The sequence below is a fragment of the Hoylesella nanceiensis DSM 19126 = JCM 15639 genome, from assembly GCF_000379965.1.
GTDB lineage: Bacteria > Bacteroidota > Bacteroidia > Bacteroidales > Bacteroidaceae > Prevotella > Prevotella nanceiensis.
Genome location: NZ_KB904327.1, coordinates 403699 through 461369 on the forward strand (window position 1 = coordinate 403699; position 57671 = coordinate 461369).

At 34.9% G+C, this 57671-nt stretch carries 41 protein-coding genes (2 of these 41 only partly in view); 29 read left to right on the forward strand and 12 right to left on the reverse strand.

What is annotated here, in order from left to right:
• From nspC to A3GM_RS0101750, 3 genes are all read right to left on the reverse strand, one after another.
• Positions 1-1061, reverse strand: partial view of a carboxynorspermidine decarboxylase gene (gene nspC / locus A3GM_RS0101740; protein WP_018361661.1) — the 5' portion only. The gene continues 112 nt to the left of window position 1, outside the view; the window shows 1061 of its 1173 coding nt (coding positions 1-1061); the start codon lies at positions 1059-1061; its stop codon lies off the left edge, out of view.
• A 38-nt stretch (positions 1062-1099) separates the two neighbouring features.
• Positions 1100-2671 carry an NAD(P)/FAD-dependent oxidoreductase gene (locus A3GM_RS0101745; RefSeq protein ID WP_018361662.1) on the reverse strand — a complete coding sequence of 524 codons (1572 nt, stop codon included), beginning with the start codon at positions 2669-2671 and terminating at the stop codon, positions 1100-1102.
• Between the two features lie 219 nt (positions 2672-2890).
• The gene (locus A3GM_RS0101750; RefSeq protein ID WP_025829707.1) at positions 2891-3328 is read right to left on the reverse strand and encodes a hypothetical protein; all 438 of its coding nucleotides are present in this window, start codon (positions 3326-3328) and stop codon (positions 2891-2893) included.
• Between the two features lie 230 nt (positions 3329-3558).
• Between A3GM_RS0101750 and A3GM_RS0101755 the strand changes: the two genes are divergently transcribed.
• The 15 genes from A3GM_RS0101755 (at position 3559) to A3GM_RS0101825 (ending at position 25874) form a co-directional block, all read left to right on the forward strand.
• Complete coding sequence (locus A3GM_RS0101755) at positions 3559-5208, forward strand: glycosyltransferase (protein WP_018361664.1); 1650 nt, start codon at positions 3559-3561, stop codon at positions 5206-5208.
• Between the two features lie 35 nt (positions 5209-5243).
• A complete protein-coding gene (gene glgP, locus A3GM_RS0101760; RefSeq protein WP_018361665.1) occupies positions 5244-7805 on the forward strand; it encodes an alpha-glucan family phosphorylase in 2562 nt (853 codons plus the stop codon).
• 573 nt (positions 7806-8378) lie between these two features.
• Complete coding sequence (locus A3GM_RS0101765; protein WP_018361666.1) at positions 8379-9128, forward strand: TrmH family RNA methyltransferase; 750 nt, start codon at positions 8379-8381, stop codon at positions 9126-9128.
• Positions 9125-10039, forward strand: coding sequence for a hypothetical protein (locus A3GM_RS0101770; RefSeq protein WP_018361667.1), 915 nt, complete (start codon positions 9125-9127; stop codon positions 10037-10039). Before A3GM_RS0101765 ends, A3GM_RS0101770 begins: the two co-directional genes overlap by 4 nt.
• A gap of 7 nt (positions 10040-10046) precedes the next feature.
• Entirely contained in the window at positions 10047-12296 is a 2250-nt protein-coding gene (locus tag A3GM_RS0101775; protein WP_422723602.1) for an alpha-L-fucosidase, read from the forward strand.
• 185 nt (positions 12297-12481) lie between these two features.
• Complete coding sequence (locus A3GM_RS0101780; RefSeq protein WP_018361669.1) at positions 12482-14242, forward strand: bifunctional metallophosphatase/5'-nucleotidase; 1761 nt, start codon at positions 12482-12484, stop codon at positions 14240-14242.
• A gap of 24 nt (positions 14243-14266) precedes the next feature.
• The gene (gene nudC / locus A3GM_RS0101785) at positions 14267-15049 is read left to right on the forward strand and encodes an NAD(+) diphosphatase (RefSeq protein WP_018361670.1); all 783 of its coding nucleotides are present in this window, start codon (positions 14267-14269) and stop codon (positions 15047-15049) included.
• A gap of 2 nt (positions 15050-15051) precedes the next feature.
• Positions 15052-16356, forward strand: a complete 1305-nt coding sequence (locus A3GM_RS0101790; RefSeq protein ID WP_018361671.1) for an NCS2 family permease — start codon at positions 15052-15054, stop codon at positions 16354-16356.
• A gap of 5 nt (positions 16357-16361) precedes the next feature.
• A complete protein-coding gene (locus A3GM_RS0101795) occupies positions 16362-17345 on the forward strand; it encodes a Gfo/Idh/MocA family protein (protein ID WP_018361672.1) in 984 nt (327 codons plus the stop codon).
• 13 nt (positions 17346-17358) lie between these two features.
• On the forward strand, positions 17359-18441 hold the full coding sequence (locus tag A3GM_RS0101800) for a DUF4421 domain-containing protein (protein ID WP_018361673.1): 1083 nt from the start codon (positions 17359-17361) through the stop codon (positions 18439-18441).
• 1 nt (position 18442) lies between these two features.
• Complete coding sequence (locus A3GM_RS0101805; protein WP_018361674.1) at positions 18443-19297, forward strand: N-acetylmuramoyl-L-alanine amidase-like domain-containing protein; 855 nt, start codon at positions 18443-18445, stop codon at positions 19295-19297.
• Between the two features lie 80 nt (positions 19298-19377).
• A complete protein-coding gene (locus A3GM_RS0101810; protein ID WP_018361675.1) occupies positions 19378-20700 on the forward strand; it encodes a DUF2130 domain-containing protein in 1323 nt (440 codons plus the stop codon).
• A gap of 586 nt (positions 20701-21286) precedes the next feature.
• Positions 21287-23026, forward strand: coding sequence for a single-stranded-DNA-specific exonuclease RecJ (gene recJ / locus A3GM_RS0101815; RefSeq protein WP_018361676.1), 1740 nt, complete (start codon positions 21287-21289; stop codon positions 23024-23026).
• A 3-nt stretch (positions 23027-23029) separates the two neighbouring features.
• Positions 23030-24937: a RecQ family ATP-dependent DNA helicase gene (locus tag A3GM_RS0101820; protein WP_018361677.1), complete on the forward strand. Its 1908-nt coding sequence runs from the start codon at positions 23030-23032 to the stop codon at positions 24935-24937.
• A gap of 34 nt (positions 24938-24971) precedes the next feature.
• A complete protein-coding gene (locus tag A3GM_RS0101825) occupies positions 24972-25874 on the forward strand; it encodes a glycosyltransferase family 2 protein (RefSeq protein ID WP_018361678.1) in 903 nt (300 codons plus the stop codon).
• Here A3GM_RS0101825 and A3GM_RS0101830 read toward each other — a convergent pair.
• Positions 25849-26652: an MBL fold metallo-hydrolase gene (locus A3GM_RS0101830; RefSeq protein ID WP_018361679.1), complete on the reverse strand. Its 804-nt coding sequence runs from the start codon at positions 26650-26652 to the stop codon at positions 25849-25851. The two genes, A3GM_RS0101825 and A3GM_RS0101830, sit on opposite strands and share 26 nt — an antisense overlap.
• A 92-nt stretch (positions 26653-26744) precedes the next feature.
• Between A3GM_RS0101830 and A3GM_RS0101835 the strand changes: the two genes are divergently transcribed.
• The 6 genes from A3GM_RS0101835 (at position 26745) to A3GM_RS0101860 (ending at position 30430) form a co-directional block, all read left to right on the forward strand.
• Positions 26745-27203, forward strand: coding sequence for a hypothetical protein (locus A3GM_RS0101835; RefSeq protein ID WP_044124338.1), 459 nt, complete (start codon positions 26745-26747; stop codon positions 27201-27203).
• A gap of 74 nt (positions 27204-27277) precedes the next feature.
• Positions 27278-28087, forward strand: coding sequence for an RsiV family protein (locus tag A3GM_RS0101840; protein ID WP_018361681.1), 810 nt, complete (start codon positions 27278-27280; stop codon positions 28085-28087).
• Positions 28084-28704: a 16S rRNA (guanine(527)-N(7))-methyltransferase RsmG gene (gene rsmG, locus A3GM_RS0101845; RefSeq protein ID WP_018361682.1), complete on the forward strand. Its 621-nt coding sequence runs from the start codon at positions 28084-28086 to the stop codon at positions 28702-28704. Before A3GM_RS0101840 ends, rsmG begins: the two co-directional genes overlap by 4 nt.
• Positions 28701-29345, forward strand: coding sequence for an MBL fold metallo-hydrolase (locus A3GM_RS0101850; protein WP_018361683.1), 645 nt, complete (start codon positions 28701-28703; stop codon positions 29343-29345). The genes rsmG and A3GM_RS0101850 overlap by 4 nt, the downstream gene beginning before the upstream one ends.
• 19 nt (positions 29346-29364) lie before the next feature.
• On the forward strand, positions 29365-29943 hold the full coding sequence (ruvC, locus tag A3GM_RS0101855; protein ID WP_018361684.1) for a crossover junction endodeoxyribonuclease RuvC: 579 nt from the start codon (positions 29365-29367) through the stop codon (positions 29941-29943).
• A gap of 16 nt (positions 29944-29959) precedes the next feature.
• Positions 29960-30430 (forward strand): hypothetical protein, encoded by a 471-nt coding sequence (locus tag A3GM_RS0101860; protein WP_018361685.1) that lies wholly within the window; start codon positions 29960-29962, stop codon positions 30428-30430.
• Here the strand turns inward: A3GM_RS0101860 and A3GM_RS0101865 are convergent.
• Genes A3GM_RS0101865 through A3GM_RS0101875 form a run of 3 tightly spaced genes read right to left on the reverse strand, consistent with a single transcriptional unit; the run spans position 30420 to position 34760 of the window.
• Positions 30420-31547 (reverse strand): DUF6057 family protein, encoded by a 1128-nt coding sequence (locus A3GM_RS0101865; protein WP_018361686.1) that lies wholly within the window; start codon positions 31545-31547, stop codon positions 30420-30422. The genes A3GM_RS0101860 and A3GM_RS0101865 overlap by 11 nt on opposite strands.
• Positions 31548-33629, reverse strand: a complete 2082-nt coding sequence (locus A3GM_RS0101870; RefSeq protein ID WP_018361687.1) for an alpha amylase C-terminal domain-containing protein — start codon at positions 33627-33629, stop codon at positions 31548-31550.
• An 18-nt stretch (positions 33630-33647) separates the two neighbouring features.
• A complete protein-coding gene (locus tag A3GM_RS0101875; protein WP_025829701.1) occupies positions 33648-34760 on the reverse strand; it encodes an MORN repeat-containing protein in 1113 nt (370 codons plus the stop codon).
• Between the two features lie 168 nt (positions 34761-34928).
• On the opposite strand from A3GM_RS0101875, the gene kdsB reads away from it, so the two are divergent.
• Entirely contained in the window at positions 34929-35690 is a 762-nt protein-coding gene (kdsB, locus tag A3GM_RS0101880; RefSeq protein WP_018361689.1) for a 3-deoxy-manno-octulosonate cytidylyltransferase, read from the forward strand.
• On the opposite strand, the gene tilS is transcribed toward kdsB, so the two are convergent.
• Together tilS and A3GM_RS0101890 are read right to left on the reverse strand one after the other, a co-directional pair.
• Positions 35656-36948: a tRNA lysidine(34) synthetase TilS gene (tilS, locus tag A3GM_RS0101885; protein WP_240430780.1), complete on the reverse strand. Its 1293-nt coding sequence runs from the start codon at positions 36946-36948 to the stop codon at positions 35656-35658. The two genes, kdsB and tilS, sit on opposite strands and share 35 nt — an antisense overlap.
• 72 nt (positions 36949-37020) lie before the next feature.
• Positions 37021-38214 carry a class I SAM-dependent rRNA methyltransferase gene (locus A3GM_RS0101890; RefSeq protein ID WP_018361691.1) on the reverse strand — a complete coding sequence of 398 codons (1194 nt, stop codon included), beginning with the start codon at positions 38212-38214 and terminating at the stop codon, positions 37021-37023.
• A 488-nt stretch (positions 38215-38702) separates the two neighbouring features.
• Here A3GM_RS0101890 and A3GM_RS0101895 point away from each other — a divergent pair, with 488 nt between their 5' ends.
• The 3 genes from A3GM_RS0101895 to A3GM_RS0101905 all read left to right on the forward strand — a co-directional run bounded on the left by A3GM_RS0101895 (position 38703) and on the right by A3GM_RS0101905 (position 41999).
• The gene (locus A3GM_RS0101895; protein WP_018361692.1) at positions 38703-39449 is read left to right on the forward strand and encodes a TIGR02757 family protein; all 747 of its coding nucleotides are present in this window, start codon (positions 38703-38705) and stop codon (positions 39447-39449) included.
• Between the two features lie 161 nt (positions 39450-39610).
• Complete coding sequence (gene yihA / locus A3GM_RS0101900) at positions 39611-40222, forward strand: ribosome biogenesis GTP-binding protein YihA/YsxC (RefSeq protein WP_018361693.1); 612 nt, start codon at positions 39611-39613, stop codon at positions 40220-40222.
• Entirely contained in the window at positions 40212-41999 is a 1788-nt protein-coding gene (locus A3GM_RS0101905; RefSeq protein ID WP_018361694.1) for an ABC-F family ATP-binding cassette domain-containing protein, read from the forward strand. Before yihA ends, A3GM_RS0101905 begins: the two co-directional genes overlap by 11 nt.
• A 408-nt stretch (positions 42000-42407) precedes the next feature.
• Here the strand turns inward: A3GM_RS0101905 and A3GM_RS0101910 are convergent, their stop codons facing one another.
• The 3 genes from A3GM_RS0101910 to A3GM_RS0101920 all read right to left on the reverse strand — a co-directional run bounded on the left by A3GM_RS0101910 (position 42408) and on the right by A3GM_RS0101920 (position 47180).
• The gene (locus A3GM_RS0101910) at positions 42408-43256 is read right to left on the reverse strand and encodes a helix-turn-helix domain-containing protein (RefSeq protein WP_026216088.1); all 849 of its coding nucleotides are present in this window, start codon (positions 43254-43256) and stop codon (positions 42408-42410) included.
• A 410-nt stretch (positions 43257-43666) separates the two neighbouring features.
• Positions 43667-45007: a sodium:proton antiporter NhaD gene (nhaD, locus tag A3GM_RS0101915; protein WP_018361696.1), complete on the reverse strand. Its 1341-nt coding sequence runs from the start codon at positions 45005-45007 to the stop codon at positions 43667-43669.
• A gap of 124 nt (positions 45008-45131) precedes the next feature.
• Positions 45132-47180, reverse strand: coding sequence for a family 20 glycosylhydrolase (locus A3GM_RS0101920; protein ID WP_044124337.1), 2049 nt, complete (start codon positions 47178-47180; stop codon positions 45132-45134).
• Between the two features lie 429 nt (positions 47181-47609).
• Between A3GM_RS0101920 and A3GM_RS0101925 the strand changes: the two genes are divergently transcribed.
• From A3GM_RS0101925 to uvrA, 4 genes are all read left to right on the forward strand, one after another.
• Positions 47610-50840 (forward strand): UvrD-helicase domain-containing protein, encoded by a 3231-nt coding sequence (locus A3GM_RS0101925; protein WP_018361698.1) that lies wholly within the window; start codon positions 47610-47612, stop codon positions 50838-50840.
• Positions 50837-53734 (forward strand): PD-(D/E)XK nuclease family protein, encoded by a 2898-nt coding sequence (locus A3GM_RS0101930; protein ID WP_018361699.1) that lies wholly within the window; start codon positions 50837-50839, stop codon positions 53732-53734. The genes A3GM_RS0101925 and A3GM_RS0101930 overlap by 4 nt, the downstream gene beginning before the upstream one ends.
• 423 nt (positions 53735-54157) lie before the next feature.
• A complete protein-coding gene (gene rho, locus A3GM_RS0101935; RefSeq protein ID WP_018361700.1) occupies positions 54158-56164 on the forward strand; it encodes a transcription termination factor Rho in 2007 nt (668 codons plus the stop codon).
• A 2-nt stretch (positions 56165-56166) separates the two neighbouring features.
• Positions 56167-57671 carry the 5' portion of an excinuclease ABC subunit UvrA gene (gene uvrA, locus A3GM_RS0101940; protein ID WP_018361701.1) on the forward strand. The gene runs 1330 nt beyond the window's last position, so the window shows 1505 of its 2835 coding nt (coding positions 1-1505); it begins with the start codon at positions 56167-56169; the stop codon falls past the right edge of the window.

Genomic DNA, 57671 nt, shown 5'->3' on the forward strand with positions numbered 1-57671 from the left:
GTTTTAACTGTAGTATAATGTAACATATCTTCAAATATAATATTTTCACCTACTTGTAATTCATGATCAAAAAGCCAATCTCCCATAAAATCACCCGACAAGCAACTATTTCCACCCAGTCTATACCTAAATTTATAAGATTGATGAAATATTTCTTCCTCACCAACAACCACAGCGTTGCGCACAGTTGGCATATAAGGCATTTCCAAACAGTCAGGCATATGGCAAGTAAAACTTACATCTAATATTGCTGTTTGGTAACCTTTATCTTCTACAACATCAACAACATGAGCTACAAGCGGACCAGTTTGCCAAGCAAAAGCACTACCTGGTTCTAATATAACATGTAAATGCGGGTAACGCTTTTTAAACTCTTGCAAAGTAGAAATAAGTAATTCTACATCATAATCAGCACGAGTCATAAGATGGCCTCCACCAAAATTAATCCATTTCAATTGAGAAAACCAAGGTGAGAACTTTTCTTCTATATGCTTTAATGTTCTTACAAAGACATCAGAACCGCTTTCACAATGACAATGACAATGAAATCCTTCGAGTAAAGAAGGTAATTCCTGAGGTAGTTTATCGGCAGAAACTCCGAATCTTGTACCAGGAGCACAAGGATTATAAAGATCTGTTCCAACCTCAGAATATTCAGGATTGACTCTCAATCCAAGACTAATATTTGGCTGAATAGATGCTACTCTATTTGCAAATCGTTCATATTGAGAAAGAGAGTTAAATGTTAAGTGGCTAGAACACCTTGCTATTTCATCTATTTCAGGATCGATATAAGCTGGTGAGAACGTATGTGTTAAGGCTCCAAGCTCTTGATATCCTAATTTAGCTTCACTTAAAGAGCTTGCTGTTGTAGCATTAATATATTCTTTAAAGATAGGAAATGTTTTCCATAAAGCATAAGCCTTAAATGCTAAGATAATTTCAACATTTGCTTGTTTAGCAACATCTGATATTAGAATAAGATTTCTTCTTAATAATTGTTCCTCTAATATATAAGTTGGTTCTTTTACCTCTTGAAACGTAATTCTATCTACCTTCATTCTTATTTATTCTTACTTTTTCTCTAAAATACTCTTGATTAATTGGTTGCTAACAAATAATTAGCACACATCTCTGCACACCTTTCTCCGTCCATAGCAGCAGAAACAATACCACCAGCATAGCCGGCACCCTCTCCACATGGATAAAGTCCTTCTAAACGAACGTGCTGTAATGTTTCTCTATCTCGCAAAATACGAACCGGAGACGATGTTCTTGTTTCTGCAGCAATCATCACTGCCTCGTTAGTTAAGAAACCTCTACTCATTGAACCAAACTTTTTAAATCCTTCTTGTAAGCGAGTTACAACTGCATTTGGCAACCAAAAATGAAGTGGACTGCTTATCAAACCTGGAGAATAAGAACTCTTTGGCAAATCAAAACTTAATTTTTTATTTACAAAGTCCACCATTCTTTGAGCAGGAGCAGTTTGCTTCATATTGCCTTGTTGCCAACAATTTTGTTCTATTTGTTCTTGGAAATGCATCATTTTCAACACATCATCTCCTTCAATATCTTCAGGACGAGTTTCAACAACCATTCCACTATTACTCCATTTGCCACCTCGATTGCTAGGACTCATTCCATTTACAACTATTTGTTTTTCACTTGTTGCAGCAGGAATAACAAATCCTCCAGGACACATACAGAATGAATACACTCCTCTATCTGCAGCTTGGGTTACAAAGCTATACTCTGCTGCAGGTAAATATTTACCCCTTCCATTTTTATTATGATATTGTATTTGATCGATTAGTTCTGCCGGATGCTCCAAACGTACACCTACCGCAATACCTTTTGCCTCTATTTCAATCTTTGCATTACATAAATAATGATAAACATCACGTGCACTATGTCCGGTAGCAAGAATCACTGGGCCCATAAAGGTGCATTGAGTGCTAGTTAATAGCTGTAAGGCTTCCACACCAATGACCTTATTTCCTTGAATAATAAGCGAGGTCATTTTTGTTTGAAAGTGTACTTCTCCCCCACATTGTTCTATTGTTTTACGCATATTCTCAATCACCTTAGGTAATTTATCTGTACCTATATGTGGATGAGCATCTGCTAAAATACTTGTAGACGCACCATGTTGACAAAAAACATTCAATATCTTTGAGATAGAACCTCTCTTTTTTGAACGGGTATATAACTTACCATCAGAGAAAGCTCCTGCACCTCCTTCACCATAACTATAGTTACTTTCTGGATCAACACTTTGATTCTTTGTTATTGCTGCTATGTCTTTCTTACGTTCATTAACGCTCTTTCCTCTTTCAAGTACAATAGGTCTACAACCCAACTCTATGAGTTTTAATGCTGCAAACAATCCTGCAGGTCCCTCTCCCACTACAACTACAGCTGGTCTTTGCGACACATCACCATATTCTGTGTGTATAAATTCATCATCAGAAGGTTCTTCATTAACGTATATTCTAAGAGTCAAGTTGACAAAGATCGTACGTTGGCGTGCATCTATACTACGCTTTAATATTCTAATCTTTGTTATTGTTCTTACATCTATATTCTTTTCACGAGCTACAACCTCTTTTAATGTGCTTTCATTATAAGCCTGTTGAGGAAGAACTCGCAAAGATAATTCGTATATCATGTGTATATTTAAATTCGTAAATACATTTAACTAAAATACATAACCACCTAATATTCAATATTATAACATAATTCTATCTTTATATTTCTAAGAAGACAGAATCGACTTTGGGGTGTTGTATTTCTTTAATTTGTTTGCAAAGGTATATATTAAATATGAGATTGTATACCAACCGCATTCTTTTTTACTTTTAAAAGAACTTGAATACAAGAGCATTTCCTATTTCTTTCGCACAAAAGTCATCTGCTTTGGCAATTTCTGCCACTTGCTATTACGAGCAATTTTTATCGCACTACCCTCCAATTGTTTTAGAACTATTGTAGAATCTGTATCATTAACAAATGAAGCTGTTAAGTCTTCACTTCCATAATCATTTACAACATCTGCTTTAAACGAAAGTTTATCAACGGGCTTTGCATCTAAAAAAATCCATTTTCGTGAATCTCTATTATCTCCTAAGTACCCCGAAACCTCTCCAAGAACACTCTGTCCAGGAACAAGAAGTTTGTGTTTATAAAAGTCTAGTACGATATACAGATCTAACTCCTTATTATAATAGGTACCTTTAAAAGGTGCACCTTCTTGTGCAAAAAGTGAACTAGGGAAAAGAGTGGCACTCAAAAGCAAAATAAATATTATTCTGAATAATTTTATCATTGTATAAAATCTGATTTAATAAATAATTAATTACCAAGAGAAAACTCTAGACTTCTTATATCCTATCATTATTTTTAGACTTTCACTAAAAAGAAGTTATATTCTCATTCAAAATACAAAGATAAAGATTCTTGGTCAAGAAAACCGCCATTTTACAGAAAATATATTTCTTTAAATTTGGTATATTCGTTTTTTATGCTATCTTTGCGCAACTATAATATAATTTTATCATGGCAGAAAAATTAGTTCCCAACTACATATTTGAATCGAGTTGGGAAGTTTGTAACAAAGTAGGTGGTATATATACTGTGCTTTCTACACGTGCAAAAACGTTACAAGAGAGATTTAAAGACCATCTAATTTTTATTGGTCCAGATTGCTGGAAAGAAAATGAATGTCCGTATTTCACTGAAGATAAAAAGCTTTTTAAAGATTGGAAAAAGCAACTTCCTGAAGACTTAAATTTAAGAATTGGAAGGTGGAATATACCCGGAAGCCCTATTGCAATACTTGTAGATTTTTCTACATTCTATAAAGATAAAGACAAAATATATACTGAAATATGGGAGAACTTTGGCGTAGATAGCTTGCACGCCTATGGAGATTACGATGAAGCATCAATGTTTTCATATGCAGCAGCACGTGTTGTCGAATCTTTCTACCATTATTATATTAAGGAGAATCAAAAGGTTATCTATCACGGAAACGAATGGATGACTTGCATGGGTCTATTATATTTACGTTTGCATCTACCACAGGTAGCTACCATTTTTACAACTCACGCAACAAGCATCGGTAGAAGTATCGCAGGAAATAATAAACCTCTCTACCAATATTTAGAGGCTTACAATGGCAACCAAATGGCAGATGAGTTGAACATGCAAAGTAAACATTCGATAGAACGACAAACTTCGCATAATGTAGATTGCTTTACTACAGTAAGTGATATCACAGCTTTAGAATGTAAAGAATTGTTAGACCGTGACGTTGATGTGGTTCTTCCAAACGGATTTGAAGACGATTTTGTCCCTAAAGGAAGTAGTTTTACTTCTAAAAGAAAGAAAGCAAGAGAAACTTTACTAAGAGTTGCTAATGCTCTAACAGGAAAAGAATTCAGTAATGACGCTCTTCTTGTATCAACAAGTGGTAGATACGAGTTTAGAAATAAAGGAATTGACGTTTTTGTTGAAGCTATTAACAAGCTTCGATTCGATTCTAATTTAAAGAAAGAGGTTATTGCTTTCATTGAAGTTCCAGCTTGGGTACATAGTGCAAGAAAAGATTTAGCAGATCGTTTAGCTAAGTCAACAACTTACACAACTCCATTAGAGCAACCTTATATCACACATTGGTTGAATCAAATGAATAAAGATAATGTTCTAAATATGTTGCATTCATTTGGTTTTCACAATAAACAAGAAGAGAATGTTAGTATAATATTTATCCCATCTTACTTAAACAGTAATGATGGAATATTGAATATGAGTTATTATGATTTAATTCTTGGAAACGACCTTTGTGTTTATCCTTCCTATTATGAGCCATGGGGATACACTCCTCTTGAAGCTGTTGCATTCAAAGTACCTTGCATCACGACCAATTTAGCAGGCTTTGGATTATGGGTAGAAGGATTGAAAGGATTTGAGAACGACATTATTAGTGGTGTAAAAGTAATCAATAGAACCGACTATAACTATTGGGATGTCGCAGAAGAGATTAAAAACACTATTATTAAATATTCAACATTGAACGATGAAGATATTAAGAAGGCACGTAACAATGCTTACAAAATATCTAAGAAAGCATTGTGGAATAAGTTCATAGCCTACTATGATACAGCTTATGACAAAGCACTTAGAAAGGCAATAGAGAGAAATTAACAACAAAATTTATACATAAACGAATATCGAAATTTATGAAAATCAAAGCAGATTACACCAATACTCCTCAATGGAAAGAGATTACTATCAAGTCAAATCTCCCAGAAGAACTAAAGTGTTTAGATGAACTTGCACACAACCTATGGTGGGCTTGGAATTATGATGCACAAAATCTTTTCCAAAGCCTTGATGAAGAATTATACCAAGAGGTACAAGGAAATCCGGTATTATTGCTCGATCGTTTAAGTTACGACAGAAAAGTTGCAGTAACAAAAGACAAGGCAATGATGAAGAAAGTGAAGGATGTATACAAGAAATTCCGCACTTACATGGATGTAAAGCCAAATAGCAAGCGTCCTTCTGTTGCCTATTTCTGTATGGAATATGGTCTAAACCAAACCTTAAAGATATATTCTGGTGGTTTAGGTGTACTTGCAGGCGATTATATTAAAGAAGCATCAGACAGTAATGTCGACATGTGTGCAGTTGGTTTCTTATATCGCTATGGCTACTTCACACAGTCATTAAGCATCGACGGACAACAAATTGCACAATATAACGCTCAAAACTTTAACTCGTTACCTATCGAACGTGTTTACGATAACAATGGCGAACCAATGGTAGTTGAGGTTCCCTACCTTAATTATCACGTACACGCATATGTATGGTGCGCGAATGTTGGTCGTATCAAACTATATCTTCTAGATACAGATAACAACCTTAACTCAGATTTCGACAGACCAATTACTCACTCATTATATGGTGGTGACTGGGAAAACCGTTTAAAACAAGAGATTCTTCTTGGTATTGGTGGTATGCTAATGCTTAAGAAATTAGGTATAAAGAAAGATATTTATCACTGTAATGAAGGTCACGCAGCTCTTTGTAACTTACAAAGACTATGCGATTATGTAGACAGCGGGCTTTCATTTAACCAGGCTATGGAACTCGTTCGTGCATCTTCTCTTTATACAGTGCACACTCCTGTTCCTGCAGGACACGACTATTTCGATGAGAGTTTATTTGGTAAATATATGGGAGGTTACCCATCTCGCCTAGGAATTTCATGGGACGAATTTATTGGAATGGGTAGAGAAAATCCAGACGATCATAACGAACGTTTCTGTTTATCAACATTTGCTTGTAACACTTGTCAAGAAGTTAATGGTGTAAGTAAGCTTCATGGTTGGGTAAGTCAAAAGATGTTTGCTAACATTTGGAGAGGCTACTACCCAGAAGAAAATCACGTTGGCTATGTAACCAATGGCGTTCACTTACCTACTTGGACTTCTTCTGAATTCCGTGAATTATACGATAAGTACTTTGACAAGAACTTCATTAACGACCAAAGTAACGAAAGTATTTGGCATGGTATATACAATTGCCCAGATGCAGAGATATGGGAAACTCGTATGACCTTAAAGAAGAAGCTTATTAAGTATATCCGTGAGAAGTTTACTCAAAACTGGTTGAAGAACCAAGGTGACCCATCTCGTGTTATGTCGCTATTAGAACGCATCAATCCAAATGCGCTAATGATTGGTTTCTGCCGTCGTTTTGCAACCTACAAACGTGCTCACCTTCTTTTCACAGACCTAGATAGACTTGCTAAAATCGTTAATAACCCTGAGCGTCCTGTATTGTTCTTCTTCTCAGGAAAGGCACACCCAGCAGACGGAGCAGGCCAAGGACTCATCAAACGTATATATGAAATTAGCCAACGTCCTGAGTTCTTAGGCAAGATTATCTTCTTGGAAGACTACGATATGCAACTTGCTCGTCGCTTAGTTTCAGGTGTCGATATTTGGATGAACACTCCAACAAGACCTCTAGAAGCTTCTGGTACATCAGGAGAAAAGGCTGAAATGAATGGTGTTGTTAACCTTTCTGTTTTAGATGGTTGGTGGCTTGAAGGCTATCGTGAAGGTGCAGGATGGGCATTAACAGAAAAACGTACTTATGATAACCAAGAATATCAAGACCAATTAGATGCAGCAACTATCTATGGTCTATTAGAAAACGATATTCTACCAATGTACTATGCTAAAAACCAACAAGGATTTAGCGAAGAATGGATTAAGGTTATTAAGAACTCTATAGCAACTATTGCTCCTCATTACACAATGAAACGTCAGTTAGACGATTACTTTGAAAAGTTCTATAACAAAGAAGCAAAACGCTTTAAAGAACTATCGGCTAACGATAACGCTCTTGCTAAGGAAATTGCACTATGGAAAGAGACTGTTGCAGAGCGTTGGGATTCTATTCATGTAGTGTCTCAAGAGGCTAATACTCTTATTGATGGAGTTGAAACAGGTGTTCCATACAAACTAAGATATGTCATTGACGAACAAGGTTTGAATGATGCTATAGGACTAGAGCTTGTTGCTTTGAAGGGTGTTCAAGGTCAAGACGATCGTGAACTATACAGTATTCACCAATTCGAAATGGTTGGTAACGAAGGAAATCTTTATACTTTCGAAGCTAATATCGAACCTGCAAAGGCTGGGGCATATCGAATTGCTGTTCGTATGTATCCTAAGAACGAGCACTTACCACACAAACAAGACTTCTGTTACATTAAATGGCTCAACTAAAAGCACTTTTGTAGCATTTAGATAACAAAGAAGATTCTATAACGTTTTTGAATATATTTCATTCAGATTCATTATAGAATCTTCTTTTTTCATACCTACCCATTTCTTAAATATATTAGAACAGAGATTTTTACACACCACTCTCCTTTTCTTATTCCACTATCTCCCTACCCTTTTATTTACCAAACTATACAAACACGACACCACAAAAGCCCCAAGCCTCTTCATTCTTTTCTCTTCTCTTATAACTCCTTCACCATCATAACATTTACTAATCATAATCTAAAAGCCATCATTTTACACAACAAAAGCAGTGGGATTAGATGATAAAAGTATTAAGTTTGCATGCTAATAGCACTTTAATTACAATTTCGTTAAGCGTCTCTTCAATATAATTATACGTTTATATTATCAAAAATCAAGAAGTGATATCCTTCAGAAGTAAGATGGTTCATATATCATTCCACTGAGTTATTCTACTTTAGAGTAGTTTCTTAATTTGCAATTATTTCAATTTCTTTCGTTCTTAATATCATTTTATTTCTTTATCTTTGCAGTATAACAACCATAAAAATGCTAAGTAAGAATAAGATCAAATTCATTCGTTCGCTTGAACTCAAGAAAAATAGACAGCAAGAGTGCTTATTTGTTGCCGAAGGACCAAAGGTTGTTGCTGACCTTTTGACAAGAGTAAAGGCACACACGATATTCTCTACTCCCTCAAGAATCAAAGAATTCTCGAGCGAACAAGCTGATAATATCATAGAAATAACCGATTCTGAATTGGCAAAGATTAGCTTTTTGCAACATCCTCAACAAGTTCTAGCAGTGTTTCCTTTCTTGCCTTCAACTGAAGCAACACCACAAAATGAATTGATCTTAGCATTAGATGGTGTGCAAGACCCAGGAAATTTAGGTACAATTATACGCATTGCCGACTGGTTTGGCATTAAAAATATAATGTGTAGTGAAGACACTGTTGATGTTTACAATCCTAAAGTAATACAAGCAAGTATGGGAAGTGTTGCACAAGTGTCGGTGAATTATTGCGATTTAAAAAGATTTATAGAAAAGATTTCACCTGAAGTCCCAGTATATGGAACATGCTTAGATGGCGAAAATATCTATAATCAAAAGCTTTCTAGCAAAGGAATTATCGTAATGGGAAATGAGGGTAAAGGTGTATCTACTGCTATAAAGCAGCTATTTACACACAAACTATTAATTCCTAACTATCACCCCCAGAGCGCAATTGATAGTTTAAATGTAGCCATAGCAACAGCTATTACATGTGCAGAGTTTAAAAGACAGGATTTAGTATGAAGAAATTAATACGTCAAAAGAGTATTCCAGCCATTGTAAAATATGCGCTAACTCAAATGCTAAAAGCTAAAAAGAAAGAAGTAAAAGCAGTTGCTCCATGGATTGTTATCACTTCTTTTCTATTTTCAATCCTCATTACTTACGCCCCTTTTATAACGATAGAAACTCTCATCAGTTTAAAAGATATAACGCAAAATGCCATTTTATTATCGGCGATGACACTTCTTGTTGTTCTGTCGTTCTCTGCTTTTGTCGCTCAAGTAGTAAGTAATATCAATAAACAGAAATGGCTTTTCAACCTAAAACGAGTGCTTAAATTCTCAGCTTTCTATTGCGTTTTAAGCATATTATACGGCAGCTTTGGGGCATTTTTATATTTCCGTTATACACTAAACGCCATTCAGCTGCCTATAGATAAAATGCAAGAGGCATCTCCTTTATGGTATATTGTATCATACATCGCCACAGGTTTGGTTATTATCTTCTTGATCATTTTACCAAGTATATATCTCTTTGCAAATCATATGTTTAACCCTTCAGATAAATTAACACGCAAGTTAGGGGTTAAATATCTCATAGGAATGAAAAATATAGGTCTATTAATAACAGTATCATTTGCCATCTTGTTAGTGGGAACATGTTTCGGTGGTCTTATTACGCTACCTACAACCATTATAACATTTGCCAAATTGTTTTCTTTAGATGGTGTTCTTGGTGGCGACCCTGCCAATCTACCAGATTATTTCACAGTCCTTATGATTATAAGTGGAACATTATGCACTGCTTTATTATGCGGAATTGACATTTGGAAATTATTAGTATTAAAGCACATACATGTTAGAATTCACTCTAAAGAACAAGAAAAAGCATTAGTAAAACAACAGAAAAACAATAAAATTGAAATATATTAATAATGCAATGAATAAAAAACAATCTTTAAAAAAGAAAGCCCCAGTAGCTATTTTACTAAGTCTTTTGACTGCTACTCCAATGAGTTTGTCGGCTCAAAATGGTGCTGACACAATTCAATATAGTAACACGATAAAGGTGTATAAAACAGACTCGCACGATGTTATCATCAACAAAGCAGCTCATGTTGTGCCTAAACAAATACAACTTGATGCGCTTAGAAACGAGTTTATTGCCTTTATTCACATTGGACCAAACACCTTTACACGCAAAGAATGGGGAACAGGAGAAGAGAATCCCAACATTTTTACTCCCAACAATCTAAACACCGACCAATGGTGTGAAGCCCTTAAAAATGCAGGAATGCGTATGGTTGTATTAACAACAAAGCATCATGACGGCTTTGTGTTATGGCAAACACGATATACAAAACATGGTATTATGTCTTCACCATACAAGAATGGTAAAGGAGATATCATGAGAGATCTTGCAACATCTTGTAAGAAATATGGTTTAAAGTTAGGTGTTTATCTCTCACCAGCCGACTTATACCAAATGAAAGACGAAGGTTTGTATGGAAACTCAAGTAAAAAAACACTTAGAACAATACCTCGCCCAGTAGAAGGAAGACCATTTGCAAACAAAACAACTTTCCAATTTGAGGTTGATGATTATAACGAATATTTCTTAAATCAATTATTCGAACTCCTAACTGAATATGGAGATATTAGTGAAGTATGGTTTGATGGTGCTCACCCAAAGAACAAAGGTGGACAAACATACGACTATCTTGCTTGGAAAAAGCTAATTAGAACACTTGCTCCTAATGCAGTTATCTTTGGTAAAGAAGATGTTAGATGGGCAGGAAATGAAGCTGGTGACACTCGAGAAACAGAGTGGAACGTTATCCCTTATCAACTAAATCCAAATGAAATGAATCGTTTCCACGATTTGATGGGTGTTGATTTGGGTAGCAGAACTAAGCTTTTTGAAGCAAACTACCTACACTATCAACAAGCAGAGGTTGATACTTCGATAAGAGAGGGTTGGTTCTATAGAGACGACGAAACCCAAAACGTACGTAGTGCAGACGATGTATTTGACATCTATGAACGCACAATTGGTGGTAACGCAACACTTATTTTAAACATTCCACCTAACAGAGAAGGACTCTTTTCTGCAAAAGATGTAGAGGTTTTAAATGAAGTTGGGAACAGAATTCGTAAGACCTACTCTACCAATCTTTTACAAAATGCAGTTAAAGCACCAAAAGAACTCATTGATAATGATGACCAATCATATATAGACTACACAGAACCTATCGTGATTGAGCTGCCCAATACCATCAAAATAAACAGAATTGCTCTTCAAGAAGCAATTCTTAAACGCAGTGAAAGAGTTGAAGAACACGCTGTTGATGCATGGATAAACAACGAATGGAAAGAGATTGCACGTGCTACTAACATTGGTTATAAGCGCATCTTACGTTTCAACGAGGTAGAAACAAATAAATTACGACTAAGAGTTTTGGCTTCAAGAGCAACTCCAGCGATAAGCACAATTTCTGCTTATTTCTACCAAGAACGCCCACCAATGCTTTCTATTTCAAAGAACAAAGAAGGCCTTGTTGAGATAACAGAAAAACAACAAGTGTTTAAATGGCATGGTAAGAAGAAGGACCACACCAAGTCTTCGTTGGAATATAATATCTATTACACCACAGATGGTTCTACTCCTACCACAAAGAGCAAGTTGTATCAAAAGCCATTTGCATTCCCAACAAGTGGAACAATTAAGGCGGTTGCTATTGCAAAGAACGATAAAGGTGCTGTTACAACAGAGCAATTAGGTAAGACTAAGAAGCATTGGAGAATAACAAGTGTAAGCAGTGTAACCGAAAAGTTTGATGCTCAAAATGTGATTGATGCCGACAAACAAAGCTATTGGCTAAGTAATGAAGGTAAGAAACAACACATCACCATTACACTTCCAACTATTGAAAAAATAAAGGGTATTGCTTATACTCCTCCTACAGATAACAAGAATGGAATGATTGAAGTGATGGATGTTTATGCTAAGAATAAAAAAGGACAATGGATTCTTGTTGAAGAGATTGAATTTGGTAACCTTATCAATAGTCCAACTCAACGTTTCCACTCATTCAAAAAGCCATTCTTATCGAAAGAAATAATGATAGAGGCTAAAAGAATTGCAGGAAATGGCACACAAGCAGCCATTGCTGAAATAGACCTTTACTAAGATTTTCAACACCGTTTCTATAGTTTTCATAGAGACGGTGTTTCTTTTTAATCTATCATCTAAAACAAGCTGCATTCTCAATAAGACGAAAGTATGATTCAAAAGCAAAACAATTATCCCCAATTAGTAATAATCTTCTATTGTATTTGTTTTGTTATATTAATAAATTCTAGTACTTTTGCACCATGATAAGAATATCAATATTTTTCTTTTTACTATTATCTACTTGTGTAAAAACATTTGCAGAGAAGAAAACAGTAGACTTTCGAATAATACATACAACCGATATTCATGGTCACTTCTTTCCTTACGATTACATAAATCGCAAGCCTTTGTCTGGATCAGTAGCCAGAATTGCTAGCTATGTAGACTCTTTACGAAATATCTATGGTAATAAACTATTGCTTTTAGATAGCGGAGACATTCTACAAGGACAACCCACATCTTATTTTTACAATTTCCTTAACACCCAATCTCCAAACATTGCGGCATCAGTTATCAATTATATGAAATATGATGCTCAAACAATTGGAAACCATGATATTGAACCTGGACACAAAGTATACGACAAATGGATTTCAGAAGTGCAATGTCCTGTTTTAGGTGCAAATGTTTTAAACGCTGAAAAGAAATGCTACTTAACTCCATATACTATCATTCAACGTGATAATATCAAAATTGCAGTGTTGGGAATGTTAACTCCTGCGATTCCTTTTTGGCTGAATGAAAAGACGTGGAGTGGCTTATCTTTTGAGGATATCGTGACAACAACCCAACAATGGGTGGATACAATTCAAGAGAAAGAGCGTCCAGATATCATTATTGGACTATTCCATTCTGGACGAGATGGAGGTATAACAACCAATAAAATAAAGGAAGATGCGTCTTTTGATGTCGCAAAAAAGGTGAAAGGAATTGATTTAATTCTTTACGGACACGACCATACTCGCTTCCTTAAGAAAGTTATTTCAAACAATAATGATACAGTATTGTGCATTAATCCTTCGTGTTATGCTAAGGCTGTAGGTGATGTTCAAATTAGAATTGAAGTAGATTCAACTTTTAACAAAAGTACCAAACGAACAGAAAGAACTATTAAGAAGAGTGCTGAAGGCAAGATTGTCAATATTGAAAATCAGCCTATTAACGCTCAGTTTATGGCTCATTTCCAACCAGAAATTCAAAAGATAGATTCATTTATCAATATAAAAGTAGGCACATTAACACATCCTATTTATAATAGAGATTGTTTTTTTGGTAGTGCTCCCTTTACAGATTTGATTCATAATCTACAATTGGAGATTACAAAGGCGGACCTATCGTTTACAGCTCCACTTGGCTTTGATACTAAACTTGATGCTGGAGATATTCATATAAGCGACTTGTTCAATCTATATAAGTATGAAAATAAGATTTATATTCTTAATATGACGGGTGAAGAAATTAGAAAACACCTAGAATTAAGCTATGATCTTTGGACTAATACCATGCGCTCTTCAAAAGACCATATCATGCAATTGGAAACTAAAAACCAACAAGATATGCAACGATATGGTTTCAAAAATCTAACATTCAACTTCGATAGTGCTGCAGGAATTGACTATATTGTAGATGTAACTCAACCTGAAGGCAAGAAAGTAAAGATTCTTAAGTTTACCGATGGTAGACCTTTCGATGAAAAGAAATGGTATAAAGTGGCTATGAATAGCTATCGAGGAAATGGCGGTGGAGAGCTTTTAACCAGAGGAGCAGGTATCGAACGCAAGAAAATTAAAGAGCGTATCGTATTTGAAAGCGATGACGACATTCGCTATTACCTCTTAAAAAAGATTGAGAAAGAGAAGGTTATAACACCTAAACCCAACAATAATTGGAAGTTTGTTCCTTCAAAATGGACAAAGAAAGCCATTGAAAGAGACAAAGAACTCATCTTTAAAACTAAATAAAAAGATTGTAATATATTCATAAGTATGTATTATTGGTTCATATTTCATAATGGAAATCTGCTAATAGAAGAGCAAGAGAATAGTTCTTATAACATTCCCTTTTCTTCTACTACACCAATAAAACAAGAGTATATCAATAGTAAAATCGTTGTAAAGAATACATTCTGCGAAAACGATATCTATGCTTTAGATGTATCATTTCCTGAGAATATAGGACCAACTTACAAATGGTTAGGACTGAGAGCCTCTCATAATGGGTTACCAAAGGAATACTATGATCTTGCAGGAAAATGCTTTGAGTTACTTCATTGGCATAAACACAATCACTATTGTTCACGATGTGGAACAGAATTGATATGGAATACCGATATATCTAAAGTATGCTTACACTGCAAGAACGAAGTTTGGCCACAGCTAGCAATAGCTATTATTGTACTAATACACAAGAAAGACGAAGTATTATTGGTACATGCAAGGAATTTTAGAGAGAACTTATACGGATTAGTTGCAGGCTTTGTTGAGACTGGAGAAAGTCTAGAAGAAGCAGTAATACGTGAAATTAAGGAAGAAACAGGATTGGAAGTAACTAATATCCAATATCAAAGTTCTCAGCCATGGCCCTACCCTTCCAACTTAATGGCAGGCTTTACGGCAGAATATAAATCAGGAGATATAACTCTTCAAGAATCAGAATTAAGTGCAGGAGCGTGGTTTAAGTATAATGAACTGCCTCTTATTCCAGATAAAGCAAGCCTCGCACGCAAACTAATAGACAACTGGTTGAAACAATTTAAACAACAACTATAAACATGAAAATTTTAGAAAAAGCACTTGGCTTTGATCCAAGTAAGCACTCATTCCGCACTGAACTGATTGCGGGTGCAACCACATTCTTAACAATGAGCTACATTCTAGCAGTGAATCCATCTATCCTTGCTGACTCAGGAATGGATAAAGGAGCGTTATTTACCGCAACTGCTGTGGCATCTGCAATCGCTACTTTGCTTTTAGCGTTTATGGCTAAGCTACCATTTGCGCAAGCTCCTAGTATGGGATTGAATGCCTTTTTTGCTTATACTCTTTGTCAAGCAATGGGTTACTCATGGGAACAATCACTTGCAATTATGCTTATTGAAGGTATTATCTTTATTGCAATCACCTTCTTTAACGTTCGAGAACTAATCCTTGCAAGTATTCCTAAGAACCTAAGATATGCCATATCTGCGGGTATTGGTATGTTTATTGCCTTCATTGGACTAAAGAATGCGGGTATCATTGTATCAAGTCCTGCTACTTATGTCACTCTTGGTGCATTTACTCCAACTGCAATTTTGGGTATCATTGCAATTGTTTTAAGTGGTATTCTAATGGCAAGAAAAGTAAAAGGTTCACTCTTCTACGGAATTGTTATTGCAACATTGATTGGTATTCCTATGGGCGTTACAGTCCTTCCAAAAGGTTGGTTGCCTGTATCTATGCCCCATTCAGTAAGCCCAATCTTCTGTAAATTCGACTTTACAGGCTTCTTATCACTTAAGACTTGCTTGGTAGTGCTGTCTCTACTCATGGTGAATATCTTTGATACCATCGGTACTTTAGTTGGACTTGCAGAGAAAACAGGTATCGTTAAGCAAGATGGAAGCATTCCAAATGTAAAAGAAGCGATGATGAGTGACGCCATTGGAACAACTGCTGGTGCAATGCTTGGTTCATCAACAATCACCACTTATATTGAAAGTGCATCTGGAATTGCAGAAGGTGGTCGTTCAGGTTTAACCGCATTCGTTGTAGGTTTATTCTTCATTGTATCACTCTTCCTTTCTCCAATCTTCCTACTTATCCCTAGTGCAGCAACAAGTGGCGCTCTAGTTTTAGTGGGAGTACTTATGATTGACAGTGTTCAAAAAATTGAATTCAATGATGTTTCTGAAGCTTTCCCAGCATTCATAACAATGATTACCATGGTTTTATGCTATTCAATTGCAGATGGTATCTACATGGGTATCTTAAGTTATGTAATCCTTAAGCTTTGTACATCACAATGGAAGTCTGTGAATCTAACACTTGTTATTTTATCAATTCTATTCGTACTTTATTTCATCACTAAGGATTAAGAGATATGAAAGAAATACATTGGGGATTTATTGGTTGTGGAGAAGTTACCGAAAAGAAATCTGGTCCTGCCTTTAATAAGGTAGAAGGTTCGTATGTTGAGGCTGTAATGAGTCGAAGCGAAGAGAAAGCTCGCTTATATGCTGAACGCCATCAGATAAAGAAATGGTATACTGATGCACAAGAACTTATTAACGACTCCAATGTAAATGCTATATACATTGCTACTCCTCCTTCTAGTCATGCTACGTTTGCTATCATGGCTATGAAGGCAGGAAAGCCTGTATATATAGAGAAACCACTCGCTTCAAGCTATGAAGATTGCGCCCGAATTAACCGAATTTCGTTAGAAACAGGTGTTCCTTGCTTTGTAGCTTACTACAGAAGATACCTTCCCTACTTTATAAAAGTGAAAGAACTTATTAACTCAGGCATAATAGGAAAGGTAACTAATGTTCAATTAAGATTCTCTGTTCCACCACGAGAATTAGACTATAACTGTCAAAATAATAGACCTTGGCGTCTACAACCCGATATTGCTGGAGGTGGATATTTCTATGATTTGGCTCCACATCAGCTTGATATTCTCCAAAACCTGTTTGGAATCATTACTAAAGCGCATGGCTATTGCGCCAATATAGCTCATCTTTATAAAGCAGAAGACACTATTAGTGCATGCTTTTTGTTTGAAAATGGACTCCCAGGAAGTGCCTCTTGGTGCTTTGTTGGACACCAAAGTGCAAGAGAAGATAGTATTGAAGTAATTGGCGAAAAGGGACTAATTACATTCTCTGTATTCGATTATAAGCCCATTCAAATCATCACAAGTAACGGAACAAACAATATAACTGTAGAAAACCCTCCATACGTTCAGCTTCCAATAATTAAAGATGTTATTGAAGATTTACAAGGACTTGGAATTTGCGAAAGCACTAGTATCAGTGCAACGCCAGTCAACTGGGTGATGGATAGGATTCTTGGTAAACTATAATAAATATGTGTGAATGAGAAAATTTCTGTGCATTCTATTTATAATTTTGATAAACAATGGTATATATGCACAAAGTGATTCTTTGTCTGTAAATACCAATCAACCTAAAGAGGTAAAAGAAAGAGGCTTCAAAAAGTTTCTTTCTAACTTCACACGCATTGATAGTAGCTACATAGAACCACAGCAATTCAATTTTGCATTCATGCTTCAAAACACCAATACTTATGAACTTTATCGTTTAAAGAGCGACCAAAACCAAAGTGTAACGCTTGCTCCTAACCCTTCAGTAAGGATTGGTCCATTCTTTGGTTGGCGCTGGATATTTCTTGGTTACACTTTTGATATCAGCCATTTAAATGACAATAGCGGTAAACAAGAATTCAACTTAAGTTTATATAGTGCTCAAGTTGGAATCGATTTATTCTATAAGAAAACTGGAAATGATTATAAGATAAAGAATATAGATCTTGGAAATAGCATCTCAACAAAAAACATAAACAATGTAGAGTTTAACGGATTCAAAGCCAGTATCAAAGGTTTCAACCTTTATTATATCTTCAATCACCACAAATTCTCATATCCAGCAGCTTTCAGTCAAAGCACAATACAACGTAAAAGCGCAGGTTCTATACTTATGGGCATTGGTTTAACCGAACATTCTGTAGGTGTTGACTGGGATAATATGGAGAATCTTCTCAAAGAGAAGCTAAACATCACCAACCAGACTGTATTAGATTCAAGCATTAGATTTGAGCGAATAAAATATACCGATATATCTCTTTCATGCGGATATGCCTACAACTGGGCATTTGCACGCAATTGGTTATTAGCAGGTTCGCTATCTCTTGCAGTTGGATATAAGCACAGTAAAGGTAACACCAATAACACTTCAGGTACTAATACATCGTTTTCTTTGCAGAATTTAAACCTCGATGGTATTGGACGTTTCGGCTTAGTATGGAACAATATGAGGTGGTATGCAGGTGCAAGTGCCATTCTACACGGATATAATTATCGTAAAAAGCAATTCTCAACGAATAATATTTTTGGCACACTCAATATCTATGCAGGTGTAAACTTTGGTAGAAAAAAATAATATGAAAATACTTGCCTCTCTCCTTATCTTTCTTTTTGCACCCCAAATGATATGGGGCAACAATCAGCTATGGCAATATTCTAAAAGCGATAGCACTAAGATTGTCACTTTATTAGATGAGGCAAAGAATGAAAAAGAAGACACTAACTTTCCACTTTATTTTGCTAATAAGTTTATTGGAATACGCTATGTAGCCTCAACTCTTGAGCGAAATAAAACAGAAAAACTTGTAATCAACCTACAAGAGCTAGACTGCACCACTCTTGTAGAAAATGTTCTTGCCCTCACCTTATGTGTAAAAACAAAGCAATACTCCTTCAATCAGTTTTGTACTTTTCTGCAAAAGATTCGCTATAACAATGGAGTTATATCTTATCCCACCCGACTTCACTATTTCTCTGAGTGGATAAATGATAATACTAAACAAGGATTTGTAAAAGAGATAAATACTCCTAATCCACCTTTTAAATCTCAACAGATTCTTGATTTGCACTATATGTCAACCCAACATCATAAATATCCCATGCTTGTTCAAAATTCTTCATGGATTAAGGAAATTAGAAAAATGGAACAAATGGTATCGGGAAAAACAGTAAACTATATTCCAAAAGAAATTTTAAACAATAGTTCTCTAATAAAAGACGTTATTAAAGATGGTGATATCATTGCCATAGTTACAGCGAGAAAGGGATTAGATACTTCACATATTGGCTTTGCCTCTTGGCATAATGGACAGCTACATCTTTTAAATGCATCACGAATTAGAGGTAAAGTTGTAGACGAATCGATGACATTATATCAATATATGCAAACCCAAAGATATCAAATTGGAATTCGAATCATTAGAGTTTCATAAGATACTGATTACTATTAAGATATAATAGTTTATCTCTATCAAACATTATTACTATTCAAACAACGTTACACAACAATAAGATGGAAATTAAATGCCCCCACTGTCACACTTCTTTTTCACTCGAAGACAAGAATTATACCTATATTCTTAAGCAGGTAAAAGATGCAGAGTTCTCTAGAGATCTTGAGAAAAAGACTCAAGAATTGCAAGTGCGTAATGAATTAGAGAATGAGAAAAGCTCTATAAAAGCTCGTGAAGAATTGCAGAATCAAAAGGCTAATTTCGAAAGAGAAATAAGTAATAAGGATATCGAAATCAACAAGTTGCAAAACCAACTCAAAAGCATTGAGCACGAAAAGCAGCTTGAACTATCTGCAAAAATCAATGAAAAAGAGGCTCAAATCATTCAACTAAAGGCTCAAATAGCTCAAAACAACAATAATATTGAGATTGCTATTGTTAGACAACAGCAACAAAGTCAAGAGCGTTTGCAAGAAAAAGAAAAGAGAATTATTGAGTTAGAAACTGAATTTAAATCAGAAACAGACAAACGTTCGCTATTAGAACTAGAGCTAAAGAATAATTATCAGCAGAAGATTGATGACCTTGAAAAGCAGGTTGAATATTTTAAAGATATGAAGATACGCCTTTCTACCAAGATGATCGGCGAATCATTAGAATTATATTGCAGCAACCAATTTAACTCTACTCTACGTAGCTTAATGCCTAATGCTTATTTCGAGAAAGATAATGATGTTGTAGAAGGCAGTAAAGGAGATTTTGTTTTCCGTGATTTTGACAATGAAACGGAATACATTTCTATTATGTTTGAGATGAAGAACGAGCTGGATAATGGAGGGAAAAAGCATAAAAACGAAGATTTCCTTAAGAAACTAGACGAAGACCGCAGAAAGAAACAATGCGAATATGCTGTTCTTGTGTCGCTTCTAGAGCCTGAAAACGAACTCTATAATAATGGTATTGTAGACGTTTCTTATCGCTATCCCAAGATGTATGTCATTCGTCCACAATTCTTTATACCTATCATCACACTGTTAGTACAGGCATCTAAGAAAAGTATAGAGTATCAACGACAACTAAAAATAGCTCAAAGTCAAAGCATAGATGTAACCAACTTTGAAGAAAAGCTATTGGATTTCAAGGAGAAATTTGGTAAGAATTACGAACTTGCAAGTAGGAAATTTAATACTGCAATTGAAGAAATAGACAAGAGTATCGATCGATTACAAAAGGTAAAAGATGCCTTGTTAAGTTCAGAAAACAACCTTCGACTTGCCAATAATAAAGCTGAAGACTTAACAATAAAGAAACTTACCTATAATAATCCTACGATGAAGGCTAAGTTTGAAGAAGCTCGTAAAAATAAATCGTTAGAAGAATAGCAATTTATATCTCTATAAACAAATACAAACAGCATAGATTTTAACCCTAATAGTCTATGCTGTTTTTATATTTATCGATATCTTTTTTATATAAAATCAGCCATTAAACATCAAATACTAATCTTAAAACATTTGCATTAATATCACTTTTAACAATACATAATAACCTATTGATATTCAATAAAATGCAACTCTTAAATAAAAGCTATGATTTTGCATGATAATTACATTACTTTTGTAGGTTAAAAGGATAGCAATTAGCACGAAAAAGCTATGCAATTAAAATCATAACAAATTCCTTATAAACCTAACCACATTGTTTGTATTCCTCAATCCCTATCCTACTCTATATTTTTCTTCCACAAATTGATATAAAAAGACTTACAAATAAGCTCCAATTACGAACAATTTAGAAGTATCATACAAGCAAATAAATTCCTTTTACATCTATTTTTTCGCCTAAATAGGCACATTTTCTTATTTTTTATTCGTAACTTTACACGCTAAGTACAAGCAAACATCAACAAAAGAGTAGATTTTTATAGGTCTATTCGATGAAATAAAAAGCATATAAATAAAGGCTATCATGCATTTTAAATGGAAATATCTTCCTCCAAATCAAGAAGAAACATCTGAAGCAAAGGCATTAGGTGAAAAACTAAATATGAGCAATATTCTATCTTTATTGCTTGTTCGTCGTGGCATAAAGACCGAGTCGGCGGCTAAAAGATTTTTCCATCCTCAGCTATCAGAACTGATTAATCCATTTCTTTTGAAAGATATGGACGTGGCAGTCGACCGCCTTAACGATGCCATGGGACGTAAAGAACGCATTCTTGTATATGGAGATTATGATGTAGACGGCTGCACTTCGGTTGCCTTAGTATATAAATTCCTTCGTCAATACTATTCAAATATAGAATATTACATTCCCGATCGATATGAGGAAGGCTACGGAGTAAGTCAAAAAGGTATTGACTATGCTTATAAAAACGATGTTAAGCTCATTATAATTCTTGATTGCGGAATTAAAGCAATCGAAGAAATTACACTTGCAAAAAGCCTTGGTATAGACTTTATTATATGCGATCATCACGTACCTGATGAGGAAATGCCGCCCGCTGTGGCTATTATTAACCCCAAAAGACCTGATGATACCTATCCATTTAAGCATCTTTGTGGCTGTGGTGTGGGCTTTAAACTAATGCAAGCTTTTGCCAAAAACAACGGAATTTCATTCTCTCGTCTTGCTCCTCTACTCGATTTCTGTGCTGTTAGTATTGCAGCTGACCTCGTTCCTGTTGAAGGCGAAAACAGAATACTTGCTTATCATGGTTTAAAACAATTAAACCAAAACCCCAGTATTGGTTTAAAAGCCATTATCGACATCTGTGGTTTAGAAGGAAAAGATGTATCAATGAGCGATATTATCTTCAAAATTGGTCCTAGAATCAATGCTTCTGGACGCATAGACAATGGAAAACAAAGCGTAGACTTATTGGTTGAAAAAGACTATTCTAAAGCCCTTCAACAAGCAAAGCATATCGATGAGTATAACGAACAACGCAAAGACATTGATAAACAAATGACAGAAGAGGCAAATCAAATTGTCTCTCGCATTGAAAATCAAAAACAACAATCGTCTATTGTCGTTTATGACGAGAACTGGAAAAAAGGCGTTGTGGGTATTGTTGCATCTCGATTAACTGAAATATACTTCCGTCCTACAGTGGTCTTGACAAAAGATGGAAACCTTGCAACAGGCTCTGCACGAAGCATTATGGGCGTAGATGTCTATGCTGCAATAAAACATTGTAGAGATTTGTTACTTAACTTTGGTGGACATACCTATGCAGCAGGATTAACATTGCATTGGGACGATATTCCAAAGTTTAAGCAACGTTTCCAAGAATATATTGAAAACCATATTCTTCCAGAACAAAAAGAAGCAACATTAGACATTGATGCACAAATTGACTTCAAAGATATTTCCAAGAAGTTCTTCCACGATTTGAAACGTTTTGCACCTTTTGGCCCATCAAATCCAAAGCCCAGATTTATAACCAAGGGCGTGTTTGATTATGGAACAAGTAAAGTTGTGGGACGTGAACAAGAACATATAAAACTAGAATTGGTTGACTCTAAATCAAGTCATGTAATGAATGGCATTGCATTTGGACAAAGTAAATCAGCTAGATACATCAAGTCTAAAAGAGGATTTGACATTGCTTATACCCTAGAAGAAAATACCTTTAAACGCAATCTTGTACAACTACAGATTGAAGACATACGCCCAATAGAAGACGACCCAACAGAAGAACAGTAGAATATGCAGCTAACCCGTCATAAAGAGATCCTCCAAGAATATTGGGGATATACGAGTTTTAGAGGCATTCAAGAAGATATCATCACCAGTATCTGTAACAAAAAAGATACATTAGGATTGATGCCTACAGGTGGAGGTAAATCTATTACCTTTCAAGTTCCTGCCCTATTAATGGAAGGAACATGCATTGTTATAACTCCACTCATTGCATTAATGAAAGACCAAGTGCAGAACTTGCGCAAAAAATCGATTACTGCTGTCGCCATTCATTCTGGAATGTCTCGCCAAGAGGTTATTTCTACACTCGATAATTGCATCTTAGGGGATATAAAATTATTGTATGTATCTCCTGAACGTTTATCTTCTGACTTTTTTAAAAAGAAACTTCGACACATAAAAGTTAGCTTCATTACCGTTGACGAGGCGCATTGTATTAGTCAATGGGGATATGACTTCCGCCCTTCTTACTTGAATATTGCAGAAATTCGCCAACTAATACCCAACACCCCGATACTTGCTTTAACAGCAACTGCTCCCCCATTGGTTATTAAAGACATTCAACAGCAACTGCATTTTAAAGAAGAAAATATCTTTAAAATGAGCTTTGAGCGAAAGAACTTGGCATATATTGTTCGGGAAACAAATGGTAAAGAAGAGGAACTTATGCATATTCTCAACTCTGTTAGCGGAAGTGCTGTGGTGTATGTTAGAAGTCGTTTGAGAGCAAAAGAAGTTTCGGAGCTACTCAATGAGAACGGGATACATAGTACTTTCTATCATGCTGGACTAGAACACAGTGTGAAAGACAAGCATCAAGCAGCCTGGCAAAATAGCGAAGTGCGTGTAATGGTTGCCACAAATGCTTTTGGAATGGGAATAGATAAAAGCGATGTGCGATTGGTTATACACATTGATTGTCCCGATTCTATCGAAGCTTACTTTCAAGAAGCAGGTAGAGCAGGTAGAGATGGCAATAAAGCATGGGCTGTTTTATTATATAATGATAGCGATGAGCGTAAACTAAATAAACGTATTGCAACATCTTTCCCTGAAAAAGACTATATAAAACAGGTCTATGCACATTTGGCTTACTTCTTTCAAGTGGCCTATGGAACAGGAAGAGGACGTACTTTTGCTTTCGACATCGATAAGTTCTGTAGAGTATTTAAGCATTTTCCTGTTCAACTACAATCTGCTCTTACCATTCTGATGAGAGCTGGTTACATTGAATTTGAGCATGAGCCTGATGCCTCATCTCGTGCTATCTTCTTACTACAACGCAACGACTTATATCTACTTCAAGGCCTTTCACCCAAAGAAGATCTTGTAATTACCACCTTATTAAGGTTATATGGTGGTTTATTTATCGATTATGTTTATATCGATGAAGATCTTATTTCTGAGCGTTCAGGCTTGACTCGTAAAGAGATATATCTGTTATTAAAAGGCTTAAGTCAACGACATATCCTACATTATATCCCTCAAAAGAAGATGCCTTACATCACTTTTCTTTGTGAAAGAGCTGATCCTAACAGACTTATCATATCTCCTGATGTATATGAAAGAAGAAAAGAGCAATTTAGTTTGCGCATAAAATCGGTAATTACCTACGCTAAATATCATGATGTTTGCCGTAGTAGACAACTCCTTCGCTATTTTGGTGAAGAGCGTTCGCACGATTGTAAGCAGTGTGATGTATGCCTTGAACATAGTGAAGACCCTAACTTTAAAACCTCAGTAGATAAGGCTATAGCAGCAATTAAAGAGCTTTTAAGCGATGGTAACGAGCATATTATAACCGATTTATATAAGATAAATATACCAGAAAGATATCTTTTTGAAGCTCTGACTTATCTATCTAATGAGGAATGGCTCACCTCTATTGATGGATACATCAAGAAAAATGATTAAACATGTAGCTTAACTATTTATATCTTGCAATGACATGAAGAAAGAGTTATCAATACTTATACCTACAAAAGATTATGTTTGCACTCGCCTTATCAAAGAGTTGGTGAAGCAAGCAATGGCTATTCAAGATCTTAGCTTTGAGGTTATTGTTGCCGATGATGGCTCTGATGTTCAAGAAACGATTGAAGAAAACAAAGCAATTAATCAATTCCCACATTGCAAGTATATCATTAGAGAAACTAATATTGGGCGCTCTGCTATTCGAAACTTTTTGGCTTCGCAAGCCACATACCCTTATTTGCTATTCTTAGATAGTGACGTTTATTTACCTACCTCATTATTTTTACAACAATATATTGATGTTATGGATTCTGCTTCAGTTATTTATGGAGGCATAATTAACGACAACGACAGAAGTAAATGGAAAGGAAATCTACGTTATAAATACGAAAAAGATAGTGAAAATAAGCACGATTTAAAACATAGACAGGCTTCTCCTTATCGCTCTTTCTGCACTCCTAACTTTTTAATTAATAAAGAAGTAATGCTTAATCACCCTTTTGATGAAAGCATAAAAGCTTATGGTTATGAAGATGTTATATTGGGAAGAACTTTAGAGCAGCATGGTATTACAATAAAACACATCGACAACCCTATTCTAATCTGCAAATTCGAAGACAATAAAGCCTATCTAAATAAGATAAAAACGGCTCTTACTACCTTGTTTTATATTCAAGATAAGGTGCAAAATCACTCTCAACTAGTGGTTGCTATGCATTTAATTAAAAGGCTACATCTCACGAATTGGGTAAGTAATGCTTTCCTATTAGCACAAAATAAGCTAGAAAAGCAACTTATTTATAGCAAGAATCCGTCCTTATTTTTATTGAAACTATACAAGATTGGCTTTTTTATTTCAATTCAAAAACACCAGTAGGTCGTTTTCTTTCCAGCGTTTCTATTTTGAAAGAAGGATTCTTATAGAACGCCGTGTCAGCAATACTTTCCTTAATATCGCTAAGAGCAATCTCTGGCTGGTTATTATCTTCGCTCAAGTGACATAACCAAACACGTCGTAAATCGACTGTTCCATAAGTTGCAAGTAGCTGTCCACAATCTTTATTTGATAAGTGTCCATGTGACGAAAGAATACGCTCTTTAAGACGTTGAGGATACTTTCCGCTTAATAATAAATTGATATCGTGATTGGCTTCTATCACTAAATAGTTTGCATTTGCAACGATATTAGCAATGTCTGGCGTAACACATCCTATATCAGTAATAAGTCCTAGTGATACATTTTCATACTTTATGAGATAACCATTGTTATCCATACTATCGTGAGGAACGTGACATGATTGGATAGTAAATGAACCAATACTAAACGTTGAACCTGTTTCTATAATAGAGATATTATCTTCTGGAACTTTCTTTCTTACACAAAAGTTCTTCATAATACCAATATGTACGGGTTTTGTTGACCATACTTTTGCCTCGGTTTCAATGCTTAAGGCACCAACAGCCTTGACATGGTCGGCATGATCATGTGTTATTAGAATATTATTGATTTGTGAGAGCTTTAAACCATACTCTCTAAAATACTTCTTTATCGTACGAACTCCGACCCCTGCATCAATCAATAGGCCCTCATTCTCAGTATAAAGGAAATAACAATTACCGCTACTTCCGCTACCCCACGATACAAAATTCAACATTTATAGTCCTCTCTTTTCGTACAAAATTATAAAAAAGTAATGACATTAGAGAACTTTTTCCTATTTTTGTAATACATTTTAAAGATACAAATATGAGAAAATATATCTTTTCTGCTACATTATTATTAGCTACAATTATAAGTTTTATATCATCATGTCAAAGAATATCTAATTCTAATGATATGACTATTGTTGCTGATTCCTTTGCAACAAACTTCTATAATTGGAGGTTAGAAAAAGCATTTAAATATTGCACAGCAGAATCTAAGACACAAATTAGCTATCTTGCATCCAATATTAGCGAAAAAGATATTGAGCTGATTAATAAAAGGAACGAAGATGCTAGCATCGAAATAACCAATACTGAAATGCAAGAAGGAGGAGTTAAAGCTAGAATTTCGATGAAGATATATAACTCTTTTAAAATGAAAGATATAAATAGTGATGTACAACTCAATAAGGAAAGAGATGTAACTATCAACCTTATCAAAACCAATGAGGGTTGGAAAGTTGACTTAACGACACTTAAAGAAACTCCAACAAAAGAATAAAATAACATTATAAATAGAATAATTCTAATAAAAAAGGCAGATATTTAGAATTAAAATATTACTTTTGTAATATTATGCGTGTATCTATTTTCATAACATGTTTATTAGGTTTGGTCTTCTCTTGCAATCTTCCTAACAAAGGAATACAAGAAAAAACAGGCTTATCTATAGACAGTTTACAAGTTGACTCGACGCAAAAACATATACTAAGGAAGGATACTTTATGGTGTTCTGTTCGAATGAACATAAAATATTTAAGTGGGAAAGGAGCATCAAAACTAAATCAACTCATTCTTTCCGATAATATATTTCCACCATTTAGCAAAAATGACTCACTTCAAAATCTTCCTTTGAAGAAACGAGTTAATTCCTTCATTCAACGTTTTTTCAATGAGTTGGTACCCAATGTGCCATCTATAAATAACGAAATTAGCACATCAGAGAATCGATATGCATATCATTATATTCTTGAAACAACAATCAATTCGTATAAGGATAATATCATAAGTTGTGTTTATCATCATACACTAGCAATAAATGAACTAAGTGAAGACGATAAATGGACAGAGTGTAAGAACATCAATATCGTAACAAAAAAGATACTTACATTAGAAGATATATTTGTTAGAGGATACGAATACACGCTTAATTCACTTATAGAAAAGCAACTTTTAAAACAGTTTAAAGCGAAAGATACAGACGAATTGCTGCGACAAGATGTATCATTAACAAATGATATAAGTGCTCCAAAGAATTTCATTATCAAAGAAGATGAAATGGTTTTTATTTATAATAATGGAGAAATTACAAATACACACATTGGAGAAATAGAGATAAAAATTAAGAATAAAGACTTAAAAGAAATACTTAAAGATAGAGAATGAACGAGATTTTAGAATATTTTCCACACCTAACAGACAAGCAAATAGAGCAATTTAAGGCTCTACAAGCTTTGTATGAAGATTGGAACCAAAAGATAAATGTAATATCAAGAAAAGACATTTCCAATCTATATTCACACCATGTACTCCACTCTTTAGCCATTGCAAAGGCTATAAACTTTAAAGATGGAACTACAATTATGGACTTTGGGACAGGCGGAGGCTTTCCTGGTATCCCTTTAGCAATTATGTTTCCAAACTGTAAATTTAAGCTTATAGATGGAACAGGTAAAAAGATTATGGTGGCAAATGAAGTTATTAAAGCCATTGGTCTTACCAATGTGGTCGCTGAACACATCCGTGGTGAAGAAGAAAAAGGAAAATATAACTTTATAGTTAGTCGTGCAGTAATGCCTCTCCCCGACTTAATTAAGATTGTTAAGAAGAACATATCAAAAGAACAAAACAATGCTTTACCCAATGGAGTGATTGTTTTAAAGGGAGGAAATACTGAAGATGAGATTCATGAACATAAGAAACTTGCCGAAATAACACCTCTATCTAATTGGTTTAAAGATGATTGGTTTAAAGAAAAATCATTAATATACATACCTCTATGATAAATGTTCAAGTGTTTACTTGTAATATGTTACAAGAGAATTGTTTCATTATTAGCGATGAAACAAAAGAATGTGCAATTATAGATTGTGGCGCTTTTTATCAAGAAGAGCGTGATATGATTTTTGATTATATCAAAAAGAATCAATTAAAACCCAAACATTTGCTTGCTACTCATGGTCATCTTGATCACAACTTTGGCAATAGTTACATGCAAAAAGAATTTGGACTCACTCCCAAAGTACACCATAAAGACAAGTTCTTAATGGAAAGTATAAAGCAACAAGCACAGCTATTACTGGGTTTAGATTTAACAGAAGAGCAACCAAAAGATATTGATTATCTAACAAAAGATGATATCATTGAATTTGGTAATCAGCGTTTTACAATAATAGAAACACCAGGTCACACTCCAGGAAGTGTATTCTTCTATAATGAAAAAGAGCATATTGCTTTCTCAGGAGATACTATTTTCAAGCGTTCTATCGGTAGAACAGACCTAGAAGGAGGATCGATGTTTCAGATGATACAAACACTTAGATTTGTATCTCAACTTCCTGATAAAACAATTCTATATCCCGGACATGGTGAAAGCACAACTATTGGAGACGAATTAAGTAGCAATCCATACATAGATCGATAGCTTTTGAAGGATAATAGCAATGGTTTTACAACGTATTGATAATGAAAGAATTATCTTAGGTATTGACCCTGGAACAAATATAATGGGTTATGGCGTTATAAAAGTAATATCTAATAAAGCAGAAATGGTTGCAATGGGTATTATAGATATGCGCAAAATGACAGACCCTTATTTGAGATTAGGTAATATTTTTCAACGAGTTAAAGGAATAATAGAGGAATATCTTCCCGACGAAATGGCTATCGAAGCTCCCTTCTTTGGTAAGAATATTCAATCAATGTTAAAACTTGGAAGAGCTCAAGGAGTTGCAATTGCAGCAGCAATTAATCACGATATTCCAATATTTGAATATGCTCCTCTGAAGATAAAGATGGCGATTACAGGACAAGGGCAAGCAAGTAAAGAGCAAGTTGCAGATATGTTACTTCGCTTATTAAAGTTAGATAAAGATAATTTACCTAAGTTCATGGACGCAACAGATGCACTGGGAGTTGCCTATTGCCATTATCTACAAACGGGAAGACCTGTTAACAACGTCTCGTATAAAGGCTGGAAAGATTTTATAAACAAGAATAAAGAAAGAATAAACAGTAAATAACAAAACAAGAAGAATTATGAAAAAAATGCTTTTCGCATTGGCTTTATGCCTTTGCTCATCAGTAACTATTCAGGCACAAGAGATCTTTAAAGAGGTACAAAGCCTCATGCAGAAGAATGAAGCAATTAAAAATAATAAGTCAAAGAATCTTGAAACAAGAAAAATTGCTACATTTAAGTCAGACGCTTTGTATTATTTAATTATGAAAGCAGGCTCTACTGAGGGTTTTACAGAACACGAATTGGGCGAACAAGCTAATGCAATGATAGAGTTTGTAAACCTATATGTAAAGAGCTTAGCAAACAATGCAAAGAAGGGTAACCAAGAAGTTATCAAAGCAAAATATAAGAACGCAAGTATAAAGAACTCACGTTTCAACGATATGGATAAAGAAATTACCTACGCATACGTAGATAATTCAAATTATATCACTAACTTTTCGTTAGATACAGACTGGGTTAAAGCATTGGCAGAGGTTAAGAAATAGCATATTGGTAGTAGTACCAATATGTATTTCCAAATACTTCTTTTAACTTATTCTTACGGGTTATGCCATTAGAATATTGTTTTTCTAACTTCGCATAATCTTGGTAATCGGCTTCCATAACATTGTCATGATACTCAATTACAGGTGTAGTATGAGTATGAGTGTATAACAATAATGCCTCACGATAATGTTTTGGAAGCTTATTATCTATAGTATAATACCGTGAAATTGTTCTCACAAAATCATCTAAACGCTTATCTAACAAATAAGCACACAACAAATAATCCACGTATTGCTTATTCTTTACCTGCAATTCATCAAGCCTTTGGAAATATTTTAAAGCCGACATTTTATGCTTTGCACGCACTTTCATATCGTCTTCTACAAATGTTTGTGGTAAAAGTAAACACGAATTAGAATCCGTTGGTAACAAAGCTGAAGAACCACCGACTATATTATAGGTGAATAATTTCTCGCCTAATAGATGTTTTTTGTTGAGTGTAAAGGCACGAAGTATTGTTAATGAGGAATCGGCAACCGATGACTTCTCCCCTACTTTTATTGCTAAATCATAGTTTTTATCAAGTATATATCTCTCAGTTCTTAATCTATAATGAAATTTTTCATCATTATTTCCTATCATAGAAATCGAAAAGAACAATACGATAAGATACATAAGATGGAAAAGTAGTGTATCTACAAAGTTCGATGTATAGCGATCATTCGATTGTTTTACAATGCCTTTTAGCCAATAAATCACCAAACCATATAGTATCAAGCCAATAATTAAAAGATAAAAGTTAAACGACACATGCTCATCTACATCGCATAAGAATGCAATAAACAATGATGGTAGATAAAAAGCGATGAATCGAAACCGTCTAATAACTTTAGAAAATGATTGTTGCAACAATACTATTATATAAGAAATCACAGTAATGATAATCCCACCAACCAGCGAATTGTAGTGGGTTTTACCATTAGAAAGGACATGCTGCACATAAGTTAATGTATCCGATTGATAATAATACAGATACAAAAAGATAAATGCAACAAAAATAAGTGTACTGAAATGTCGGGCGAACTGCCTTGTATTGATTTTCAATAAATATGCCATTTAGTTCTTTTTTAATACCATTGCTGTTCTAGCAGGAATGTATAATTTAAGCCATTCTTTATGTTCATTGACATAAAGAGCATCGTAATTGGTGAAATGAGTTATAGAATCGTCGTTCAATTCATTTCCTCCAAAGACCTTAGCATCGGTATTTAACACCACATCATATGTACCTGTGGGTACTAATAATCCATAATCCACATAAGATTGAGTGGGAGAAAAATTGAAAACGAATAACAAATCACCTCTTGTAAAGGCCAATATTTGGTCGCCATCATTATGCCATATCTCTTGTATAGGTGTCTTATTAAAGTTCTTTTCACTCTTAACGACATCCAACATAGCCTTATCAAATAAGCCAAGATATTGATAATCGAGTTCTTCATTATCTACTAAATTCCACTGACGACGTGCATATTTGTGGCTCCAACCATTTCCTTCACGTGGAAAATCAATCCATTCTGGGTGTCCAAACTCATTTCCCATAAAATTAAGGTAGCCTCCATTTATAGTTGAAATGGTTGCTAGTCGGATCATCTTATGCAAGGCAATGCCTCTATGAGCCATGTAATTCTCATCTCCTTTCTTAAAATGCCAATACATATCAGCATCTATTAAGCGGAAAATAATAGTCTTATCGCCTACTAAAGCTTGATCGTGACTCTCGCAATATGAAATAGTTCGTTCGTCAGCGCGTCTGTTCTTGATTTCCCAGAATATAGAACTTGGCTTCCACTCTTCATCTTTTAGCTCTTTAATTGTCTTGATCCAATAGTCTGGAATGTTCATTGCCATACGATAATCAAAGCCATATCCACCTGCAGTAAACTTACAAGCAAGACCAGGCATACCACTAACTTCCTCTGCAATAGTAATCTTTCGTGGATCAATCTCGTGAATTAAGAGATTGGCAAGAGTTAGATAACATATCGCATTGTCATCTTGATGCCCATTGAAATAATCGCCATAATTAGTAAAAGCCTCTCCTAATCCATGACTATAATAAAGCATTGATGTTACACCATCAAATCTAAAGCCATCAAAATGATATTCCTCTAGCCAATATTTGCAGTTACTTAATAAGAAATGTAGAACCTCATCTTTACCATAATCGAAACAAAGAGAATCCCAAGCAGGATGCTCTCTTCTACCTCCTTCATAAAAATATTGATTGGGATCGCCTGCAAAATTGCCCAATCCTTCTATCTCATTCTTCACAGCATGTGAATGAACGATATCCATTATCACTGCTATTCCGTTGCAATGAGCCTCATCTATTAATGCTTTTAGCTCTTCTGGGGTACCAAATCTAGATGAAGCTGCAAAGAAAGAACTAACATGATAGCCAAAAGAACCATAATAAGGATGTTCTTGAATGGCCATTATTTGAATACAATTATAGCCTGCTTTTATGATACGAGGAAGTACTTTATCCTTGAATTCTGTATAACTTCCAACCTTTTCTTCATCTTGCGCCATTCCAATATGACACTCATAGATAAGCAAAGGATTAACAGTTGGCTTAAAATTCTTTTTCTTCCATTGGTAAGTTTCTGTAGGTTTCCATACCTGTGCACTAAATACTTTGGTGTTAACATCTTGTACTACACGTTGTGCCCAAGCAGGTATTCGCTCTCCAGAACCGCCTTCCCAATATATTTTTAGCTTATAATAATCACCATGACGAATTGCTTTTAGAGGTAATTTCAATACCCAATCACCTGTTTTAGGGTCTTTCTGAGCCTTAAACTCTGGTATTTCTTGCCAGTTATTAAAATCTCCAATTAAGTAGATTTCAGTGGCATTAGGTGCCCATTCTCTGAAAATCCAATTACGAGAGTTACAATGTAAACCATAATAATTATGACCATTGGCAAAGTCTGTCAATGTTTTTTTTCCGTTATTTGTAAGTTGTTTCAACTTATCTAACGCATGTTCGTGTCTTCCTTTTATTGCTTCTGCATAATCCAAGAGGTATGGATCCTTTCTAATTAGCTCTAAAGGACGTTCCACTTCTTTGTGTATTCTAGGTTTAGAAGTCTTCTTTATAGGCTTCTTTGTTTTGCTTTCTGCTGTAGCCATAATTCTTTATCCTTGTAATTAGTTCTCGTATCGGCGTCCAGAATCATAATGACCCTGTTTTATAATACTTCCATTTCGGTCTTTTTCAACAAACTTTCCATCTCTTCTATCTTGCGAATAAGAGCCTTCAAAACGAACTCCTTCCTTCGTTTCCTCTATTGCTTTACCATGACGTTGTCCATTTTTAAAGGTTCCTTTAAATCTAGTTCCATTGGCATAGTGTATCACTACTTCTCCATTAAGTTTACCATTTTGGAAGATTCCTTCATAAACATCGCCATTTTTCTTGGTTAGTTTGCCTTTACCATTCTGCTTATCGGCTTTCCAAGAACCTGTATAAATGTCACCATTGTTCCATACTAAGGTTCCAAGTCCGTCTTTATCTCCTTCTTTAAAAGATCCAGTATATTTATCACCATTGGCATATTTAAAGATACCTTCACCCGTTCTTTCTCCTTCTAGATAAGCTCCTTCGTAAACATCTCCATTCTGAAACTTGTAAATTCCTTTACCATTCTGAATGTCGTTGAGCCATTCTCCGGTGTAAACATCACCATCTGCATATTTATTTGTGCCTTTTCCAGAGCGCTGATTGCCTACCCACATACCATCATAGGTGGTTCCATCGCCCCAATTAAAGAAGCCTTTACCATTCTTTTGATCGTTATTCCACTGTCCATCATAATAAGCTCCATTCGAAAAAGTATACTTTCCTTTCCCTTGTCGCTTATCTTGATACCAGCTTCCTTCATATTTATCACCATTATAGTAATACATTGTGCCTAGACCTTGCTGACAATCACGGAACCATAAACCTACATATTTATTGTTATTCATAAAATAATAGGTTCCTTTTCCATGTTGTTGATCTTGAAACCACTGTCCGTCATACTTCTCACCATCAGCAAAAGTATAAACACCATGGCCCTCTCTTTTACCCTTTACGTATTCTCCTTCGTAGACATCGCCATTCTTAAAGGTTGTAACTCCTTTGCCATGAGGCTTATTTGCTACAATTTCTCCTTTATAAAGTCCACCATCTTTCGTGGTACAAGAGCCTAAAACAATTCTTTGTGCACAACAAATTAGAGGCACACTAATCAATAATATGGTTAAGATTCCTTTTCTCACTGTAATTAATTTACTAGAATTAATATCATTACTAATAGTTTGATACTCAAAAATAGCCTTTTTTATTGAGACCTCAAAAATAATTAGTAAAAATTAGTATCTTTGCATTCGTTCCAACACAAGATGTGTTTGAAATACTAATTGAATATTCACTAAAAGTTATATCGAATGAAATTCATTTGCATTATACCTGCTCGTTATGGTTCTTCACGCTTTCCTGGAAAGCCACTTGCTGTGATTAAAGGTAAGACAGTCATACAGAGAGTTTACGAAAAGGCATCATCTGTTTTAGAAGATGTATATGTTGCTACTGACGATGAACGTATTTTTAAAGAGGTAGAGAGCTTTGGAGGAAAGGTTATTATGACTCGTTCCGACCACGAAAGCGGAACAGATAGAATTGAAGAAGCTGTATCTAAAATTAGTGTTCCATGCGATGTGGTTATTAATATTCAAGGAGATGAGCCATTTATCGACCCTTCTCAAATTCAAACTTTATGCAATTCGTTTAATGACGAACAAACACAAATAGCCACATTAGGTAAACCTTTCACCACAACAAAAGACGTGTTAAATCCCAACTCGCCTAAAATTGTGATGGATAACAATAACTATGCACTCTATTTTTCACGTAATATGATTCCTTTTATTAAAGGAGTTGAGGTTAATAAACTTGGTGAAGATACTAATATTACTGACACTTTCCCATATTTAAAACACATCGGAATTTACGCATATAGACGTTCGGTACTTAGCGAAATCACTCGTTTGGAACCATCATCGTTAGAAAAAACAGAAGGATTAGAACAACTTAGATGGCTTCAAAACGGCTATAAAATAAAGGTAGGACTAACAAATATCGAGACAATTGGCATCGATACTCCTGAAGATCTCACTAAAGCAACTTTATTTTTAGAACAGTCTTTGTAGACGATGTAAGCTTATATCGATCGTCAATGCGACGACCTAAAAGCCAAATTATTTGCTGGTCATTATTTAATAGCACATATTGGCGTTGGCGATCGAAATAAGATACCTTCGTATCTGTTAGCATATCGCTAATTAACTTGCTTCCTTTCATTCCTAAAGGAATCATTCTATCTCCCTCTTTTATCAATCGAACAGATAATGGAAACTCAACCTTATCTGCATCAATCCAAATATCTTTAGGGTCTTTACTAAAGCCATTATCAATCGAATAAAGTTCTTTTTTTATTTCAATAGATAGCTTTGAATTCAAATGGTATAAGCCTTCTTCTTCTATTAAGCGATATTCTTTAGTATCACAAGTAAATAAAGGTTCAACAATAACTTTATTATTATTAATAGTTAGAGCATGTGTAGCCGACTCCCATACCCTACCTACTGAGGTCTTTAATCCGCAAGAAATTTGCTTTATTTGGGCTGCATTAAAACCATAATTCTTTAGGATATACCACAACAAATAGCTCGAAGATTGCTCCTTTTCTAATCTTTCTATATCGACAATCGTTTGTCCTTCGGTTTTAAGTAGAACAACTCTATCTTGCATTTGCTCTAGAACCGTGTTCAATATAGATGTTGCTTCTTCTATATATTCGCCTGTTTGGTTAAGATGTTCTACAACTAAAGGATTGATAGTTTGCAACAATGGCATTATGTCTAAACGTATTTTATTTCGTTGAACATCATTCACAAGATTAGAACTATCTGTTACAAACGATTGGTTTTGCTGTTCAAGATAATTGATTATCTCATTTCTTCGAACGCATAAGAATGGTCTTACTATCCTATTATTCTTGCTCTTTATCCCCGTAAGTCCCTCTATTCCAGTACCCCTAATAAGGTTTAGTAAAAGTGTTTCTGCACTATCATCTTTATGATGTGCTACACAAACAGCACTAGCGTTGATATCTTTTAATAGAGCCTCAAAATAATTGTATCGCAAATTACGTGCAGCCATTTCTATACTAATGCCATGTAGACTTGCATTAGTTTGAGTATCGAAATGAGCAAGATGCAATTTTATATCCAATTCACGACACAAGTTTTTGCAAAAATCTTCATCTCTATCAGACTCTTCACCTCTTAAATGAAAGTTACAATGGGCAGCTTCTATGTTATAGCCTAATTTTTTCAAAGCCAAAAGCAGTGCAACGCTATCTGCTCCACCCGATAACGCAACCAAATAGAGTTGATTTTTGTTCATCAACTCTTTTTGTTCAATAAACTGTTCTATTTTTCTTAGAAACAAAGAACTGTTTTTTTGCATTGAATTGAATTAGTCCTCAACATACAACACCAATCCTTTTAAATACTCACCTTCAGGATGATAAATATTAATAGGATGGTCGGCAGGCTGATGAAGTTGATGAAGTATACGTACTTTACGTCCTGATTGAGCAGCAGCAGTAAAGACAGCATTACGGAATTGATCTTTAGTTACAATTTGAGAGCAACTGAAAGTAAATAAAATACCACCACTCTTAATGGTTTCAAAACCCTTTGCATTTAAACGAGTGTAACCCTTTAGTGCATTTTTAAGTGCCGCTCTATGCTTTGCAAAGGCTGGTGGATCGAGGATAATAAGGTCATATTTCTTGTCATTTGCATCGAGATACTTAAATGCATCTTCGCAAAAAGCCTCGTGCTTTGTGGTATCTTCGAAGTTGGCAGCAATATTTTCGCGAGTAATGTCAATTGCTTTTGCACTACTATCTACCGAATGTACCAACTCAGCTTGCCCACGCATTGCATAAACAGAGAATCCTCCTGTGTAGCAAAACATATTCAACACACTTCTATTCTTTGAGTATTGCTCAAGCAAACTGCGGTTTTCTCTTTGGTCAATAAAGAACCCTGTCTTCTGTCCTTTCAACCAATCGACCTTGAAAGTCAACCCATTTTCAAGTGTTGTACAATCTGTTTCACCTCCAATTAAAAAGCCATTTTCTTGGTTCAAATCGGCTTTAAAAGGCAAAGTTGTATCACTCTTATAATAAACATTTTTAATTCTACCATCTAACACCTCAACAAGTGATTTAGCAATGACATTTCTTTCACAGTGCATACCCACACTATGAGCTTGCATAACGGCAGTTTCTCCATAGCAATCAACAATTAATCCAGGTAGATTATCACCTTCTCCATGCACCAAACGATAGGTATTGTTATTAGGATTGTCTACAACATCGAGCGCCAATCGTACTTCTAAAGCTGAATGTAAGCGTGATTTCCAAAATTCTTCATCAATAACAATGTCTTTAAAAGATAGTACTCGAACGGCTATTGATCCTATTTGATAATGTCCTACGGCTATAAATGCTCCACTTGCAGTACACACTCTCACCACATCACCTTCGTTTAAAGACTCTATTCCGCTTGCTATTGCACCAGAAAACACCCAAGGATGAAAACGTTTTAGGCTTTCTTCCTTTCCTTTCTTTAGATAAACTATTGGATACGACTTTGTCATTGAAAAGTATTTATTTTGAATTTCTTTACTAAATCAGCTTTGTCTTACTTTTATTGCTTACTTTCTACTCTTGTTTTGAACTACAAATAAGTAGGAAAAGTATTTATATACTGATGTTTATTATATCTTGCAAAGTTAAAAAAAATCATCTAACTATGCAAAACATCTACCAACTCTTATCCTTTAACAAAGAAGTTTACTCTAAAAGACGAACGTATCCTCTCTTTCATTCAATCTCATATCATCAATTATTACACCTCTATTAGCTCTATAAACAACCACCATATTATACTGATATATAAACAGTTACATCATAATATGATTTAAATTAGAAAGTATTTAAATCTAATTACAATTAAAAAGCAATACTTTTATAGTTCAATTGCATTGCTTTTGAGATGCAATAGCTATGTTTTTACCTATAAAGAGCATAGCTTTTACAATAATAGAAGAATTTCTTCGTTATATACAATAATAATACATATACTATGACAAAAGCAGAAAAGTATCATCTATTACACTCTTTAGCAGAGAAATATGAGACACATGATTTTCTTAAAGACGATCCATCGTACTTTATGCACCAAGTTATTGGCAAAGAAAATCAGGAAACAATGGCTTTTATTGCAGCCTGTTTAAGTTATGGTTCACGTACACAATTCTTTCCAAAGATACAGTTTATACTCGATAAAAGTAATAAAGAACCATATAACTGGATTAAAAATGGGGAATATAAAGAACATTTCCCAAATGATAAATCTTGCTTTTATCGTCTTTATTCTAATGCGATGATGTTGCAATTTTTCACCGCTTTAGAAACTTTATTTGAAGAATTCCATTCGTTAGAAAACTTTATTAGAACTACATCTGTAGACACTCTAACCGCAATAGATAGTATATGTACTTATTTTTCACAGCAAAATGTGATTGGAATTATCCCAAAGAATGCTCGTTCTGCATGCAAACGCCTTTGTATGTTCTTACGTTGGATGGTTCGAAATGAATCTCCTGTGGACCTAGGTATATGGGAACACTTCATAGATAAGCGTAATCTTATTATGCCATTAGATACTCATGTTATGCAACAAGCACAGAAACTGGGATTCATTAGCACAAACACTGCAAAAATGAAGACAGCAATTGAGCTCACAAAACAAATGCGAAAGATATTTCCAAACGATCCTTTAAAAGGCGACTTTGCATTGTTTGGACATGGAGTGAATAACAAATTATAAAGTGATATTGCATAAGAAACACGTCTGTTTGGTTGAATAAGTATCATTAGTGCATTTTTATTTGTATCTTTGCAAATAAATATTGGTATCCAAAAGGAATGTAATTAGAATATCATCTCTATCCTTTTAAGATACAATACTCATTCTTTAAAACAACAAACATGGAAATAAAGAAGTCTGAATTCGTGGTTTCTTCACCCACAGTGAGCAAGTGTCCCACTGATAATAAATACGAATATGCCTTTATTGGCAGATCAAATGTAGGCAAATCGAGCCTCATCAATATGCTTTGCGCACATAAAGGACTAGCAAAAACTTCATCAAAACCGGGTAAAACGCTACTTATTAACCACTTTATTATTAATAATGAATGGTATTTAGTAGACCTTCCTGGCTATGGATATGCCAAACAATCAAAAGCAGTTCAAAAGAAATTGCAACAAATGATATCACAATATATATTGCAAAGAGAGCAACTTATCAACCTATTTGTATTGATTGATATCCGCCATCCACAACAAAAAATAGACCGAGAGTTTATCGATTGGCTCGGAGCAAGTCAAGTTCCGTTTACTATTATCTTTACAAAAGCTGATAAACTAGGTCCCGTTGCGGCTCAAAAGAATGCTAGTGCGTGGATGAAAGCATTACAAGACGCTTGGGAAGAACTTCCTCCTTACTTTATAACAAGTGCAGAAAAGAAGATAGGAAGAGACGACGTATTGAATTATATCGACCAAATTAACGAATCACTCGACACCAATGGCAAGTAATATCCCTTATCTTGATATTCAGAATTTATCGAAATCGTTTGGCACACAAACGCTATTTCACAACATTTCGTTTTCTATTTCTGAAGGACAAAGAGTGGGATTAATAGCCAAGAATGGTACTGGTAAGAGCACCCTATTATCTATTCTCACAGGAAAAGAAAGTCAAGACGAAGGTAATATCATCTTTAAAAGAGACTTAAGTGTGGGCTTTTTAGAACAAAGCCCACACTTTAATCCTGATGATACGGTACTAGAAGCATGCTTTAACCACAATGGTAACGAAGAAAAGATACTAAAAGCAAAGCAAATTCTAACTCAATTAAAGATAACAGACCTTGCTCAACCCATCAAAGAGCTAAGCGGTGGACAGCAAAAACGAGTGGCTTTAGCTAATGTATTGATTACCAATCCAGATTTATTGATATTAGATGAGCCTACAAACCATTTGGATCTTGACATGATTATATGGCTTGAGGGTTTCTTATCACGTGGAAATAAAACCTTATTAATGGTTACTCACGATCGATATTTCTTAGATAGAGTGTGCAATAGCATCATAGAGCTAGACAATTCTATGATTTTCACCTACAAAGGTAACTATGCTTACTTCTTAGATAAACGACAAGAACGTATCAATAACGCTAAGGCTGAAATACAACATGCCAATAACTTATATAGAAGAGAGTTGGAATGGATGCGCAGACAGCCTCAAGCTAGAGGACATAAAGCAAGATATCGTGAAGAGGCTTTCTATGAATTAGAGAAGATTGCTAAACAAAGAATAGAAGAAAGGCAGATTCGTTTAAAGTCGAAAAATGTCTATATTGGTTCTAAAATATTTGAATGTCAATATGTTTCAAAGGCTTGGAGTCCTGAAAAGATTATCTTAAAAGACTTCTATTACAACTTTTCTCGATTTGAAAAGATGGGTATCGTGGGCGATAATGGCACAGGAAAGTCTACATTTATAAAGATGTTACTAGGCGAAGTTGCCCCTGATAGCGGTAAATTTGATATCGGAGAGACTGTAAAGTTTGGCTATTTCTCTCAAGAAGGGTTGAAGTTTAACGAGCAACAAAAGGTGATTGACATTATAAAAGACATCGCCGAATATATTGATTTGGGTGGTGGAAAGCACATGACAGCATCGCAATTCTTGCAGCATTTCATGTTTACTCCCGAACAACAACACAACTATGTATATAAACTTAGCGGTGGAGAGAAACGCAAACTCTATCTCTGTACTGTTTTAATGCATAACCCAAATTTCTTAGTTCTCGACGAACCCACTAATGATTTGGATATTCAAACGCTTCAAGTATTAGAAGAATACCTACAAGATTTTCCTGGTTGCGTTATAATTATTAGCCACGACCGTTATTTTATGGATAAAATCATAGACCATTTATTGGTTTTTGAAGGTCAAGGACGTATTAAAGACTTCCCCGGGAACTACACCCAATATCGTGAATGGGCTAATCTACAGCCTCAAGAAAAAGCTCCAACAACTAGCAATTCAAAAGAGGATAGCGATCCAAAGAAAAACTATCGCAATGATACTAAGCGTAAATTAAGTTATAAAGAGAAGCGAGAATTTGAACAACTTGAAGAAGAAATAATTCAACTTGAAAAAGAACAAAAGGCTTTGGAAGATGCTCTTTCGGGCTCAGAGCTATCGGTTGAAGAAATAACAGAAAAGAGTAAACGATTGGCTAGCTTAAAAAATGAGTTAGACGAGAAGTCGTTTAGATGGCTAGAGTTAAGCGAATTGAACTAATACTCTCCCACTCTTTTAATACAACAAGAAAGCAATAGATGTTTAAATAAACATTTGTTGCTTTTTATTTTTACACAAATAGATGTTTCTTATCTTATTTATAGCTCTCCCATTTATCTCTATGTCTCTCAATAAATAGAAGTCTTCTCGCTTTCTTGGCAAGCTTTTAACTATTTAATATCAACAGGATTATTTCCTTACAAAATCAATAACTTTACTTTATTGCACATCTATCTTTAAAAAAAAAATAGCTTTTACAATGTAATATCAATGCTTTTATATTGCAATAGCAATGTAATTAGGATACAAAAGCATAGCTTTTGTAATTGATGAATAAAAGAATTTGCTCTTGAAAGAAATACAAATAAAAAGAGATAGATTGCTTTTATCTATCTCTTTCTATAACAATTATAGTGTTCCTTGAACCTTATGGGCACTTCGATAACGCAAAGGTGAAACGCCAACATAATGCTTAAAATAGCGTCCGAATGATGATTGATCTTGGAAATTGAACTCATTCGCAATATCTTTCATACTTAATTGAGAACCTGTTAGCAACTGCTTTGCTCGCATAATGGTTACATCTACAATCCATTGCATCACACTTTTTCCTGAAACTTCTTTAATAACCACAGAGAAATAGGCTGGTGAAAGATGCTGTTCATCGGCATAAAAAGCCACAGTTCGTTTACTAGGATAATTTAAAAGCAATGAACTGATAAATCTATCATAGATCGTTTCGTTATGAGTTCGAGGCAAAGAGTCTATTGGTTTCGACTCAAAAAAGACATTCAAGACATCGAAACATCCGAAAGTTACAATAGAGATAAGGGCTTCTTGAATAAACTTTCTATTGCTATCGATCGCTATTTCCTTATAAAAGCCTGCTCGGTCTGTAATCAATCTCACCACCTCATCAATACGTGTACGTTGTTCTTCTCCTAAACGTACACATGGATTCTGTCTTAATCGTATTCTGTATTCAAGAGGAAGGGCCGCAATTGGACGGTAAAATATATCTTGAGTCTCTTCTATTATGATTGCAAGAAAATCGTCACTTGCCTCATGAATTGTTAATTCTCCATACGGAATATAAAGACAAAGATCGTTTACTGTAATATGATATTGTTTCTTTCCTAATGAAACATGCGCTCTACCTCGTACACAAAGAAAGAAACCATACACGTTTTTTGACGTAAAATCCTGAGCTGTTCTGACGTTTTTTAAATTAAAACTCTTAATTAGACTATTTGTCATAGGATAAAAATATTCTGTGAAACAAAGGTAATTATTTAATCAAGGAAATGTTTGTTAGTCCTAACTTTTCTGTAAAAAAAACATTTATATCGCATATTTCTTATACAAAGTTCTATTAATTTATTATATAATAAGACGCTATAAAACGAAATATTGTATATTTTTAGACTGCAAAAGATGCATATCTTAAAATATAAGAAAGTATAATGTTTTTATAAAAGCACTTACATTCTGTAAGTATAGACTTGTTATCGTTTACTTGAAGTTATTTAATGTAAGGAATAAACTTTGGTGTTACTTGAAAATATAACATCTTATAACCTCAAAGTCCATTCCTTTTATCTTAAGACTACTAACTTGTTTTGCCTAATAAACAACGAAGTTAATATTCTATTGAGTAGTTATTGAGTTTACCACAAATAAGTTCTGATCACCCAATAGCAGAAAATTCCAGCTAAATAGCCAACGAATGCTACTCCAGCTACACGCTTTAAATACCATCCAAAGCTAATTTTTTCGAGTCCCATAACAACAACTCCAGCCGCACTTCCAATGATAAGGATAGATCCACCCACTCCTGCACAGTACGCTAAGAGCTGCCAAAAGATTCCATCTACAGCCATATCACCTGTAGGAGTCACTGTATACATACCCATACAGCCTGCAACTAGAGGCACATTGTCTACAATACTTGATAAAACTCCAATGAGTCCTGTTACAATAAAGTGGTTTCCTGCAGATACATCGTTAAGCCAAATACCAAGATTTTCTAGTACTTTAATTTCTTCTAGACATGCAACTGCCATCAAAATACCTAAGAAGAACAGGATAGTTGACATTTCAATATGAGCAATTAGATTAGCAACTCTGTGCTTTATACCCTCATTATCGCCATGTTCTGCACGATAGAATATTTCAGTTGCAGTCCAAAGAACGCCTAATACCAATAATATTCCAACGAAAGGAGGCAAATGTGTGATTGATTTAAATATCGGAACAAAGATTAAACCACCCACTCCAAGTACAAAGATGATTTTTCTTTGAGTCTTAGAAAAATCTAATACTTCATAATCCGTAGCCATATTAGAATCTACAAGGGCGAGTTCTCCTTTCAAAGAACGTTGAAGTAGAAGCGTAGGGATAATCATTGACACCAAAGAAGGGATGAAAATCTCTTCCATTACGCCTGCAGCTGTAATCACACCTTTATTCCAAAGCATAATAGTTGTTACGTCTCCAATAGGTGAAAAGGCACCTCCTGAGTTTGCTGCAATAATCACTAACGATGCATATATCATGCGATCCTTATGATTTGGCACAAGTTTTCGAAGAACCATGATCATTACTATACTCGTAGTTAGATTGTCGAGAATAGCTGAAAGGAAGAAAGTTATAAATACAATACGCCACAATAAGGTTCTTTTTCCACGTGTTTGAAGGATATCTCTCACAAAGTTAAAGCCACCATTCTTATCTACTACCTCTACAATTGTCATGGCTCCCATAAGGAAGAACAATGTTTCTGCAGTTCCACCGAGATGATGATCGATTATACCTGCAATGGTTGAAGCGGTCGTTTCTGGTGTTAATCCGGCGATATATTCACCTGGATTAATCATAAACAATGTCCAACAGCCTACAAACATCAATAAAGCTATAGCCGCTTTATTTATCTTTGTGAATCCTTCTAACGCTATACAGAGATAGCCAATCACAAAAACTACTACGATTAATAATGTTAAACTTACCATTTATTTATATATATTACTTGTTTTATTTTCGCTGCAAAGGTAAGAAATATATTTTATTTTCTTTGCAAATATTTATTTTTCGCATTATAACTCTCCACATATTTATATTTAAGAGATATTTTCTTCATTTTCGATGACGAGGATTATAGATGATATCCGACAATGTTTCTTTGCCCGAAAGGTCTGTAATTACGAATGTAAACATCCACTTATTGAGTCTTATTCCTTTCGTTTCTTTATAGGGAAGCTTAATAAGTACCTTGTTCCAACCCTTTTCTAATGTTATACAAACAGGTTTTCTACCAGTAAAGTTGGCATCTAACAAATTCGTTTCATTATCGACTTCTATTCCACACTGTATCCAGTTAGGTGGCATAATCTCTTTATTATTTATCCAAATCTTACTTCCTTTATAGTCCCAAGCACCTTTAGGAGGAGCCAAATCATGCTCAGATCTACTATAATTCTGTAGCTCAATCAAGGCACCTACAGTTCTTTTAGTTGGAGAATAAATGCAAGTAGATGCAAATACCGTATTTCCATACTTCGCATCGCTATAAAGTGATGGAACAATTTTACCCCAAGTGTGTCTTAAATAAATTCCTCCTCCAACACATTCACGCACAGAATAAACGCTATCTGCTATCTTTATCGCTTTAGAAGGATTGTAATTCTGTAGCAAGAACATAGAAAGAGTGTCGTATTTAGATGGAATAGGGTCTGTAATCAGCCATTTTATATTAGTTTGTTTCACATAAGGAATAGGCTCTTTAGATAGAGATTGTTTTTTATGAAAGATGAATCTTCGTTCCCAATCACGAAAAGATTCAAACTCATCTCCTTGTATTGGCAACATAGTTCCACCCTTTTCAATATATTCTTTGCCCCCTCCTATCCACGAACGCTCTGCAGTTGCCAACACACTTGCATAAAAGTTATTTTGCATAAGCATATCTTTCGTAGACGAAAGCTTATGATCATTCCACAAAGCAACCACTGATCCAGCTAGATTTGCATTGCCTTTAGGCTGATAATAGATGTTACTTTTATATATTCCCACTATATCTGCAAAGACATCAAAATGGTTTATATAGTTATAACGACAATCAATATTAGGTATTCCCTTAACCATTTTCCCTGCAGTACTCCACAAATGAGCCATATCTACATCGTTAAACTCTCCTTGAATAGGCATCCAAATAACACATTTTCTTCCTAACTGATGAATATAAGCTGCTATTTCTTTTATAAAATGAGGATAAACTATACGCTTTTCGTCTGCTCCTATATGTATAAAAGGAGCATTAGGAAAGGTTTGAGCCACTTCTTTTAGAATCACTTTCAACTCTTTCATTCCTTCATCTGTTTGCATATCATGCCCCATTGCCCGCACAAAAGCATCGCTATGTCCAGGCATATCTATCTCGGGAATGATGGTTATACCATGCATTTTTGCATATTTCTCCAACGAAGTACATTCTTCTTGGGTATAAAACAAACCTTTGTGTCTTATCATTGCAGTGGCATGAGTGAGCTGTGGATAAGCTTTCACCTCAAATCTCCATGCTTGATTCTCGGTAAGATGCCAATGAAAGGTATTGATTTTGAAACGAGATAAAAGGCGAATTTGCGTCTTTAGGTCTTCAATAGAGATGTAAGAACGACCTGTATCATGCATAAATCCCCTCAATTTAAACGCTGGATAATCCACAATCTCAACACATTCTATCAACGAGTTATTTGGAGTTCCTTCTGACAACTGCTCTAAAGTCTGCACAGCTCTTATCACTCCCACTTGCGAAACAGCTTTTATCGTTATCTTGTTTGCCTGCACTTTCAAGGAATAACTTTCGTTTTCATAACCCGAAAGCTCATAATCAAAGGTGTTTTTGATTGAATCTACCAATAGTACTTCAATACAAACAGAAGACGAACTATCAACTTTTACTTTATAATTATTCAAAAATTGTTCTAGATACCAACACTTTACTACCGATTTAACTTGTATCTTTCTATTCAAACTAAAGCTTTTTGTTGACGTTTCACTATGCACATATTGTGGTTTAGGCAAGAGATGAATAACCTTTGCCATTGAGTTCGAAGCATAAATAGTGAGTAAAAAGGATAATAAAAGTGTTTTATACAAAATCATTCTTTTTAAATTCTGTTTCATCTTGATATGCTTTTAGTTATTATACACTAGCAAGTTTCTATAAAATGCTTAGGTTTAGATTGTATTAAGAGAGGATATTTTTATGCAAATATAATGAAAAAGAAAGGAATTGAAGCATAAAATCATTGCAGATATAATGCCTTTGAAAACAAGATGTTATCTACCTATTTGCAATAGCAATGTAATTAGGTGGTAAAAGCATTGCTATTAGGGTTTAAAAACAATGCAATTACACATCAAAAGCAATGCTTTTACTTTTCACTTCCACTTGATGTAGACATCAAGCTGAAGCATTCTCCCAATAAAGACCCTATCAAAATGCACACTGAAAGATAGTTTTTTGAATAAAAGGCTTCATTTTTAGGCTCTTTTTTCAATGATTTTATGTAAGTTTGTAATGTTTTTTAAACATCTAGACAAATACAAACAATGAATGCTCCCTTAACAGTTTACAAGGCAAGTGCAGGTTCTGGTAAAACATTTACATTGACAATAGAATATATCAAGCTGTTAATTAAGGACCCTTTGTCGTATAAACAAATCCTAGCTGTAACCTTTACGAACAAAGCAACAGAAGAAATGAAGATGCGAATACTAAGTCAATTATATGGACTTTCACGTCTTCTCCCCGACTCTAACGCTTATTTAGAAATCATAAAGAAAGATACTGAGCTTTCAGAAGAACAGATTAGACAACGTTCTTCGTTAGCTTTGGGCTACCTCATTCATAACTATTCGTATTTTCAAATACAAACTATTGATACTTTTTTTCAAGGTGTTTTGAACAACTTAGCCCGTGAATTGGATCTAACAGCAAGACTTCGTGTGACTCTTAACGATGAACAACTGAAAGAAAGGGCTGTAGATAGATTGATAGAAGAGCTAGACCCTAAGGATAAAGTATTGAAATGGGTGCTCGATTTACTTGAAGAAAACCAAGAAGAAAACAAGGCTTGGAATATTATATCAGAGCTTAAGTCGTTTGGAAAGAATATCTTTTCAGACTTATACAAGCAAAATGAAAAACAATTGTCTAGCTTTTTAGAAGACGAAAACAAGGTTAAGGAGTTTAGAAGCACACTTATTAAAGTAAGAGAAGAGTCTATTGAAAAGCTAGATAAAGGCGTTGCGGCTTTCTTTGACATTCTAAATGAATCTGGATTAGACATCACTGACTTCAAAAATGGAGCAAGAGGGGTACCTAGTTACTTCCTAACTTTACAAAAACAAGAGTACACTAAGACTAATTTTCCATCTAAAACAGCCCTAAATGGCTTAACAAGTTCAGACGCATGGATTAGCAAAAGCGGTGAAGAAAAGAAGCCTTACCTACGCAGTTTGGTAGAACAACGCCTCATGCCACTATTGAATGACGTCGAAAGTATGCGTGTTCCTGTTACCAAGACTATTCTTTCTGTCACTCTAACACTGCAACATCTCAATAAACTTCGATTGCTTAGTAACATCGAAAAGAAAGTACATGAGATCAATAACGAGAACAATCAGTTCTTATTAAGCGACACTCAAATGCTCTTAAACTCGATGATTGAGGAATCAGATTCGCCCTTTTTGTTCGAAAAAATAGGCACTCGACTAGAGCATATCATGATAGATGAGTTTCAAGATACAAGTACTACGCAATGGAAAAACTTTAAAATACTCCTTAATGAGTGCCTAAGTCATGCCGAAAGTAGTAATCTTATTGTTGGAGATGTTAAGCAAAGCATTTACAGATGGAGAAATGGTGACTGGAAATTGCTGAATAATATCAACCAAGAATTCAATCATTCTGAGGACGTTTTAGATATAAAAAACCTCACAACTAATTATCGTTCAAGTCGGAACATCATTACTTTTAACAATGCTTTCTTTAACGCTTTGGTGGAAACTGAAGCAAGAATATTACATGATATATCTGAAAAAGAGGAAGAACAGCTAAAAAGTGCTTATAATGATGTGGCGCAATTAGTTCCAAAGAGCAAGCCCAATAAAGGCTATGTGCAAATAGAATTGCTCAAAAAAGAGGTGTATGAAGAGGAAACTCTCGCACAAACTAAAGCCATTATTCAAGACCTTTTAAACAAAGGAGCACAGCCAAAAGACATTGCTATCATTCATCGTAAGAACGATAAGCTACAAGAAATAGCTAATTATTTAATGAATGAAATGCCCCATTTGCACTTTGTTTCGTCAGAAGCATTTAAGATTTGCTCTTCAAGTGCAGTGAATATCATTATAAAGGCATTGCAATTCTTAGTGAATAATGATGATAAACTGGCATTAGCAGAATTGGTTCAGACCTATCAAACAGAGGTATTGCAAAACAAAGATATCGATTCTTTAATGGTTGAGAATAGAGATTGTCTTGAAAATCTATTACCCAAGTCCTTCTATAGCAATATAAATGAGCTTAGAGAACTTGCCTTATTGAATTTAATAGAAACCATATTCAATGCTTTTTCGTTAGATACTTTGAAAGAACAAACAAGCTATGTTTGCACATTCTACGACAAAGTGAATGAGTTTATCACTGACAATGGCTCTAACTTACCATTATTCTTAAATCAATGGGAAGATGATTTGTATAACACAACCATATCAACTGAACAACTAGATGGTATTACTCTCATCACAATCCACAAGTGTAAGGGTCTGGAATACAAGCATGTTATCATGCCATTCTGCGACTGGAAGCTTAAACAAGATGCGACAATGCTTTTCAAAACACCAGAGGCTCCATTCTCACAGATACCTATTTTGCCTATATATAACTCAAGAAACAAAATGATGAACACCATCTTTGAGTCGCAATATATAGAAGAATACTCACAAACGATTGTGGATAACCTCAATATGTTATATGTTGCTTTCACTCGAGCATGCGACAGTTTGTTTGTTATATCATGTGCAAAACAAAACATTTCATATCGTGCTAGCTCTATAGAAGCTGCAATTACAAATATAAAAGAGCAATTGCCAGACTGCACTATCATTGATGAACTAGACAAAGACGATTGCTATTTCAAGTTTGAATATGGCCAATTAGAGGTTGAAACGAAGCAAAAGGAAGAAGAGAAGTCGATGAATATCTTTAAAACTCCTGTTATTTCGCACCAAATAGACATAAAGAACTATGCAGAAAAGGCATCTTTCTTACAGAGTAATAAGAGTAATGAGTATCTAAAAGGAGAAGAAACTGAGTCTAAACAACAGCAATATATAGAGTTAGGACAAATTCTTCACAAGATATTCTCACAGATAAAGACGAAAGAAGATATTGCTTATGCCATCGAAGAATTGAACTATGAAGGCGTAATTGATAACAAAAAGATAAACAAAGAGAAATTACAAGACCTTATATATAAACGCTTTGAGAACCCAACTGTAGAGGAATGGTTTAGCGATAAGTGGACTGTTTTCAACGAATGTGCCATCCTTAGCGTTGATCCTACAACCAATTCGGTTATTAAAAGACGCCCCGACAGGGTGATATACGATGGAGATCAGATGATTGTTATCGACTTTAAGTTTGGCTCTCCCAAAGATATTTATATCCAACAGATAGAGAGTTATATGACTCTTCTTAAGGAAATGGGTTATAAAAAGATTAAAGGTTATTTGTGGTTTGTATACTCTAATAATATAAAAGAGGTGAAATGATGAACTTTTTAGAAGCTGTTGCAAAAGATATTATAGCGAAATATGGAACCAATTTGGCTGATATTGCCATTGTGTTCCCCAACAAACGTGCAGCATTATTTATGAATGAATACCTTGCACGTATTGCTAATAAACCTATATGGAGCCCTTCGTATCTAACAATTAGTGACCTATTCTATCGCAATACCGATTTAGTTGCAGGCGATCAGATTAAACTTGTGTGTGATCTTCATCGTTCTTTTACTGAATGTACGGGCTTAGATGAGACCTTAGATCATTTCTTTAACTGGGGACAATTATTGCTTTCAGACTTTGATGACGTTGATAAAAACATGGCAGAAGCATCTAAAGTGTTTGCAAACATACAGAACTTGCACGAATTAGACGATATTTCTTACTTGTCTGAACAGCAAAAAGAGATTATAAAGAAATTCTTTATCAACTTCAAAGACAACCATAATTCTGAGCTAAAGCAACGCTTTTTGAATCTATGGAGCAAACTTGAGGATATTTATAACAACTTTAATGCACGCTTAAAGCAACAAGGTATTAGCTATGAAGGGGCTATTTATAGGGAAGTTATTGAGCAAAAGAATCTTGATTTGCCTCATAAACACTACTTATTTGTAGGCTTTAACCTACTACAAAAGGTCGAACAAGAGCTGTTTAACATCATTAAGAAAGAAGGAAAGGCTCAATTTTATTGGGACTTCGACAAGTATTATACCACAAACAACCAACAAGAAGCTGGTTATTACATCAAACAATACTTATCAATATACCCTAATGAGCTTGACAATAGCGATGATTCGATATACAATTGTTTTAAGAACGAGAAAGACATCACATACATTTCTGCCACAACTAATAATATACAGGCCCGCAATATAGCTGATTGGCTACAACAAAATGATAGAATAAAGGCAGGAAAAGATACCGTTATTGTTCTTTGCGACGAAACTTTATTACCCACAGTGCTACACTGTTTGCCCGAAGAAGTAGACAAAGTGAACATCACAATGGGCTTTCCTTTACAACAAACTCACATCAGTTCGCTTGTAAAGAGCCTCATCACACTACAATTAATAGGTAAGATTAATAACGAAGATCGATTCCGTTTGAAATATGTTGATGAGATTCTTAATCATCCTTACTGCCATTATATATCTGAAAAGAATAAGGAGTTGTATTCAAATCTGCACAAAAAGCATAATTACTATCCCACTTCTGAAGAACTTCAGATAGACGATTGTCTTGCTAAGGTGTTCTCTTCGCCAGCCGATATACACGAAACTCATTTTGCATCACTTGTCGATTGGATTATAGAAATTGTAGAACTCATTGGCAATAACACCAAAGAAGCAAATGATCCACTACTAAAAGAGTCGGTATTTAGAATGTTTACACTGCTCAACAGGGTAAATTCGCTTATAAAAAGCAACGACTTAGTTGTAGATCTTGTAACCTTAAAGGGCGTAATAGATCAGTTTATTCAATCTACAACCATTCCTTTCCATGGTGAACCAATCGAAGGAATACAGATAATGGGAGTGCTAGAAACCCGTAATCTCGATTTCAAACACATTCTAATGATATCGTGTAACGAGGGAAATATGCCCAAGTCGATTCACGACTCATCATTCATTCCCTATTCAATACGCAAAGCATACAACCTAACAATTATCGATCATAAGATCGCTATCTTTGCTTATTACTTCTATAGACTCATCCAAAGAGCCCAAGATATCACGATTTCATATAACAGTGGAACTGCATTTGGACAAAATTCAGAAATGAGTCGCTTTATGATTCAGCTCATGGTAGAGAGCAAACACTCTATAAAAAGACAATCATTGCTCACCAATCAATATCTAGAACCAACTCAAAACAAATGTATTTCAAAGTCAAAAGAGATTATGAACATTCTCAATGGCATTGAAAAGATATCACCTTCAGCTATCAACGAGTATCTAAAATGCCCGTTTAAGTTCTATTATAGTAAGATATTAGGCATTAGAGAGCCTGATATTGAGCAAGAAGGAGCCTTAGATAACAGAACTTATGGAAATGTTTATCATAGGTCTGCCGAGCTGATTTACCAAAAGATAATGGATAAAAATAATGTCGTGTCAAAAGAAAGTATTGAAAAGATACGCAAAAGTAGAGCGACAATTGAACTTTGTGTAGATGAAGCCTTCAGCGAACTGGTATTTAAAACAACTTCTTCAAAGTATCGTCCTAAGTATAATGGTTTACAACTTGTTAACCGAGAGAGCATTATTAACTACCTAATAAAAATGCTCCAACAAGACGAAAAGTCTGCTCCTATCACCATAAAGGGACTTGAGTTGCGCATTAATTCAGAGATTTCGTTCATTAGCAACAACGAAAAGAGAAGTTTAACAATCAAGGGTTTCATTGATAGACTAGACGAAGTGCATCACGAAAGTGAAGGAAGAATGATAAGAGTTATCGACTATAAAACAGGTAGACCTAGCTTAAAACAGCCCAAAGACATTGAAGATGTGTTTAATAGAACAAAGATTCACGAGACAAAAGCAGACTATTATCTACAAACAATGCTCTATTCTAATGTTGTAAGAGATAATATTGAACTGAATAAAGAACAACTTCCTGTGAGTCCATGCCTTGTATATATTCAAAATATAGGTTCTGAAACAAACAAAATTCACTTGGAATTGAAGAACGAACCTATATATGATATCAAGTCATATCAAATAGATTTTATGGCAAATCTTCAAGGAGTACTTGGTGAAATCTTTAATAGTGAGATCCCATTTACCGCTACTCAAGATACATATTGGTGCAAATACTGCCCTTATAGTAAACTATGTATCGAGAAACGACAACAGCAAGAACAGCCAAGTCAATAAATCTCATCTCGCATATACATATATAATAGGTATTCAACTCAGTGCTTAAATATCTATTTGCGATATAGAATCCTATTTAAAGGGAGCGTAAGCAAACACAAGCTACGCTCCCTTTATTTATAGTTATTCTGAAACTGGATTCCAATTACATTGCTATTGCTTTATAAAAGCATATCTTTTACACTGTAAATGCAATGCTTTTACCACCTAATTACATTGCTTTTATTTTGCTTACACAATGCTCTTATAATAAAAAGGAAAATGAGCAGCAACACACATCCTTAAAAAATACTAAATAAGAGAATTAATATCATCTTATATTCTTGTTTACAATGATTTTTTATAACTTTGCATCTACATTTTAACAACACATGTTTCTATCCAGGAAACATTTTTTATTTCAACAACATTTTATATATACAGATGTATAGTAAAGACATATTAACATCCAAAAGTATATCTCAGCTCGAGGATATAGCTAAAGAAATAGGTGCCGAAATCAAGTCGGATTTCAACCATGAAGAAATTATTTACGCTATTCTAGACCGTCAAGCAGTTGTCGAAGGTAATAAAAATCCTTTGGGAACAACAAGAAAAAGAACAAGAATAGCAAAGAAAGAAACCGATCGAGTTTATTCTGTTAACGGAAAAGAAGGCGAAAACTTTGATGTAAAGAAAAATAAAAAATCAGTAGAACAACCTTCTTTATTTAAAGAAAAGAAAGCAGAAAATGAATCAACAACAACCTCTACTAGCGATAAAGAAATAACTGCCGAAGAACAACTTGCAAAGATTCCTAAGCATAGAGGACGTAAAACAAAGAAAGAACTTGAGCTTCTTGCACAAATAGAGAAGCAAGAAGAGGAGAAAAAATTAAAGGAACAAGAAGCTCAAGAACAAGAACCTGTAGCACAAGAAGCTACTCCTGAGGTTGAAACTCCTACAACAATTCAGGAAGAACCCACCGTTTCTGAAGAAAATTTTGTACCTGAAGCAGCATTCTCTGCAAATGAATTACCAAGCGATTCAGAAGCACTCAATCAAGATAATACACTTATTCAACAGCTTCAAGAGAAGATAAACTCTCATAATGAAGCACAAGAAGCACCCCAAGAGGTATTCCCTGAGGGTGTTTGGGAAGGTGATCCAGGAGACGGAACTGATTTTATTACAGTGGTAGACATACCTATCGAAGATCAAGGTGCAATGCCTACATACGACATTTTCGATAATCCTACTACTCCACTTGCAGCAAGTTCTATTGCACCTACAGCAAACTTGATTGAAGAACCACAACAAAGTTACGACTTTTCAGATATCATTACTTCATCAGGAGTATTAGAAATAATGCCTGATGGATATGGTTTCTTGCGCTCTAGTGATTACAACTATCTTTCATCTCCTGATGATATATATGTTGCAACATCATTTATTAAGCGCTATGGACTAAAGACTGGCGATGTAGTTTACTGCCATGTACGTCCTCCACACGATGGAGAAAAGTACTTTCCACTAACAAGTATCGATAAGATTAATGGTAGAAACCCTTCTGAAGTGCGTGATAGAATATCATTTGAGCACCTCACTCCACTCTTTCCAGATGAGAAATTCGATCTTTGTGGCGATAGAAGTACAACCAATTTAAGTACTAGAATAGTTGATCTTTTCTCTCCAATAGGAAAAGGACAACGTGCTCTTATAGTTGCACAACCTAAGACTGGTAAGACAATATTAATGAAAGATATTGCTAATGCCATTGCAGCTAATCACCCAGAAGCATACTTAATGATGCTATTAATTGACGAACGCCCTGAAGAAGTTACCGATATGGCTCGCACTGTCAATGCTGAAGTAATCGCATCTACATTCGATGAACCTGCAGAAAGACATGTAAAGATTGCTGGTATCGTACTAGAAAAGGCTAAAAGAATGGTTGAATGCGGTCATGACGTAGTGATATTTCTAGATTCTATCACTCGTTTGGCACGAGCATACAATACAGTTTCACCTGCTTCTGGAAAGGTATTAACTGGTGGTGTCGATGCAAATGCACTTCAAAAGCCTAAGCGTTTCTTCGGTGCAGCACGTAATATCGAAGGCGGAGGCTCATTAACTATCATCGCAACTGCATTGATTGACACTGGAAGTAAGATGGATGAAGTTATCTTTGAAGAGTTTAAAGGTACTGGAAATATGGAACTTCAACTTGATAGATCACTATCAAATAAACGCATATTCCCTGCAGTTAACCTTGTTGCATCAAGCACTAGACGTGATGATTTACTACAAGATAGAACAACACTTGATAGAATGTGGATTCTTCGTAAGTACATTTCTGATATGAATCCTATTGAAGCTATGAATTCAATACATAACAGAATGACCACAACTCACGACAACGAAGAATTCTTATTGTCAATGAATTCATAAGAATGAACAACTATATCGAATTAAAAGGAGCTCGTGTTAATAACCTAAAGAACGTGAGTATTAATATACCTAGAAACAAATTCATCGTTATATCGGGTGTTTCTGGGTCAGGAAAGTCATCACTTGCCTTTGATACTTTATATGCAGAAGGACAAAGAAGATATGTAGAATCATTGTCATCTTATGCTAGACAGTTCTTAGGTAGAATGAGTAAGCCTGATATTGACTATATAAAAGGACTCCCACCAGCTATTGCAATTGAGCAAAAAGTTAATTCAAGAAACCCAAGAAGTACTGTAGGTACATCAACAGAGATATATGAATACCTTCGACTTCTATATGCCCGAATAGGCAAAACCTTCTCTCCTGTCAGTGGAAAGGAAGTAAAAAAGCATACAATAGATGATATTTTAAATAAGATTTCATCATTTTCTAATGGTACAAAGTTTACCATTATGGCTCCCTTTCAACAAGATAAAGGAAAAGAATTAACGAGCCAATTGGGACTATTACAGCAGGAAGGATATAGCAGAATATGGTGTAATGACGAGTTTTATCGCATAGATGATGTTCTAGAAGATACTAGTTTGCTAAACAATATCCCTGTTGATAAGATTGCACTTTTAATCGATAGACTTTCAAAAAGCGATGATCAAGAGTTCGTTTCTCGTGCAACTGATTCAATAGAAACAGCATTATACGAAGGAAACGGAACTTGCTTGGTCATGATGTTACCATCAAATATCATCTATCAGTTCTCTACTGTATTTGAAGAAGATGGCATAACATTCGAAGAACCCAATAATAATATGTTCTCATTCAACTCTCCTTTGGGCGCATGCCCTAAGTGTGAGGGGTTTGGAAACATTATAGGTATAGACGAAAAGTTGGTCATTCCCAAAACTTCTTTAAGCGTTTACGACGGATGTGTGCAGCCTTGGAGAGGCGAAAAGGTTGGAATTTGGAAAGACGAGTTTATTAGAAGAGCTCCAAAAGATAACTTTCCGATATTCGAACCCTACTATGCTCTATCACAAGAGCAAAAATATCAACTTTGGAACGGATTGCCTTCAGAACAACACTTACCATTAAAAGAACGTATATGCATCAACGCTTTATTCCTAGTTCTTAAGGAAAGCATATATAAAATGCAAAGTCGTTTTATGATAAGTCGTTTCTCTGGCAAGACAACATGCCCCGAATGCCATGGCACTCGCTTAAAGAAAGAGGCAAATTGGGTAAAGATAAATGGAATGAGTATCACAGACTTAGTCCAAATGCCCATTGCAAATCTTATCGAATGGTTTAACCATTTAGAGCTAACTGAGCAAGAACAAGCCATCGGAAGACGTCTTCTCATAGAAATAAAGAATAGACTTTCGTTCTTAAGAGATGTGGGATTAGGTTATTTAACACTCAATAGAGCATCTAATTCACTAAGTGGTGGAGAAAGTCAACGCATCAATCTCACCACATCTCTTGGCAGTTCACTCGTTGGTTCGCTATA

What these genes read in the sequence shown, in the direction of transcription:
- A3GM_RS0101745 (WP_018361662.1), bottom strand. Translation starts at nt 2,671, where the DNA reads ATGATATACGAATTATCTTTGCGAGTTCTTCCTCAACAGGCTTATAAT.
- A3GM_RS0101750 (WP_025829707.1), bottom strand. Translation starts at nt 3,328, where the DNA reads ATGATAAAATTATTCAGAATAATATTTATTTTGCTTTTGAGTGCCACT.
- A3GM_RS0101755 (WP_018361664.1), top strand. Translation starts at nt 3,559, where the DNA reads ATGGCAGAAAAATTAGTTCCCAACTACATATTTGAATCGAGTTGGGAA.
- glgP (WP_018361665.1), top strand. Translation starts at nt 5,244, where the DNA reads ATGAAAATCAAAGCAGATTACACCAATACTCCTCAATGGAAAGAGATT.
- A3GM_RS0101765 (WP_018361666.1), top strand. Translation starts at nt 8,379, where the DNA reads ATGCTAAGTAAGAATAAGATCAAATTCATTCGTTCGCTTGAACTCAAG.
- A3GM_RS0101770 (WP_018361667.1), top strand. Translation starts at nt 9,125, where the DNA reads ATGAAGAAATTAATACGTCAAAAGAGTATTCCAGCCATTGTAAAATAT.
- A3GM_RS0101775 (WP_422723602.1), top strand. Translation starts at nt 10,047, where the DNA reads ATGAATAAAAAACAATCTTTAAAAAAGAAAGCCCCAGTAGCTATTTTA.
- A3GM_RS0101780 (WP_018361669.1), top strand. Translation starts at nt 12,482, where the DNA reads ATGATAAGAATATCAATATTTTTCTTTTTACTATTATCTACTTGTGTA.
- nudC (WP_018361670.1), top strand. Translation starts at nt 14,267, where the DNA reads ATGTATTATTGGTTCATATTTCATAATGGAAATCTGCTAATAGAAGAG.
- A3GM_RS0101790 (WP_018361671.1), top strand. Translation starts at nt 15,052, where the DNA reads ATGAAAATTTTAGAAAAAGCACTTGGCTTTGATCCAAGTAAGCACTCA.
- A3GM_RS0101795 (WP_018361672.1), top strand. Translation starts at nt 16,362, where the DNA reads ATGAAAGAAATACATTGGGGATTTATTGGTTGTGGAGAAGTTACCGAA.
- A3GM_RS0101800 (WP_018361673.1), top strand. Translation starts at nt 17,359, where the DNA reads ATGAGAAAATTTCTGTGCATTCTATTTATAATTTTGATAAACAATGGT.
- A3GM_RS0101805 (WP_018361674.1), top strand. Translation starts at nt 18,443, where the DNA reads ATGAAAATACTTGCCTCTCTCCTTATCTTTCTTTTTGCACCCCAAATG.
- A3GM_RS0101810 (WP_018361675.1), top strand. Translation starts at nt 19,378, where the DNA reads ATGGAAATTAAATGCCCCCACTGTCACACTTCTTTTTCACTCGAAGAC.
- recJ (WP_018361676.1), top strand. Translation starts at nt 21,287, where the DNA reads ATGCATTTTAAATGGAAATATCTTCCTCCAAATCAAGAAGAAACATCT.
- A3GM_RS0101820 (WP_018361677.1), top strand. Translation starts at nt 23,030, where the DNA reads ATGCAGCTAACCCGTCATAAAGAGATCCTCCAAGAATATTGGGGATAT.
- A3GM_RS0101825 (WP_018361678.1), top strand. Translation starts at nt 24,972, where the DNA reads ATGAAGAAAGAGTTATCAATACTTATACCTACAAAAGATTATGTTTGC.
- A3GM_RS0101830 (WP_018361679.1), bottom strand. Translation starts at nt 26,652, where the DNA reads ATGTTGAATTTTGTATCGTGGGGTAGCGGAAGTAGCGGTAATTGTTAT.
- A3GM_RS0101835 (WP_044124338.1), top strand. Translation starts at nt 26,745, where the DNA reads ATGAGAAAATATATCTTTTCTGCTACATTATTATTAGCTACAATTATA.
- A3GM_RS0101840 (WP_018361681.1), top strand. Translation starts at nt 27,278, where the DNA reads ATGCGTGTATCTATTTTCATAACATGTTTATTAGGTTTGGTCTTCTCT.
- rsmG (WP_018361682.1), top strand. Translation starts at nt 28,084, where the DNA reads ATGAACGAGATTTTAGAATATTTTCCACACCTAACAGACAAGCAAATA.
- A3GM_RS0101850 (WP_018361683.1), top strand. Translation starts at nt 28,701, where the DNA reads ATGATAAATGTTCAAGTGTTTACTTGTAATATGTTACAAGAGAATTGT.
- ruvC (WP_018361684.1), top strand. Translation starts at nt 29,365, where the DNA reads ATGGTTTTACAACGTATTGATAATGAAAGAATTATCTTAGGTATTGAC.
- A3GM_RS0101860 (WP_018361685.1), top strand. Translation starts at nt 29,960, where the DNA reads ATGAAAAAAATGCTTTTCGCATTGGCTTTATGCCTTTGCTCATCAGTA.
- A3GM_RS0101865 (WP_018361686.1), bottom strand. Translation starts at nt 31,547, where the DNA reads ATGGCATATTTATTGAAAATCAATACAAGGCAGTTCGCCCGACATTTC.
- A3GM_RS0101870 (WP_018361687.1), bottom strand. Translation starts at nt 33,629, where the DNA reads ATGGCTACAGCAGAAAGCAAAACAAAGAAGCCTATAAAGAAGACTTCT.
- kdsB (WP_018361689.1), top strand. Translation starts at nt 34,929, where the DNA reads ATGAAATTCATTTGCATTATACCTGCTCGTTATGGTTCTTCACGCTTT.
- tilS (WP_240430780.1), bottom strand. Translation starts at nt 36,948, where the DNA reads ATGAACAAAAATCAACTCTATTTGGTTGCGTTATCGGGTGGAGCAGAT.
- A3GM_RS0101890 (WP_018361691.1), bottom strand. Translation starts at nt 38,214, where the DNA reads ATGACAAAGTCGTATCCAATAGTTTATCTAAAGAAAGGAAAGGAAGAA.
- A3GM_RS0101895 (WP_018361692.1), top strand. Translation starts at nt 38,703, where the DNA reads ATGACAAAAGCAGAAAAGTATCATCTATTACACTCTTTAGCAGAGAAA.
- yihA (WP_018361693.1), top strand. Translation starts at nt 39,611, where the DNA reads ATGGAAATAAAGAAGTCTGAATTCGTGGTTTCTTCACCCACAGTGAGC.
- A3GM_RS0101905 (WP_018361694.1), top strand. Translation starts at nt 40,212, where the DNA reads ATGGCAAGTAATATCCCTTATCTTGATATTCAGAATTTATCGAAATCG.
- A3GM_RS0101910 (WP_026216088.1), bottom strand. Translation starts at nt 43,256, where the DNA reads ATGACAAATAGTCTAATTAAGAGTTTTAATTTAAAAAACGTCAGAACA.
- nhaD (WP_018361696.1), bottom strand. Translation starts at nt 45,007, where the DNA reads ATGGTAAGTTTAACATTATTAATCGTAGTAGTTTTTGTGATTGGCTAT.
- A3GM_RS0101920 (WP_044124337.1), bottom strand. Translation starts at nt 47,180, where the DNA reads ATGAAACAGAATTTAAAAAGAATGATTTTGTATAAAACACTTTTATTA.
- A3GM_RS0101925 (WP_018361698.1), top strand. Translation starts at nt 47,610, where the DNA reads ATGAATGCTCCCTTAACAGTTTACAAGGCAAGTGCAGGTTCTGGTAAA.
- A3GM_RS0101930 (WP_018361699.1), top strand. Translation starts at nt 50,837, where the DNA reads ATGATGAACTTTTTAGAAGCTGTTGCAAAAGATATTATAGCGAAATAT.
- rho (WP_018361700.1), top strand. Translation starts at nt 54,158, where the DNA reads ATGTATAGTAAAGACATATTAACATCCAAAAGTATATCTCAGCTCGAG.